Raw genomic sequence first — 49174 nt, forward strand, 5'->3', positions numbered from 1 at the left:
CGCCGGCGAAGGCCGGCACGAACACCGGCACGGTCGCGGCTTCGGGCTTCTTGCGCGCGAGCGCAGCCCGGCGGGCGGCGGCCAGACGGTCGGTGGTCGCGGCAGGCAGGTCGGCCGCGCGCTCGTCCAGCGCGCGGCGCACCTTCAGCGCGAATTCGTGTTCTCGATTTGCGGGAGCGGAGCTCATAGCGTGATTCCTTTGGCCTTGAGCGCTTGCGCCAGGGTGTGGGTGGCTCGCGAGCAGTGCGTCTTGACGCTGCCCTCGGAGCACCCCATTGCGGCGGCAGTCTCGGCGACATCCATATCTTCCCAATAACGCATCAGGAACGCTTCCCGTTGACGCGTCGGAAGTTTCTGGATTTCTTCGTCGATCAGGGCCAGAACCTGCTCTCGTTCGAGGCGGTGCTCGCTGCTTTCGACGCCCGCGTTGTCGTCCGCGGATTCGAGGGTTTCGAGCGGGTCGAAATCGTCGTCGTCGGTGTTGTTCAGCGACGAGAACAGCGTGACCCACGTGTTGCGGACCTTCTGCCGGCGGAACCAGTCGTGGATCGCGTTCTGCAGGATCCGCTGAAAAAGCAGCGGCAGCTCGGCCGCCGGCCGGTCGCCGTACTTCTCCGCAAGCTTGATCATCGCGTCCTGCACGATGTCGAGCGACGCATCGTCGTCACGCACGGCGTACGCGGCCTGCTTGAACGCGCGCCTTTCGACGCCCGCCAGAAAGTCGGCGAGTTCCTTGTCTGATGCCATTCCGTGAAGGTATGCGCTGCGGGCCGCTGCGTGGTGAAAAAGGTCGAAAAATTTCGTAAAACCCGCGGATGCTATCAAATTTTCGTGCCGCTTGGCACCGGGGCGGGCGCCGCACGTTGCGCGCGAGCCGCGGCGGCGGGGTGCCGGGCGGGGCCCATGATGCGCTGCGGGATATTTTGCTTGACGACCCATTCGCGACCCGCTATCGTCAGCGATTCGCAACATGAAGTGATGGTCTCATTTGAGGCTGGCCCAAGAAGCCTGCCCTTCAAACTGGACGCGCCGCTTGAACCCGAGCCACAAGCCCGGCAGAGAGCACCCGATCAATTTTTTGCCGAAAATTCGAAAGGTCAAAATGAACATGCCCAGCGCGGAATTCTCCACGTCGGAACCCCTTTCCCCTCCCGATAGCGACTCCATCGGCGGCACCGTGCTCATGAAGGCACTGGCCGATGAAAACGTCGAATTCATCTGGGGCTACCCCGGCGGCTCGGTACTCTACATCTACGACGAGCTTTACAAGCAGGACAAGATTCAGCACGTGCTGGTGCGCCACGAACAGGCGGCCGTGCACGCAGCCGATGCGTATGCGCGTTCCACCGGCAATGTCGGCGTCTGCCTCGTGACGTCGGGCCCCGGTGTCACCAACGCGGTGACCGGCATCGCAACGGCGTACATGGATTCGATCCCGATGGTCGTGATCAGCGGCCAGGTGCCCACGGCAGCGATCGGCCAGGACGCTTTCCAGGAGTGCGACACCGTCGGCATCACGCGTCCGTGCGTGAAGCACAACTTCCTCGTGAAGGACGTGCGCGACCTCGCGGAAACCGTCAAGAAGGCGTTCTACATCGCCCGCACCGGCCGTCCGGGCCCCGTGCTGATCGACATCCCGAAGGACATCTCGAAGACGCCGTGCCAGTACGAGCCGGTCAAGAGCGTGTCGCTGCGTTCGTACAACCCGGTCACGAAGGGCCATTCGGGTCAGATCCGCAAGGCCGTGTCGCTGCTGCTGACGGCGAAGCGTCCGTACATCTACACGGGCGGCGGCATCATCCTCGCCGACGCGTCGCGCGAACTGAACCAGTTCGCGGACCTGCTCGGCTACCCGGTCACGAACACGCTGATGGGCCTCGGCGGCTATCGCGCGTCGGACAAGAAATTCCTCGGCATGCTCGGCATGCACGGCACCTACGAAGCGAACATGGCGATGCAGCACTGCGACGTGCTGATCGCGATCGGTGCCCGCTTCGACGACCGTGTGATCGGCGATCCGGCGCACTTCGCGTCGCGTCCGCGCAAGATCATCCACATCGACATCGACCCGTCGTCGATCTCGAAGCGCGTGAAGGTCGACATCCCGATCGTCGGCGACGTGAAGGAGGTGCTGAAGGAGCTGATCGAGCAGCTGCAGACGGCCGAGCATGGCCCCGACACCGAAGCCCTCGCGCAATGGTGGAAGGACATCGAGGGCTGGCGCGCGAAGGACTGCCTGAAGTACGACCGCGAAAGCGAGATCATCAAGCCGCAGTACGTGGTCGAGAAGGCGTGGGAGCTGACGGACGGCAATGCGTTCGTGTGCTCGGACGTCGGCCAGCACCAGATGTGGGCGGCGCAGTTCTACCGTTTCAACAAGCCGCGTCGCTGGATCAACTCCGGCGGCCTCGGCACGATGGGCTTCGGCCTGCCGGCAGCGATGGGCGTCAAGATGGCGCACCCGGACGACGACGTGCTGTGCATCACGGGCGAAGGCTCGATCCAGATGTGCATTCAGGAGTTGTCGACCTGCCTGCAGTACGACACGCCCGTGAAGATCATTTCGCTGAACAACCGCTATCTCGGCATGGTTCGCCAGTGGCAGCAGATCGAATACAGCAAGCGCTATTCGCATTCGTACATGGATGCGCTGCCTGACTTCGTGAAGCTCGCCGAAGCGTACGGCCATGTCGGCATGCGGATCGAAAAGACTTCGGATGTGGAGCCGGCGCTGAAGGAAGCGCTGCGCCTGAAGGACCGCACCGTGTTTCTCGACTTCCAGACCGATCCGACCGAAAACGTCTGGCCGATGGTACAGGCCGGCAAGGGCATCACCGAGATGCTGCTCGGATCGGAAGACCTGTAACGGCGCGACGCGCGCCTGGGCCGAAGCGGCCGCCTTCACGAAGGGCGGTGCGGCACGCGGCGGCGCGCGGCGCGAGTGAATCGACACGGACACATTCTGGAAGAAGCGAACATGAGACACATCATTTCCGTCCTGCTGGAGAACGAACCGGGCGCGTTGTCGCGCGTGGTCGGTCTGTTTTCCGCACGCGGCTACAACATCGAAACCTTGACGGTGGCGCCGACCGAAGACCAATCGCTGTCGCGGCTCACCATCGTTTCCATTGGCTCCGACGACGTGATCGAACAGATCACGAAGCATCTGAACCGCCTGATCGAGGTGGTGAAAGTGGTGGACCTGACCGACGGTGCACACATCGAACGCGAGCTGATGCTGATCAAGGTACGTGCAGTGGGCAAGGAGCGCGAAGAAATGAAGCGGATGGCGGACATTTTCCGCGGCCGCATCATCGACGTGACCGAAAAGACCTACACGATCGAATTGACGGGCGCGAGCGACAAGCTCGACGCATTCATCCAGGGGCTGGACGCGGGCGCGATCCTCGAGACCGTGCGCACCGGCAGCTCCGGCATCGGACGCGGCGAGCGCATCCTGAAGGTGTGATGCCGACATTGCCAAAGTGGCACGCCGGGTGCGCCGTCATGTCCCGGCCCGCAGTACTCCATCCGAACGAATTGTTGAATTTTTGAATTAGCGAAGGAACCATCATGAACGTTTTCTACGACAAAGACGCTGACCTCTCCCTCATCAAGGGCAAGCAAGTCACGATCATCGGCTACGGCTCGCAAGGCCATGCACACGCGCTGAACCTGAAGGACAGCGGTGTCAACGTGACGGTCGGCCTGCGCAAGGGCGGCGCGTCGTGGAGCAAGGCCGAGAACGCCGGCCTGTCGGTCAAGGAAGTCGCGGAAGCGGTGAAGGGCGCCGACGTCGTGATGATGCTGCTGCCGGACGAGCAGATCGCCGACGTGTACGCGAAGGAAGTGCACGAGAACATCAAGCAGGGCTCGGCGCTGGCATTCGCGCACGGCTTCAACGTCCACTACGGCGCGGTGATCCCGCGCGCCGACCTCGACGTGATCATGATCGCGCCGAAGGCGCCGGGCCACACCGTGCGCGGCACGTACTCGCAAGGTGGCGGCGTGCCGCACCTGATCGCGGTTGCGCAGAACAAGTCGGGCGCGGCACGCGACATCGCGCTGTCGTACGCTGCGGCGAACGGCGGCGGCCGTGCCGGCATCATCGAGACGAACTTCCGTGAAGAAACCGAAACCGACCTGTTCGGCGAGCAGGCCGTGCTGTGCGGCGGTACCGTCGAGCTGATCAAGGCTGGTTTCGAAACGCTGGTCGAGGCAGGTTACGCGCCGGAAATGGCGTACTTCGAGTGCCTGCACGAACTGAAGCTGATCGTCGACCTGATCTACGAAGGCGGCATCGCGAACATGAACTACTCGATCTCGAACAACGCCGAGTACGGCGAGTACGTGACGGGCCCGCGCATCGTGACGGAAGAGACGAAGAAGGCGATGAAGCAGTGCCTGACCGACATCCAGACGGGCGAGTACGCGAAGAGCTTCATCCTCGAGAACAAGGCAGGCGCACCGACGCTGCAGTCGCGCCGTCGCCTGACGGCCGAGCACCAGATCGAGCAGGTCGGTGCGAAGCTGCGCGCGATGATGCCGTGGATCGCGAAGAACAAGCTCGTCGACCAGACGAAGAACTAAGCACCGCGTGCTGTTCCGGCCCCTCGAATAGAGGGCCGGTACCAAAAAGCCGCCCGAAGGCAGCAGTGCCCCGGGCGGCTTTTGTTATGCTACGGGCTTTGCAATTCACCGAACACAGAACGAATCCATGAACTATCCTCATCCGATCATCGCGCGCGAAGGCTGGCCGTTCATCGCGATTGCTGCCGTCATCGCGCTGTTGATCCACGCCGTCGGGGGCTTCGGCTTCGCGTGGCCGTTCTGGCTGCTGCTCGTCTTCGTCGTCCAGTTCTTCCGTGATCCGCAGCGCCCGATCCCGGCGCAGCCGAACGCGGTGCTGTGCCCGGCAGACGGTCGCATCGTCGCGGTCGAGACCGCGCAGGATCCGTACGCGAACCGCGAAGCGCTGAAGATCAGCGTGTTCATGAATGTATTCAACGTCCATTCGCAGCGCTCGCCGGTCGATGGCGCGATCTCCAAGGTCGAGTACTTCCCGGGTGCGTTCCTGAACGCGGCGATCGACAAGGCATCCACCGAGAACGAGCGTAACGCGGTCGTGATCCAGACGGCGAGCGGCAAGACCGTGACTGCCGTGCAGATCGCCGGCCTCGTCGCACGCCGGATTCTCTGCTACGTGCGCGCCGGCGAGCCGCTGTCGCGCGGCCAGCGCTACGGTTTCATCCGCTTCGGTTCGCGCGTCGACGTGTACCTGCCGCTCGGCAGCCGCGCGAAGGTATCGATCGGCGAGAAGGTCTACGCGTCGTCGACGATCCTCGCCGAGCTCGAACAGTAAGCGGCGGGGCGCACGATGGCCGCATTCAAACCGCGTCGGCCGCGCAACGGCGCCGGCCAGACGCCACGCCCGTTCCGCCGCAACAAGGGGATGGCCGCCGATCCGGTGCCGATCGAGAGCCGCCGCGCCGCGCGCCAGCGGTTCCTGAAGACGCGCGGCATCTACCTGCTGCCGAACGCGTTCACGACCGCCGCGCTGTTCTGCGGCTTCTTCGCGGTCGTGCAGGCGATGAACGTGCGCTTCGAGATCGCCGCAATCGCGATTTTCGTGGCGATGGTGCTCGACGGGATGGACGGGCGCGTCGCGCGGATGACGCATACGCAGAGCGCGTTCGGCGAGCAGTTCGACAGCCTGTCGGACATGGTGTCGTTCGGTGTCGCGCCCGCGCTCGTGATGTACGAGTGGGTGCTGAAGGATCTCGGCCGCTGGGGCTGGCTTGCCGCGTTCGTCTACTGCTCGGGCGCCGCGCTGCGCCTCGCGCGCTTCAACACGAACATCGGCGTCGTCGACAAGCGTTTCTTCCAGGGGCTGCCGAGCCCGGCCGCCGCCGCGCTGATCGCGGGCTTCGTGTGGCTCGCCACCGACAACCGCGTGCCGATGAAGCTCGGCTGGCTGCCGTGGGTCGCATTCGTGCTGACGATCTATGCGGGCGTGACGATGGTGTCGAACGCGCCGTTCTACAGCGGCAAGGCGCTCGACGTGCGGCACCGCGTGCCGTTCGCGGCGATCCTGCTGGTCGTCGTCGCGTTCGTGCTCGTGTCGTCCGACCCGCCGCTGATGCTGTTCTGCCTGTTCGTGCTGTACGGGCTGTCCGGCTACGTGTTCTGGGCCTACATGGCCGTGCGCGGGCGGGCAAACCCCGCGCGCTCGTCGCAGCGCGATCACTGACGCGCGTTGTTTACCCGGAAACGGCGGCCTCGGGGCCGCCGTTTTCATTTGTCCCCCTGTTCGACCCAGGCTGCCGGAAACCCCGGGTGCCGTCCGATTGCGCACCCAACGGAATGCCGCTATAGTCTTCGGCATGACTGCATTTTCCCGCCTCTCCCTCCTTCTAGCCGGTGCGCCGCTACGCGCGCTAGCTTCGGCGCGCCTGCCGCGCTGACCGTTCCCGCCCTCCGTCAAGCTTCGTCTGTTGTTGAGCGTCGCCAACGGTGGCGCGATCTCGTTACGTTTGACTTCCGTATAAAGAGCCCTGGAGCCCCCCATGACAGACAAGCTGATCATTTTCGATACGACGTTGCGTGACGGCGAACAATCGCCCGGCGCGTCGATGACGAAGGAAGAGAAAATCCGCATCGCGAAGCATCTCGAGCGGATGAAGGTCGACGTGATCGAGGCCGGCTTCGCGGCCAGCTCGAACGGCGATTTCGACGCGATCCACACGATCGCCGGTCTCGTGAAGGACAGCACGATCTGCTCGCTGGCGCGGGCCAACGACAAGGACATCCAGCGTGCGGCCGACGCGCTGAAGCCGGCCAACAGCTCGCGGATCCACACGTTCATCGCGACGTCGCCGCTGCACATGGAGAAGAAGCTGCGCATGACGCCGGACCAGGTGTTCGAGCAGGCGCGTCTCGCGGTGCGTTTCGCACGCAAGTTCACCGATAACGTCGAATTCTCGCCGGAAGACGGCAGCCGTTCGGACCTCGACTTCCTGTGCCGCGTGCTGGAAGCCGTGATCGCCGAAGGGGCGACGACCATCAACATCGCCGACACGGTCGGCTACGGCGTGCCCGAGCTCTACGGCAACCTCGTGAAGACGCTGCGCGAACGTATTCCGAACTCGGACAAGGCGATCTTCTCCGTGCATTGCCACAACGACCTCGGGATGGCGGTGGCGAACTCGCTCGCCGGCGTGAAGATCGGCGGCGCGCGCCAGATCGAGTGCACGATCAACGGTCTCGGCGAGCGCGCGGGCAACACGTCGCTCGAGGAAATCGTGATGGCGGTGAAGACCCGCAAGGACTACTTCGGCCTCGACGTCGGCATCGACACGACGCAGATCGTGCCGACGTCGAAGCTCGTGTCGCAGATCACCGGCTTCGTCGTGCAGCCGAACAAGGCGGTGGTCGGCGCGAATGCGTTCGCGCACGCATCGGGCATCCACCAGGACGGCGTGCTGAAGGCGCGCGACACCTACGAGATCATGCGCGCGGAAGACGTGGGCTGGACCGCGAACAAGATCGTGCTCGGCAAGCTGTCGGGCCGTAACGCGTTCAAGCAGCGCCTGCAGGAGCTCGGCGTGTCGCTCGACAGCGAAAGCGAACTGAACGCGGCGTTCATGCGCTTCAAGGATCTGGCCGATCGCAAGGCCGAGATCTTCGACGAGGACATTATCGCGATCGTGTCCGAGGAATCGGCGCTCGCACACGAGCAGGAACACTTCAAGTTCGTGTCGCTGTCGCAGCACTCGGAAACGGGCGAGCAGCCGCACGCGAAGGTCGTGTTCGGGGTCGACGGCAAGGAAGTGACCGGCGAGGCGCGCGGCAACGGCCCGGTCGACGCGACGTTCAATGCGATCGAGAGCGAAGTCGGCAGTGGTTCCGAGCTGCTGCTGTATTCGGTGAACGCGATCACGACCGGTACGCAGGCGCAGGGTGAAGTGACTGTCCGGCTGTCGAAGAGCGGGCGGATCGTCAACGGCGTCGGCACCGATCCGGACATCGTCGCCGCATCCGCGAAGGCGTACATCTCCGCGCTGAACAAGCTGCATTCGAAGGACGACAAGGTCAATCCGCAGCGCTCGTAAGCGCCGCGCGTCGCGCATCACCGAAACGCCCCGTGCGGCCCTGCGCCGCCGGGGCGTTTTTCATGCACCGCTCATTCGGCAGCCGGCGCACGGAACAGCCAGCGGCGCGCGGCCGTGCGCGGCACCGGGCTGCGGCGCCGGAACTCGACGGCGATGCCACGTCGCGGCGCATCGGCGACGAACGCGTCGAGCAGTTCGAGCACGTCGTGATCGATGTAATCGGCGCGTGTCGCGTCGATGATCACCGCGGCCCGGTCGGGGATGTGCCGCAGGTGATGCTTGACCTGAACCTTGCCGAGAAACGACACGTCCTTGCGGAACGACAGCAGGAAGTGGTCGTCGTGCTGCGCGAGCGTCACGGGGCTCTTCAGGTTCGCGACGGCGACGACCAGCACGCTGCACGCGAGGCCGAGCGCGATGCCGAACAGCAGGTCAACCGCGAGCACGCCGGCGATCGTCGCGGCGAACGGCACGAAGGCGGCCGGCCCCTGTTTCATCACCGAGCGGAACAGCGCCGGTTTCGCCAGCTTGAAGCCGGTATGGATCAGGATCGCGGCCAGGCTCGCGAGCGGGATCAGGTTGATCAGCCCGGTGAGCGCGAACACGCTCGCGAGCAGCAGCATCCCGTGCACGATCGCCGACATCCGGCTTTGCGCGCCCGCGTTGACGTTCACCGAACTGCGCACGATCACCGACGTGATCGGCAGCCCGCCGACCGCGCCCGCGACGAGATTGCCGACGCCCTGGGCCTTGAGTTCGCGATCGGGCTGGGTCGGCCGGCGCTTCGGGTCGATCTGCTCGACGGCTTCGAGGCTCAGCAGCGTCTCGAGGCTCGCGACGACCGCGAGCGTGATCGCGACGCGCCACACGTCCGGATTGACGAGCTGCGCGAAGTTCGGGCCGAGCTCCGCATGCTTGAGCGACGCCGCAAAGGCCGCGAACGAGCCGAGTTCGGGCAGCGTCACGCGATGGGCGGCACCCGGCGCGACCGACGGTGCGACGATGCTCAGCACGAGCGTGGCGCCGATACCCAGCACGACGACCGCAAGCGGAGCCGGCACCGAGCGCACCAGCGCGAAGCGGCGCAGCGCGGACGTGTCCCACGCGATCAGCAGCGCGAGCGACGCAAGCGCGATGGCCGTGGCGGCCCACGCGACCGGCAGGCCGGGCCAGTTCGCAAACGATTGCGCGGCCGACCCGCCGATACCGAACGCGAACGGAATCTGTTTCACGATCAGCAGCAGGCCGATCGCGGCGAGCATGCCCTTGATGACGGGTGACGGTACGTAGGCGGCGAAGCGGCCGGCGCGCAGCATGCCGAACCCGAACTGCAGGACGCCGGACAGCAGCACCGCGAGCAGGAATGCGGAGAAGCTGCCGAGTTGTGCGATGCCTTCGACGACGATCACGACGAGGCCGGCGGCCGGCCCGCTGACGGACAGCGACGAGCCGCTCAGCAGCGCGACGACGATGCCGCCGACGATGCCGGATACGAGCCCGGCAAACGGTTCGACACCGGATGCATTGGCGATGCCGAGACACAGCGGCAGCGCGACGAGGAACACGACGACGCCCGCGACGATGTCGCGCGGCAGGGTGGACAGACGCTGGTTCAGTTTCATGGTCGGGATGATTTCATTGGCTTTGGGGGCAGGTCAGCCGAGCGCGCAGGCCGCGACGGCCTGCACGGGTTCGACGTCGGCGGGCGGGGTGGTGTAGCCGGAATCGAGTTCCTTCAGGCGGCCGTCCGCGAGCGAAAAGATCCAGCCGTGCACGAGCGGTGGCCGTTCGCGGCCCTGCACGATCGGGGACGCGCGCAGCAGCCGCACCTGTTCGAGCACGTTGAGCTCGGCGAGGCGGTCGGCGGCGGCCGTGTCGTCGAGCCCGTCCAGCGTGTCACGATGCCGTCGCGCGAGCGCGCACAGCGGCGCGATGCGGCGTGCGACGTGCGGCAGGTCGGACGGCGGCGGCAGCAGCGATGCGCGTACGCCGCCGCACCCGTAGTGCCCGCACACGATCACGTGGTCGACCTGCAGCACGCGCACCGCGTACTCGAGCACGCTGGCGGAATTGTCGTCGTCGGGATGGAACAGGTTCGCGATGTTGCGATGGACGAACAGCTCGCCGGGTGCGCAGTGCGTGATGGTTTCGGCCGGCACGCGGCTGTCGGCGCAGCCGATCCACAGCACGCGCGGGTTCTGGCCGCGCGCGAGCGCGTCGAAGAAACCGGGCGTGTGTTCACGCGTTTCGCGGGCCCAGGCGATGTTGGCAACCAGCATGCTCTTGGGGCGATTCATGAGGACTCCTTTGAGATAAAGGCAATCGAATATCGGCAAAAATGACGAAATGGCATTCTTTCTAAATTGAAAGGTTGAGTTTCGACTGATATTAGGGGTATGCCCTAGCGCTTCGGGGGTGTTGAAACAAATTGTTTCAAATTGGTTTGGCGTAGTGCATTGCATGCACCAACTCACCGCATGATATGCACTGCGCGTGCCTGTTTTCAGGCAAAGGCCCGTATGACGGGGATGTCAGCGAATTGCCATCGGCCTGTCATCGATCGGAAAAGATTTCCGTCGCATTTGCCGAATTAATAAGCCGGCGGAAAAAAGGAAATGGCCATTCACGCAATGATTCGTGAATGGCCATCGAGATAATTGCGCGTAAATGCGTAATCGGTCAGAACAGGTTGCGGCGGTCGGGGTCGTGCAACGGGTCGGGTGTTTTCTGCGTGATGCGCAGGATGCCCTGCGGGTCGAAGTAGAAGCTGTACATCATGTACCAGACGTTGTCCTCGAGATACCGGTACGTCCATACCTCGCGCTTCATCAGCGGGAAGTAGGACGTCTCGACGGGGCGTCCGAAGTTGACGAGGACGTCGGTCTTCGTCCACTTGCCGATCTCCGCACGATAGAACTCGCTCGGCTGCAGGACCTGACGCACGTTGACGATCTTGTGGGCCGCATCGACGTCGGCCGCGACGGTGATCTCGCCCATCGGCTGGGTTGGCCACATCAGGCGCTTGCCGCCGCCGGGCAGGTCGTAGATCTCGCGCGGCGGGCCCATGCGTGCGACGATCGCCGACTCGTCCTGGCCGGCCTGGTATTGCTGCCACGGTTGCGCGCAACCGGTCAGCAGCGCGGCGGCGCTGGCGAGCAGCACCGGCAGGCGCGCGGAAATGCGAATGCGCATGGGGATTCTCCAGAACACGGAAACAAGTCCCGTTTTATCACGGACGGCGAGCGATCGCGCATCGCTTGGAAAAAATCGGTGCGGATCGCCGGCACGGTCACGCTTGCGGGCGGCGGGGGCGCCGGCCTATGATCCGCGCTTCTCGGGCTGATTGAAGGGCAGGTGGCCGATGCAGGGGTGGAAGCGGTGCGCGCTCGCGTTGAGCGCGGGGTGGATGCTGGTGTCGTCCGCATTTGCCGGCGGCGAGCCGGTGCGGATCGCGCTGATCGAAGGGATGTCGGGCCCGTTCGCGAACGCGGGCGCGGCGGTCGAGCGCAACCTGCGCTTCGGCGTCGAGCAGGTGAACGCGGCGGGCGGCGTGAAGCTGCGCGACGGCGCGCACCCGCTCGAACTCGTCGTGCTCGACAGCAAGGGCAGCCCCGAGGAGGCGCTCGTGCAGCTGCGCGCGGCCGCGGATCGCCACATCGGCTTCGTCACGCAGGGCAACAGCTCGGCCGTCGCGGCCGCGCTCGTCGCGGCGCTCGACAAGCTGAACGCGCGCGATCCGGACAACCGGATGCTGTTCCTCAACTATTCGGCCGACGATCCGGCGCTGACCGGCGCGCGCTGCAGTTTCTGGCATTTCCGCTTCGATGCGCACGCCGGCATGCGGATGGCCGCACTCGCGGACGTGATGGCACGCGACCGCGCGCTGCGCAAGGTCTACCTGCTGAACCAGGACTACAGTTTCGGCCACGACGTCAGCACGCTCGCACGGCAGGCGCTGGCCGCACGGCGCCCGGACGTGACGATCGCCGGCGACGAGTTCCACCCGATCGGCCGGATCAAGGATTTCTCGCCGTACATCGCGAAGATTCGCGCGAGCGGCGCCGACGCCGTCGTGACCGGCAACTGGGGCAACGACCTCACGCTGCTCGTGAAGGCGGCGCGGGAGCAAGGGCTGAATGCGAAGTTCTACACGTTCTACGGCAACAGCCTCGGCGCGCCGGCAGCCCTCGGCGACGCCGGTGTCGGGCGGGTCGTCGCCGTGGCGGACTGGCACCCGAACGCAGGCGGTGCGAAATCGGACGCGTTCTACCGGGCGTTCCGGAACCGTTTTCCAGCCGCCCAGGACGACTATCCGGTGCGGCGGATGAGCCTGATGATCGAGATGCTGGCCGCCGCGATGAACCGTGCGGGTTCGGCCGACCCTGTCGCGGTCGCGCGTGCGCTCGAGGGGCTGTCGTTCGACGACGGCTTCCACGCGTCGCGGATGCGCGCGCAGGACCATCAGTTGATCCAGCCCCTTTACGTGATGGAGATGGAAAAGGCCGGCACGCCGGGCGTGCGCTTCGACAACGAGGGGTCGGGCTATGGCTTCCGGACGGTGCTCGCGGTGCCGGCGCAGCGTACCGAGATGCCGTCCGCCTGCTCGATGACACGCCCGTGACAGGGGGCGGTAAGAACGGCGTGGAGTTGTGCTACAATGCCCGCCGGTTGTAAGTCACGGCACGGCCATTCTTCCGTGTCCGCCTGTTCAGTTAGAAAGTAGAAACCAAGGAAATCTCATGTCTGTTGCAGATATCAAGAAGTCGGAAGTCGTTGCTCAGTTCGCCCGCGGTACGAACGACACGGGGTCGCCCGAAGTCCAGGTCGCACTGCTGACCGCACGTATCGTCGAACTGACGGGTCACTTCAAGACCCACGCGAAGGATCACCACAGCCGCCGCGGCCTGCTGCGCATGGTGAGCCGCCGCCGCAAGCTGCTCGACTACCTCAAGGGCAAGGATGCCGACCGTTACCGCGCACTGATCGAGAAGCTGGGTCTGCGTAAGTAATCGAGGCGATTGCCGCCAGCAAGATGCCTGTGTCAGTCCGCTGATACAGGCATTTTGTTTTTGCGCGTTGCGTAGCGTCACACGCATCGCAGGCTGTCCGGCACGACCGTGCGGGGCCGCCGCAACGACTGATACCGGGGCAGGATTTGTGTCATTCCAGCGCGTCGCTGCACGAGTGCCGCGCTGGAATGGCATAAAAAACACACCTTGCTCCGGGTGATTCGGTCGGGACGCCGCCGCGCGGGATGGCCGGCGCGGCGAATGAAATGCATGAATTCAAAGGAGCAACCATGTCCATGTTCAACAAGGTCGTGAAGGAATTCCAGTGGGGCCAGCACAAGGTGCGCCTCGAAACCGGTGAAGTCGCTCGCCAGGCAAGCGGCGCCGTGATCGTCGACGTCGAAGACACCGTCGTGCTGGCAACCGTCGTCGGCGCGAAGTCGGCGAAGCCGGGTCAGGACTTCTTCCCGCTGACCGTCGATTACCTCGAGAAGACCTACTCGGCCGGCAAGATCCCGGGTGGCTTCTTCCGTCGCGAAGGCCGTCCGTCGGAGCACGAGACGCTGACGTCGCGCCTGATCGACCGTCCGCTGCGCCCGCTGTTCCCGGAAGGCTTCTACAACGAAGTCCAGGTCGTGATCCACGTGCTGTCCGTGAACCCGGAAATCCCGGCGGACATCCCCGCGCTGATCGGCGCATCGGCTGCGCTCGCCGTGTCGGGCCTGCCGTTCAACGGCCCGGTCGGTGCTGCGCGCGTTGCCTACATCGACAACGCCTACGTGCTGAACCCGACGCGTGACCAGATCAAGGCATCGAGCCTCGACCTCGTCGTCGCGGGTACGGAGCGTGCGGTGCTGATGGTCGAATCGGAAGCCGACCAGCTGTCGGAAGACGTGATGCTGGGCGCCGTGGTGTTCGGCCACGAGCAGATGCAAGTCGCGATCGACGCGATCCACGAACTGGTGCGCGAAGGCGGCAAGCCCGAGTGGGACTGGCAGCCGGCGCCGAAGAACGAGGCGCTGATCGCACGCGTGACCGAGCTGGCACAGAACGACCTGCTCGCCGCTTACCAGCTGCGCGACAAGCAAGCGCGTTCGACGAAGCTGAAGGAAGTTTACGCAGCGACCTCGGCGAAGCTCGAGGAAGACGCGCTGGCAGCCGGTACGGCAGCGGCCGACAAGGCCACCGTCGGCAACGTGCTGTTCGACATCGAAGCGAAGATCGTCCGTTCGCAGATCCTGAACGGCGAGCCGCGTATCGACGGCCGCGACACGCGCACCGTGCGCCCGATCGAGATCCGTACCGGCGTGCTGCCGCGTACCCACGGCTCGGCGCTGTTCACGCGCGGCGAAACGCAGGCGCTGGTCGTCGCGACGCTCGGCACGAAGGGTGACGAGCAGATCATCGACGCGCTCGAAGGCGAATACCGCGAGCGCTTCATGCTCCACTACAACATGCCCCCGTTCGCGACCGGCGAAACGGGCCGCGTCGGCTCGCCGAAGCGTCGCGAAATCGGCCACGGCCGCCTCGCGAAGCGCGCGCTGGTCAAGTGCCTGCCGAGCGCCGACGAATTCGGCTACTCGATCCGCGTCGTGTCGGAAATCACCGAATCGAACGGTTCGTCGTCGATGGCATCGGTGTGCGGCGGCTGCCTCGCGCTGATGGACGCCGGCGTGCCGATGAAGGCGCACGTCGCGGGTATCGCGATGGGCCTGATCCTCGAAGGCAACAAGTTCGCGGTGCTGACCGACATCCTCGGCGACGAAGATCACCTCGGCGACATGGACTTCAAGGTCGCGGGCACCGAGCAGGGCGTGACCGCGCTGCAGATGGACATCAAGATCCAGGGCATCACGAAGGAAATCATGCAGGTCGCGCTCGCGCAGGCGAAGGAAGGCCGCATGCACATCCTCGGCAAGATGACGTCGGCGGTTTCGGGTGCGAACACGCAACTGTCGGAATTCGCGCCGCGCATGATCACGATCAAGATCAACCCGGAAAAGATCCGCGACGTGATCGGCAAGGGCGGTTCGGTGATCCGCGCGCTGACGGAAGAAACGGGCACGACCATTGACATCTCGGACGACGGCGTCGTGACGATCGCGAGCACGAACAGCGACGGCATGGCCGAAGCGAAGAAGCGCATCGAGCAAATCACGGCCGAGATCGAAGTCGGCCAGGTGTACGAAGGCACGGTTCTGAAGCTGCTCGATTTCGGCGCGATCGTGAACCTGCTGCCGGGCAAGGATGGCCTGCTGCACATCTCGGAAATCGTCAACGAGCGTGTGAAGGACATCAACGACTACCTGAAGGAAGGCCAGCAAGTGAAGGTCAAGGTCATCCAGACGGACGAAAAGGGTCGCGTGCGCCTGTCGGCGAAGGCGCTGCTGAATGAAGCAGCGGCAGCTGCGCAGTCGGATACGCCGCCGCAGCAGTAAGCGGGCAGGCAGACGAACGGCCGGCAGTGCGAAAGCGTGCCGGCCGTTTTTTCTGTAGCATCGTTGTGCGGCGCAGCAGCGCCGGCAACGCGTCCGTGCCGCGTGCGGGCGCACCATCCGATTCCGATCCTGATCCCGGAGCGACCATCACCATGAAAGCCATCGAAATCACCGAATTCGGCGCCCCCGACGTGCTGAAGCTCGCGGAGCGCCCGCGCCCCGAACCGAAGCGCGGCGAAGTGCTGATCAAGGTGGCGGCTTCCGGCGTGAACCGGCCCGACGTGTTTCAGCGCAAGGGCGCGTATGCGCCGCCGCCGGGCGCGTCGGATCTCCCGGGCCTCGAGGTCGCGGGTGAGATCGTCGGCGGCGACCTGTCCGACGCGGCGCTGAACCCGTTCGGCCTGAAGCTGGGCGATCGTGTGTGTGCGCTGCTCGCGGGCGGCGGTTATGCCGAGTATGCGGTCGCGCCGCTGCTGCAATGCCTGCCGGTACCCGACGGGCTTACGGATATCGAGGCCGCGTCGCTGCCCGAAACGTTCTTCACCGTATGGAGCAACGTGTTCGACCGTGCGCAGCTCGGTGCGGGCGAGGGCGGCGAGCAGGAGACGCTGCTCGTGCAGGGCGGCTCGAGCGGCATCGGCGTGACGGCGATCCAGATCGCGCATGCGCTCGGCTTTCGCGTGTTCGCGACGGCCGGTACTGCCGACAAGTGCCGCGCGTGCGAGGCGCTCGGCGCCGAACGCGCGATCAACTACAAGACGGAAGACTTCGTCGAGGTCGTGAAGTCGCTGACGCACGATCGCGGCGTCGACGTGATCCTCGACATGGTGGCGGGCTCGTACGTGCCGCGCGAACTGTCCGCACTCGCGGATGGCGGCCGTCTCGTGCTGATCGCGCTGCTCGGCGGCGCGAAGGCCGACATCAACCTCGGCGAGATCCTGCGTCGCCGGCTGACGATCACGGGCTCGACGCTGCGCCCGCGTCCGGTCGAGTTCAAGGCGCAGATCGCCGCGCAACTGAAGGCGCGCGTGTGGCCGCTGATTGCCGATGGCCGTATCAAGCCGGTGATCTATCGTGTATTGCCGGCCGCGGATGCCGCGCAGGCGCATGCGCTGATGGAAAGCAGCGAGCACACCGGCAAGATCGTCCTGGATTGGGGGTCGAACGCCTGACGGCCCGTGTGGCCGGGCTTGACATGCGCGGTTTGACCGGTTCAAGCCGTGCGCAGTAAAATCGCGGGTTTGCTTCGCCAGATCAAACCTGACGGCCGGTTTCCGGCACGTTAATGACCAAGCGGTGACGAGACAGACACGATGTCGAAACAGAGAACTAAGCGTGTGATCGGCAACTGGAAGATGCACGGCCGGCTGGCCGGCAACCAGGCGTTGCTGAACGAAGTGGTGCAGGGTGCGGGCGCGGTGGCGGCCGAAACATCGGTCGGCGTGTGCGTGCCGTTCCCGTATCTCGCGCAGGTTCAGGCGCAGCTCGACGGCGGCCGTGTGGCCTGGGGTGCGCAGGATGTGTCGGCGCACGAACAGGGCGCGTTCACCGGCGAAGTGGCAGCCGCGATGGTCGCGGAGTTCGGCGCACGCTATGCGATCGTCGGTCATTCGGAGCGTCGCGCGTATCACGGCGAGCGCAACGAGACGGTCGCGGCGAAGACGCAGCGCGCGCTCGCGGCGGGGCTCACGCCGGTCGTGTGCGTTGGCGAGACGCTCGACGAGCGCGAGTCGGGTGCGACCGAGCAGGTGGTCGGTGCGCAGCTCGACGCAGTGCTGGCCGTGCTGACGGCCGACGAGGCTGCGCGCATCGTCGTCGCGTACGAGCCGGTCTGGGCGATCGGCACGGGCAAGAGCGCGACGTCGGCGCAGGCACAGGACGTGCATGCGTTCCTGCGTGGGCGTCTCGCGGCAAAGGGTGCGGCGGACGTGTCCGTGTTGTACGGCGGCAGCGTGAAGCCGGACAACGCGGAAGAGCTGTTCGCGCAGCCGGACATCGACGGTGGCCTGATCGGCGGCGCGTCGCTGAAGGCGGAAGATTTCCTGGCGATCTGCCGGGCCGCGCGATAAGCGGTCCGGGATCGAATTGAACCATGAGGGCGGCCGGTCGTTCCGGTCGCCCGATCCAATCGGGTGGGTGTGATGCTGTTATTCAAGACGCTGATTATTGTGGTGCAGGTGCTGTCTGCACTCGGTGTGATTGGTCTCGTGCTGCTGCAGCACGGCAAGGGTGCCGACATGGGCGCTGCGTTCGGCAGCGGCGCGTCGGGCAGCCTGTTCGGTGCCACGGGGTCGGCGAACTTCCTGTCGCGTACGACGGGCATTCTCGCGACGATCTTCTTCGTCGCGACGCTGGCGCTGACGTATCTCGGTTCGTACAAGTCGACGCCGTCGGCCGGTGTGCTCGGCACGGCAGCGACCGCGCCGGCATCGGCACCTGCAGCATCGGCGCCGGTAGTCGCGGCATCGGCTGCCGTTGCGGGTTCGGCTGCGAGCGCGCCGGGCCAGGATGTCCCGAAATAAAAAGTTAAAATTTTTGCGATTGTGCGTTGAACAATTCCGGGACTCGGGTTAGAATTTAATTCTTGAAGCGATTCGCGGGAAACAAGTAGTTACAACCCCGGTTGCATGCAGTGCCGACGTGGTGAAATTGGTAGACACGCTATCTTGAGGGGGTAGTGGCGAAAGCTGTGCGAGTTCGAGTCTCGCCGTCGGCACCAAAGTTACTCAATGCCAGCCGCTTCTAGTGGCTGGCATTTTTCATTTCTGGGGTGTGCTTGCGGTTGTCTTGCGATCGCGTGCACTCCGAAATGATTCCTTCCGCCGGAAGTGGTATTCTCCGGACGCTCAGAACCAACCGATAGAGGATTGCCTTGAACCTCGCAGCCTATTACCCCGTCTTGTTGTTCCTCCTCGTGGGCACTGGTTTAGGTATAGCGCTGGTCAGCATCGGCAAGCTTCTTGGTCCCAACAAGCCGGACGTCGAGAAGAACGCACCGTACGAGTGCGGCTTCGAAGCCTTTGAAGACGCCCGGATGAAATTCGACGTCCGGTACTACCTCGTCGCCATCCTGTTCATCATCTTCGATCTCGAAACCGCATTCCTGTTTCCGTGGGGCGTCGCGCTCCGGGACATCGGCTGGCCGGGTTTCATCGCAATGATGATTTTTCTGCTCGAATTCCTGCTGGGCTTTGCCTATATCTGGAAGAAAGGCGGCCTCGACTGGGAGTGATGGGTTAATCGCCGGTTTGCATGGGCGGCCACGCTCGGTCGCTCGTCTGGAGTGGAAAGCAAATGAGTATCGAAGGGGTCTTGAAGGAAGGGTTTGTCACCACGACGGCTGACAAGCTGATCAACTGGACGCGTACCGGCTCGCTGTGGCCGATGACGTTCGGGCTCGCGTGTTGCGCCGTCGAAATGATGCATGCGGGCGCGGCCCGTTACGATCTGGACCGGTTCGGCGTCGTGTTCCGCCCGAGCCCGCGTCAGTCGGACGTGATGATCGTCGCCGGCACGCTCTGCAACAAGATGGCGCCCGCGCTGCGCCGCGTGTACGACCAGATGGCCGAGCCGCGCTGGGTGATCTCGATGGGGTCGTGCGCGAACGGCGGTGGCTACTACCACTACTCGTACTCGGTGGTTCGCGGCTGCGACCGGATCGTACCGGTCGACGTCTACGTGCCGGGCTGTCCGCCCACGGCCGAGGCGCTGGTCTACGGCGTGATCCAGCTTCAGGCGAAGATCCGCCGCACCAATACCATCGCCCGTCAATAAAGCCCCGAGCGTCCCCTCAATATGGCAAGCAAAATCGAGACCCTCAAGGCAAACCTCGAAGCCGCGCTCGGCGCGCGCGTGGTGAGCCTCACCGAAGCGATCGGTGAACTGACGCTCGTCGTGAAGGCGAGCGATTACCTCGAAGTCGCAAAGACGCTGCGCGACGATCCGAAGCTCCGTTTCGAGCAGCTGATCGACCTGTGCGGCGTCGACTACCAGACCTTCGGCGACGGCGCCTACGACGGCCCGCGTTTCGCGGCCGTGTCGCACCTGCTCTCGGTCACGAACAACTGGCGTCTGCGCCTGCGCGCATTCGCGCCGGACGACGACCTGCCGATCGTGGCATCGCTGGTCGACATCTGGACCTCCGCGAACTGGTACGAGCGCGAAGCGTTCGACCTGTACGGCATCGTGTTCGAAGGCCACCCCGACCTGCGTCGCATCCTCACCGACTACGGCTTCATCGGCCACCCGTTCCGCAAGGACTTCCCGGTGTCGGGTTACGTCGAAATGCGTTACGACCCGGAAGAGAAGCGGGTCGTGTACCAGCCGGTGACGATCGAGCCGCGCGAAATCACGCCGCGCGTGATCCGCGAGGATCGCTATGGCGGTCTGAAACATTAAGGGGGCGTCATGGCAGAAATCAAGAACTACACGCTCAACTTCGGCCCGCAGCACCCGGCAGCGCACGGCGTGCTGCGCCTCGTGCTCGAGCTCGACGGCGAAGTCATTCAGCGTGCCGATCCGCACATCGGCCTGCTGCACCGCGCGACGGAAAAGCTCGCGGAATCCAAAACATTCATCCAGTCCGTGCCGTACATGGACCGTCTCGACTACGTGTCGATGATGGTCAACGAGCACGGCTACGTGCTCGCGATCGAAAAGCTGCTCGGCATCGAAGTGCCTGAGCGCGCCCAGTACATCCGCGTGCTGTTCGACGAGATCACGCGCGTGCTGAACCACCTGATGTGGATCGGCGCGCACGCACTCGACGTCGGCGCGATGGCGGTGTTCCTGTACGCATTCCGCGAACGCGAAGACCTGATGGACGTGTACGAAGCGGTGTCCGGTGCCCGGATGCACGCGGCGTACTACCGTCCGGGCGGCGTCTACCGCGACCTGCCTGACGCAATGCCGCAATACAAGGCGTCGAAGATTCGCAACGAGAAGGCGCTCGCGAAGATGAACGAAGCGCGCAGCGGCTCGGTGCTCGACTTCATCGACGACTTCTTCACACGCTTCCCGAAGTGCGTCGACGAATACGAAACGCTGCTCACCGACAACCGGATCTGGAAGCAGCGTCTGGTCGGGATCGGCGTGGTCAGCCCGGAACGTGCGCTGCAGATGGGCCTGACGGGCCCGATGCTGCGCGGCTCGGGCATCGCCTGGGACCTGCGCAAGAAGCAACCGTACGAAGTGTACGATCGCATGGATTTCGACGTGCCGGTCGGCGTGAATGGCGATTGCTACGACCGCTACCTGGTTCGCGTCGAAGAAATGCGCCAGTCGATCCGTATCGCGAAACAGTGTATTGAGTGGCTCCGCAAGAATCCGGGCCCGGTGATGACCGACAATCACAAGGTTGCACCGCCGTCGCGCGTCGGCATGAAGACCAACATGGAAGACTTGATTCACCACTTCAAGCTCTTCACCGAAGGTTTCCATGTGCCGGAAGGCGAAGCGTACGCGGCGGTCGAGCATCCGAAGGGTGAGTTCGGCATCTACCTCGTGTCGGACGGTGCCAACAAGCCGTATCGCCTCAAGATTCGCGCACCGGGTTTCGCGCACCTGGCGTCGCTCGACGAAATGGCGCGCGGTCACATGATCGCCGACGCCGTCACGATCATCGGTACGCAGGACATCGTGTTCGGCGAAATCGATCGCTAATGGTTGCGCCGCCCGTTTGTCGCGGGCGGCGAGCGGTAAGTCACACGCGAAGTCACATGCTGCATGCGCTGAACCGGCGCGGCTTCGCAAGCTGTCAACAGAGTGAGCGCCAGGTCTGCCGTCCATGCACCCCAGTGTGCGGCAGGTTGTTCGTTCGGTAGGAATTGAAAGAGTCGTGTCTGAAAATGATCTCAGCTGAAGGCCTGAAGGAAATCGATCGAGCGTTGACGAAGTATCCCGCCGATCAGAAACAGTCCGCCGTGATGTCGGCGTTGGCCGTTGCTCAGGAAGAGCACGGCTGGCTGTCGCCCGAACTGATGCAGTTCGTTGCGGACTATCTCGGCATGCCGGCCGTTGCCGTGCAGGAAGTCGCGACGTTCTACACGATGTACGAGCTCAACCCGGTCGGCAAGCACAAGATCACGCTCTGTACGAACCTGCCGTGCCAGCTTGGCCCGCACGGCGGCGCGGAAGCGACTGCCGACTACCTGAAACAGAAGCTGGGCATCGGCTTCGGCGAGACCACGCCTGACGGCAAGTTCACGCTGAAGGAAGGCGAATGCATGGGCTCGTGCGGCGATGCGCCGGTGCTGCTGGTGAACAATCACAGAATGTGCAGCTTCATGAGCCGCGAGAAGATCGACCAGCTGCTTGAGGAGCTCTCGAAATGACGTCCCTCCACGACCGTCACATCAAACCGCTGATCCTCGCTGGTCTGAACGGCGAGAACTGGCATCTCGAAGATTACGTCGCGCGCGGCGGCTACAAGCAGCTGCGCCGCATTCTCGAAGAAAAGATTCCGCCCGAGCAGGTGATCGCCGACGTCAAGGCGTCGGGCCTGCGCGGCCGCGGCGGTGCGGGTTTTCCGACCGGCCTGAAGTGGAGCTTCATGCCGCGTCAGTTCCCGGGGCAGAAGTACCTCGTCTGCAACTCGGACGAAGGCGAGCCGGGTACGTTCAAGGATCGCGACATCCTGCGCTGGAACCCGCACGCGCTGATCGAAGGCATGGCCATCGGCGCGTACGCGATGGGCATCACCGTCGGCTACAACTACATTCACGGCGAAATCTTCGAAGTGTATCGACGCTTCGAGGCCGCGCTCGATGAAGCGCGTGCAGCGGGTTTCCTCGGCGACAACATCATGGGCTCGGAATTCTCGTTCCAGCTGCACGCGCACCACGGTTACGGCGCGTACATCTGTGGCGAGGAAACGGCGCTGCTCGAGTCGCTCGAAGGCAAGAAGGGCCAGCCGCGCTTCAAGCCGCCGTTCCCGGCGAGCTTCGGCGTGTACGGCAAGCCGACCACGATCAACAACACCGAGACGTTCGCCGCGGTGCCGTTCCTGCTGTCCATCGGGCCGCAGAATTACCTCGAGATCGGCAAGCCGAACAACGGCGGCACGAAGATTTTCTCGGTATCGGGCGACGTCGAGCGTCCGGGCAACTACGAAGTGCCGCTCGGCACGCCGTTCGCGACGCTGATGGAGCTCGCCGGCGGGATGCGCGGCGGCAAGAAGATCAAGGCCGTGATTCCGGGCGGGTCGTCGGCACCGGTGATCCCGGGCGACATCATGATGCAGACGGATCTCGACTACGATTCGATCGCGAAGGCGGGCTCGATGCTCGGTTCCGGCGCGGTGATCGTGATGGACGAGACGCGCTGCATGGTGCGCTCGCTGCTGCGCCTGTCGTACTTCTACTACGAGGAATCGTGCGGCCAGTGCACGCCGTGCCGTGAAGGCACCGGCTGGCTGTATCGCGTCGTGAACCGTATCGAGCACGGCGAAGGGCGCCAGGAAGATCTGGACCTGCTGAACTCGGTGGCCGAGAACATCATGGGCCGCACGATCTGTGCACTCGGCGATGCGGCGGCGATGCCGGTACGCGGGATGCTCAAGCACTACTGGGACGAATTCGCGTACCACGTCGAGCATAAGCACTGCATGGTCGGCGGCCACGCGCACGCGGCGGCGGCCTGAAGCGAACCCGGTTGCGGAATTTGAGCGCACGGTCGGGCGAAGGCGCGAACGGGCGGAAATAGGTTAAGGACCATTCACCATCATGGTTGAACTTGAAATAGACGGCAAGAAGGTCGAGGTGCCCGAAGGCAGCATGGTGATCCAGGCTGCGCACAAGGCGGATACGTACATTCCTCACTTCTGCTATCACAAGAAACTGTCGGTTGCGGCCAACTGCCGGATGTGTCTCGTCGAAGTCGAGAAGATGCCGAAGGCCGTGCCTGCCTGTGCGACTCCCGTGTCGGCCGGCATGATCGTCCATACGCAATCCGACAAGGCCGTGAAGGCGCAGCAGTCGGTGATGGAATTCCTCCTCATCAACCACCCGCTCGACTGCCCGATCTGCGATCAGGGCGGCGAATGCCAGCTGCAGGATCTGGCGGTCGGCTACGGCAAGTCGTCGTCGCGCTACTCGGAAGAAAAGCGCGTGGTGTTCCACAAGAACGTGGGCCCGCTGATCTCGATGGAAGAGATGTCGCGCTGCATCCACTGCACGCGCTGCGTCCGCTTCGGCCAGGAAATCGCCGGCGTGATGGAGTTCGGCATGCTGGGCCGCGGCGAGCACTCGGAAATCACGACGTTCGTCGGCAAGACGGTCGATTCCGAAATGTCGGGCAACATGATCGACCTGTGCCCGGTCGGCGCGCTGACCAGCAAGCCGTTCCGCTACAGCGCCCGTACGTGGGAACTGTCGCGCCGCAAGTCGGTGAGCCCGCACGATTCCGTCGGCGCGAACCTCGTCGTACAGGTGAAGAACAACCGCGTGATGCGCGTGCTGCCGTTCGAGAACGAAGCGATCAACGAATGCTGGATCTCGGACAAGGACCGCTTCTCGTATGAAGGCCTCAACAGCGAAGAGCGCCTGACGAAGCCGATGCTGAAGCAGGGCGGCCAGTGGATCGAAACCGACTGGCAGACCGCGCTCGAATACGTCGCGAAGGGCCTGAAGGGCATCGCCGCGGATCACGGCGCGAACGCGCTGGCGATGCTCGCGAGCGCGCACAGCACCGCCGAAGAGCTGTTCCTCGTGAAGCAGCTCGCCAACGAACTGAAGACGCCGAACGTCGATTTCCGTCTGCGTCAGCAGGATTTCTCGGCGCCGGTCCAGGGCGCACCGTGGCTCGGCATGCCGATCGCCGACCTGTCGAACGTGGATGCCGCGTTCGTCGTCGGTTCGTTCCTGCGCCGCGACCACCCGCTGTTTGCCGCCCGCCTGCGTCAGGCCGCGAAGAACGGCGCGAAGCTGCACTTCCTGCACGCGACCGGTGACGACGCACTGATCCCGACCGCGCAGCGCATCGTTGCCGCGCCGTCGGCATGGCTCGACCAGCTGGCCGGCATCGCTGCCGCGGTCGCGCAACTGCGCGGCGTCGCGCTGCCCGACGCGCTGGCTGGCGTTACCGCATCGCCGGCCGCGCAGGCTGTCGCCCAGTCGCTCGCGAACGGCGAACGCCGTGCGGTGCTGCTCGGCAACGTCGCGGTCCGCCATCCGGAATTCGCGAAGCTGCACGCCGTCGCCAAGTGGATCGCCGACAACACCGGCGCCACGTTCGGCTTCCTGACGGAAGCGGCGAACACGGTCGGCGCGCACGTCGTCGGCGCACTGCCGGGCGAAGGCGGCCTGAACGCACGTGAAGCGTTCGCGCAGCCGCGCAAGGGCTACGTGCTGCTGAACGTCGAGCCGGAATTCGACACTGCTGATCCGGCACAGGCGCTGGCCGCGCTGAACCAGGCGGAAATGGTCGTCGTGATGTCGCCGTTCAAGCACGGCCTCGACTACGCCGACGTGCTGCTGCCGGTCGCGCCGTTCACGGAAACGGCCGGCACGTACGTGAATGCGGAAGGCACCGTGCAGAGCTTCAACGGCGTCGTGCGCCCGCTCGGCGACACGCGTCCGGGCTGGAAGGTGCTGCGCGTGCTCGGCAGCCTGCTCGGCCTGCCGAACTTCGAATACGAGACCGCGGAAGAAGTGCGTCTCGCTGCGCTCGGCGACGCCGGCGTCGCGGGCCGCCTGTCGAACCAGACGTCGGTCGCACCGGTGCGCGCCGCCGCGAATGCCGCGAACGGCGGCTTCGAGCGTCTGGCCGATGTGCCGATCTATCACGCCGACGCGCTCGTGCGCCGCGCAGGTGCGCTGCACCTGACGGCCGCCGCGAAGGCGGCGAATGCCGCAGCCCTGCCGGCCGTGCTGTTCGACAAGCTGGGCTTGAAGGAAGGCGACGCGGTGCGCGTGCGCCAGGGCGAGCGTGCGGTGCAGTTGCCGGCCGTGCGCGACGCGAATCTTGCGGAGACGGTCGTTCGCGTGTCGGCGGCAACGCCTGCCGGCGCAGCGCTCGGCAGCCTGTCCGGTGAACTGGTGGTGGAGAAGGCGTAAATGAGCTTGTTCGATACGATCAACGCGGGCGGGTCCCAGCTTCTCGGCTTCGCATGGCCGACGGTGTGGGCCGTCGTGCGCATCCTCGTCGTCTCCGTCGTCATCCTGCTGTGCGTCGCGTACCTGATTCTGTGGGAACGCAAGCTGATCGGCTGGATGCACGTACGTCTCGGCCCGAACCGCGTCGGCCCCGGCGGCCTGCTGCAGCCGATCGCCGACGTGCTGAAGCTGCTGCTGAAGGAAGTCATTCAGCCGAGCGCCGCCAGCCGCTGGCTGTACCTGATCGCACCGGTGATGACCGTCGTGCCGGCGTTCGCCGTGTGGGCCGTGATCCCGTTCCAGGCCGAAGCGGTCCTCGCGAACGTGAACGCGGGCCTGCTGTACGCGATGGCGATCTCGTCGATCGGCGTGTACGCGGTGATTCTCGCGGGCTGGGCATCGAACTCGAAGTATGCGTTCCTCGGCGCGATGCGCGCCGCGGCACAGATGGTGTCGTACGAAATCTCGATGGGCTTCGCGCTGGTGCTGGTGCTGATGACGGCCGGCAGCCTGAACCTGTCGGAAATCGTGGGTTCGCAACAGCACGGTTTCTTCGCCGGCCACGGCGTGAACTTCCTGTCGTGGAACTGGCTGCCGCTGCTGCCGGCGTTCGTCGTCTACTTCATTTCGGGCATCGCCGAAACGAACCGCCACCCGTTCGACGTGGTGGAAGGGGAGTCGGAAATCGTTGCCGGTCACATGATCGATTACTCGGGCATGGCGTTCGCGCTGTTCTTCCTCGCCGAGTACATCAACATGATCGTGATCTCGGCGCTGGCTGCGACGCTGTTCCTCGGTGGCTGGGACGCACCGTTCGAATTCCTGTCGTTCATCCCGGGCATCTTCTGGCTGGTGCTGAAGGTCTTCGCACTGCTGTCGGTGTTCATCTGGGTCCGCGCGACGTTCCCGCGCTACCGTTACGACCAGATCATGCGTCTGGGCTGGAAGGTGTTCCTGCCCGTCACGGTGATCTGGGTGGTCGTGGTCGGCTGCTGGATGATGTCGCCGCTGAACATCTGGGTGAAGTAAGGACGAAATCATGACGGCTATCCAACACTTCTTTAAGACCTTCTTCCTGACCGAGCTGCTGAAGGGGCTCGCGCTGACCGGTCGTTACACGTTCAAGCGCAAGTTCACCGTGCAGTTCCCGGAAGAGAAGACCCCGATTTCGCCGCGCTTCCGCGGGCTGCATGCGCTGCGCCGCTATGAAAACGGCGAAGAGCGCTGCATCGCGTGCAAGCTCTGCGAGGCCGTGTGCCCCGCGATGGCGATCACGATCGAATCGGAAACGCGCGCGGACAACACGCGCCGCACGACGCGCTACGACATCGACCTGACGAAGTGCATCTTCTGCGGTTTCTGCGAAGAGAGCTGCCCGGTCGATTCGATCGTCGAGACGCAGATTCTCGAGTACCACGGCGAAAAGCGCGGCGACCTGTATTTCACGAAGGAAATGCTGCTCGCGGTGGGCGATCGCTACGAGAAGGACATCGCCGCGGCGAAGGCTGCCGACGCGCCGTATCGTTGATTGTGTTTGCAGTGCCGGCCCGAAGCCTGGGCCGAGCCGCCGCGACGGGTGCGGGCGTCCCGCAAGCCGCGCCTGACTATGGCCTAACGATGAACCGGTAATCATGGAATTCACGACCGTACTGTTCTACATCTTCGCGCTGCTCCTGGTGGTATCAGGGCTGAAGGTGATCACTTCGCGCAACCCGGTGGCGTCTGCGCTTTTCCTTGTGCTGGCGTTCTTCAACGCCGCCGCGATCTGGATGCTGCTGGAAGCGGAGTTCCTCGCGATCCTGCTGGTGCTGGTCTACGTGGGCGCCGTGATGGTGCTGTTCCTGTTCGTCGTGATGATGCTGGACATCAACATCGACTACCTGCGCCGCGACTTCAAGCGCTTCGTCCCGATGGCGACCGTGGTCGGCGCGATCATCGTGATCGAAACCGCGCTGATCCTGTGGCGGGGCTACGGCGACACGCAGACGGTGCACGCGATGGCGACGGGCGAGATGGCCAACTGGTCGAACACGCGACTGATCGGCAAGGTGATCTACACCGACTACATCTTCGCGTTTGAAATCGCCGGCCTCGTGCTGCTGGTCGCGATCATTGCCGCGATCGGGCTGACCGAGCGCAAGGGCAAGGACAGCAAGCGCCAGCGCGTGTCGGATCAGGTCAAGGTGCGCCGCAACGACCGTGTGCGCCTCGTGAAGATGGAAGCGGACAAGCCGCAGCCGGAAACGGCGCAGAGCGAAGCCGGTTCGGGCACCAACGGCTAAGCGGAGGAAAGGAAAACCATGCTGACTCTTGCTCATTACCTCGTGCTCGGCGCGATCCTCTTTGCGATCGCGATCGTCGGGATCTTCCTGAACCGCCGCAACGTCATCATCATCCTGATGTCGATCGAACTGATGCTGCTGGCGGTGAATACCAACTTCGTCGCGTTTTCGCACTACCTCGGCGATGTGCACGGCCAGATCTTCGTGTTCTTCGTGCTGACGGTCGCCGCAGCGGAAGCCGCGATCGGCCTCGCGATTCTGGTGACCCTGTTCCGTAAGCTCGACACGATCAATGTCGAGGATCTCGATCAGCTCAAAGGTTAATTTCAGGCAACGCTGTTATGTCAACGACACTCAATGAAAACCTGCTGCTGGCGATTCCGCTCGCTCCGCTGGCCGGCTCGCTGATTGCGGGGCTGTTCGGGAACGCAGTCGGGCGCAAGGGCGCACACCGGATCACGATCCTCGGCGTAATGATCGCGTTCCTCCTGTCGGCGAAAGTCTTCTTCGACGTGATGGGCGGCGCAAGCTTCAACGCGACCGTCTACGAATGGATGAACGTCGGCTCGCTGAAGCTCGAAGTCGGCTTCCTCGTCGATTCGCTGACCGCGATGATGATGGTCGTCGTGACCTTCGTCTCGCTGATGGTGCACGTGTACACGATCGGCTATATGGCAGAAGAAGACGGCTACCAGCGCTTCTTCTCGTACATCTCGCTGTTCACGTTCTCGATGCTGATGCTCGTGATGAGCAACAACTTCCTGCAGCTGTTCTTCGGCTGGGAAGCGGTGGGTCTGGTGTCGTACCTGCTGATCGGCTTCTACTTCACGCGTGAGAGCGCGATCTACGCGAACATGAAGGCGTTCCTCGTGAACCGCGTGGGCGACTTCGGCTTCCTGCTCGGCATCGGCCTGCTGCTCGCATTCGCCGGCTCGATGAACTACGGCGAAGTGTTCGCGAAGCGCGCGGAACTCGCGAGCCTGCACTTCCCGGGTACCGACTGGGGCCTGCTGACCGTGGCCTGTATCTGCCTGTTCATCGGCGCGATGGGTAAGTCGGCACAGTTCCCGCTGCACGTGTGGCTGCCGGACTCGATGGAAGGCCCGACCCCGATCTCGGCGCTGATTCACGCGGCGACGATGGTGACGGCCGGCATCTTCATGGTGTCGCGCATGTCGCCGCTGTTCGAGCTGTCGGACACCGCGCTGTCGTTCGTCACGGTGATCGGCGCGATCACGGCGCTGTTCATGGGCTTCCTCGGGATCATCCAGAACGACATCAAGCGGGTGGTCGCCTATTCGACTCTGTCGCAGCTCGGTTACATGACGGTCGCGCTGGGCGTGTCCGCGTACCCGGTCGCGTTGTTCCACCTGATGACGCACGCGTTCTTCAAGGCGCTGCTGTTCCTCGGCGCCGGCTCGGTCATCATGGGCATGCACCACGACCAGGACATCCGCAACATGGGCGGCCTGCGCAAGTACATGCCGATCACGTGGATCACGTCGCTCATCGGTTCGCTCGCGCTGATCGGTACGCCGTTCTTCTCGGGCTTCTACTCGAAGGACTCGATCATCGACGCGGTGAAGCTTTCGCACCTGCCGGGTTCGGGCTTCGCGTACTTCGCGGTCGTCGCGAGCGTGTTCGTCACGGCGCTGTACTCGTTCCGCATGTATTTCCTGGTGTTCCACGGTGAAGAGCGCTTCCGCAAGCCGAAGCATCCGGAATCGCCGATGGGCATGGCGGCCGCGCACGGCCACGACGACCACGGTCATGGCCATGGTCATGACGACCACGCGCACGAGCCGCACGAGACCCCGTGGGTCGTGTGGGTGCCGCTGGTCCTGCTGGCGATCCCGTCGGTGATCATCGGTGCAATCGCGGTCGGCCCGATGCTGTTCGGCGACTTCTTCCAGCACGGCGTTGCATTCGACAAGGTGATCTTCATCGGTGAAAACCACCCGGCGCTGGCCGAGATGGCCGAGGAGTTCCACGGCTGGGTGGGCATGGGCCTGCACTCGGTGTCGGGTCTGCCGGTCTGGCTCGCGCTCGCCGGTGTCGTTGTCGCCTGGTTCCTGTACCTGAAGCGTCCGGATCTGCCGGCGTCGATCCGCCGCGCGTTCGGCCCGATCTACACGCTGCTGGACAACAAGTACTACATGGACAAGATCAACGAAGTGGTGTTCGCCCGTGGTTCGGTGGCGATCGGCCGCGGCCTGTGGAAGGAAGGTGACGTCGTCGTGATCGACGGCCTCGTCAACGGCAGCGCCCGGTTCATCGGCTGGTTCGCCAGCGTGATCCGCTTCCTCCAATCCGGTTACATCTATCACTACGCGTTCGCCATGATCATCGGCATGCTGGGGCTCCTGACCCTGTTTGTAACGCTCGGCGGCAAATAAGGCGGGGGACAACTTAATGCACGCTTTTCCGATTCTCAGTACCGCGATCTGGCTGCCGATCGTTTTCGGCCTCCTCGTGCTTGCGGTGGGTAATGACAAAAATCCGGGGACGGCCCGCTGGATCGCGCTGATCGGTTCGCTGCTCGGCCTCGCGGTCACGATCCCGCTGATCACGGGCTTCGATTCGAGCACGGCTGCGCTGCAGTTCGTCGAGAAGTCGACCTGGATCGAGCGCTTCGACATCGCGTATCACCTCGGCGTCGACGGCATCTCGATGTGGTTCGTCGTGCTGACCGCGCTGATCACGGTGATCGTCGTGATCGCCGCATGGGAAGTCATCACCGAGAACGTCGCGCAGTACCTCGCGGCGTTCCTGATCCTGTCCGGGATCATGATCGGCGTCTTCTCGGCGGCCGACGGCCTGCTGTTCTACGTGTTCTTCGAAGCGACCCTGATCCCGATGTACATCATCATCGGCGTGTGGGGCGGCCCGAACCGCGTGTATGCGGCATTCAAGTTCTTCCTGTACACGCTGGCCGGCTCGCTGCTGATGCTGGTCGCGCTGATCTACCTGTACACGGAAACGCATTCGTTCGACCTCGCGACGTGGCAGAACGCCAAGATCGCGATGACGCCGCAGATCCTGCTGTTCATCGCGTTCTTCCTCGCGTTCGCGGTGAAGGTGCCGATGTGGCCGGTGCACACTTGGCTGCCGGACGCGCACGTGGAAGCGCCGACGGGCGGCTCGGTCGTGCTGGCCGCGATCATGCTGAAGCTCGGCGCGTACGGTTTCCTGCGCTTCTCGCTGCCGATCACGCCTGACGCGAGCCACTTCCTGGCCCCCGTCGTGATCACGCTGTCGCTGATCGCGGTGATCTACATCGGCCTCGTCGCGATGGTGCAGGCCGACATGAAGAAGCTGGTCGCGTATTCGTCGATCGCGCACATGGGCTTCGTCACGCTCGGCTTCTTCATCTTCAACCAGCTCGGCGTCGAAGGCGCGATCATCCAGATGATCTCGCACGGCTTCGTGTCGGGCGCGATGTTCCTCTGCATCGGCGTGCTGTACGACCGCGTGCACTCGCGCCAGATCGCCGATTACGGTGGCGTCGTCAACGTGATGCCGAAGTTCGCGGCGTTCGCGATGCTGTTCTCGATGGCCAACTGCGGCCTGCCGGGCACGTCGGGTTTCGTCGGCGAGTTCATGGTGATTCTCGCGGCCGTCCAGTACAACTTCTGGATCGCATTCGGCGCGGCGTTCACGCTGATCCTCGGCGCTGCTTACACGCTGTGGATGTACAAGCGCGTGTATTTCGGCGCGGTGGCGAACGACCACGTTGCCAAGCTGAAGGACATCGGCCGTCGCGAATTCCTGATGCTGGCCGTGCTCGCCGCGTTCACGCTGCTGATGGGCCTGTATCCGAAGCCTTTCACCGACGTGATGCACGTTTCCGTGGAAAACCTCCTCTCCCATGTCGCGCAGTCCAAGCTGCCGCTGGCGCAGTAATCGCGAGCGGAGGAAATCAAGATCATGAACGCTCCTATGAATGTCCTGTTGCCTGACGCGCTGGTGATGGCCGCCATCGTCGTCGCATGGCTGAACGACACCTTTACCGGTGCTTCCGGCCGCCGCCTGACTTACCTGATCGCGGTTGTTTCGTCGGTCGTCGCCGGCGTGTGGTTCGCGGTGCAGGCACTCGACCCGCAGCAGTACTACTTCTTCTCGAAGATGGTCGTCGTCGACTCGTTCGCGAGCACGATGAAGGCCGTCGTGTCGTTCGGTTTCGCGGTCTCGCTCGTCTATTCGCGCAAGTACCTCGAGGATCGCGACATGTTCCGCGGCGACGTGTTCCTCCTCGGCATGTTCTCGCTGCTCGGCCAGCTGGTCATGGTGTCGGGCAACAACTTCCTGACGCTGTACCTCGGTCTCGAACTGATGTCGCTGTCGCTGTACGCAGTCATCGCACTGCGCCGCGACGCCGCGCAGTCGAGCGAAGCCGCGATGAAGTACTACGTGCTGGGCGCGCTCGCATCGGGCTTCGTGCTGTACGGCATCTCGATGCTGTACGGCGCGACCGGCTCGCTCGAGCTGGGCGAGGTGTACAAGGCGGTCGGCGGCAACACCGACGCAGCCGTGCTGATGTTCGGCGTGGTCTTCATCGTCGCCGGTATCGCGTTCAAGCTTGGCGCCGTGCCGTTCCACATGTGGGTGCCGGACGTCTACCAGGGCGCACCGACCGCGATGACGCTGTTCGTCGGCGGCGGCCCGAAGGTTGCCGCGTTCGCGTGGGGCCTGCGCTTCCTGGTGATGGGCCTGCTGCCGCTCGCGCAGAACTGGCAGACCGCGCTCGTGATCCTCGCCGCGCTGTCGTTGATCGTCGGCAACATCACCGGTATCGTCCAGCGCAACATCAAGCGGATGCTCGCGTACTCGGCGATCTCGAACATGGGCTTCGTGCTGCTCGGCCTGCTCGCAGGCATCGTGAAGGGCGACGCGTCGGCGCCGGCGAATGCATACAGCTCGGCGATGTTCTACGCGATCGTCTACCTGATCACGACGCTCGGCTCGTTCGGCGTGGTGATGCTGCTCGCACGCCGCGATTTCGAAGCCGACACGATCGACGACTTCAAGGGCCTCAACAAGCGCAGCCCGGTGTTCGCGTTCGTGATGATGGTCATGATGTTCTCGCTGGCAGGCATCCCGCCGACCGTCGGCTTCTACGCGAAGCTCGCCGTGCTCGAGGCGACCGTCAACGCGGGCCTCACGTGGCTGGCCGTGCTGGCCGTGATCACGTCGCTGTTCGGCGCGTTCTACTACCTGCGCATCGTGAAGCTGATGTACTTCGATGCACCGCAGGATGCAACGCCGATCACCGGTGATTTCTGCAAGCGCACGATCCTCGTGCTGAACGGCCTGGCGGTCGTCGTGCTCGGCCTGATCCCGAGCCCGCTGCTGACGGCCTGCCTGCAGGCAATTCGCCACACGCTGCCGCTGTAATGTCGGCAGCCGGCTGGTTTATCGTGCTGTTGGCGTTCGTCTGCGCCAACCTGCCGTTCCTGAACCAACGCCTCTTCGCCGTCGTGCCGTTCGGCGCGACGAAGAAGGGCGGGTGGGTGCGGATCGGCGAGCTGATCGTGCTGTACTTCATCGTTGGCGCGCTCGGCTTCTGGCTCGAGTCGCGCGCCGGCAACCGCTTCGAACAGGGCTGGCAGTTCTACGCGATCACGTTCAGTCTTTTCGTCGTGTTCGCGTTTCCCGGCTTCACGTTCCAGTATCTCGTCAAACGACGCTGACGGCTTCGGCCGTCGCGCTCATTCCCGGAGCCGCCGATGGCCGAACTACCCAATCACGACGCCGCACTGACCGAAACCTGCCTCGAGAGCGAGGCGATTTTCGACGGCGCGTTCCTCAAGCTCAAGCGCGATATCGTCCGCCTGCCGGATGGCAAGAAGGCCACGCGCGAATACGTCCAGCATCCGGGCGCGGTGATGGTGATCCCGCTGTTCGACGACGGCCGCGTGCTGATGGAAAACCAGTTTCGCTACCCGATCGGCAAGGTGATGGCCGAATTCCCGGCCGGCAAACTCGACCCGAACGAAGGCGCGCTCGCCTGCGCGGTGCGCGAACTGCGCGAGGAAACGGGTTACACCGCACGCGAGTACGTGTTCCTGACCCGCATTCATCCGATCATTTCCTACTCGACCGAATTCATCGACCTGTACCTGGCGCGCGGGCTGACGGCCGGCGAGCGCAAGCTCGATGAGGGCGAATTCCTCGAGACCTTCACCGCGACGCAGGCCGATTTGCAGGAATGGGTGCGCACGGGCCAGATTTCCGACGTGAAGACGATCATCGGTACGATGTGGCTCGACAAGGTGCTGTCCGGTACGTGGCCGCTCGGGCCGGTCCTGACGCCCTGAGTGCGGCGTCAGCGGCGGGTGGGGCGCCGCGTTACAATCCGGTGACGCGACGCCTCCACGTCGCGCGATCGGTAATTAGCACGGTCGTTCACAAAACCGCTTTTTGCGCTACACTCGCCACACGCCCTGATTCAGCATGAAGGTCCTCGATTTGCAGTGCCCGCACGGTCATCGGTTCGAAGGCTGGTTCGCTTCCGCCGATGAATTCGAAGCGCAGTTGTCCCGCAAGCTGGTCGAATGCCCGGTGTGCGGAACGACCGAGGTCAACCGTCTGCCGTCGGCGCCGCGCCTGAATCTGTCGGGTGCGACGCAGGCACAGCCGGCCGATCCGCGCGCAATGCAGGCGCAGGTGATGCGTGCACTGCGCGAGGTGCTGGAGAAAACCGAGAATGTGGGCGAGCGCTTCGCCGAGGAAGCGCGGCGCATCCATTACAACGAGGCGCCGGCACGCAGCATTCGCGGTGTCACGACGCCCGAAGATGCGCAATCCTTGGCCGAAGAAGGCATCGACGTGATGCCGCTGCCGATTCCTGCCGCGCTGAAAGAACCGCTGCAATGACGTATGCAGTGGGTCCTTGCCGGGCTGGACGGCCGCGGCCTGCGTCTGCATGGGACCGGAGTAAGTGTTGAAGCACTACCTCCGGTCGACAGGAGACACTGCGCATGGATCTGGATTATTCCCCCGCCGACGACGCGTTCCGCGTCGACGTTCGCGCCTGGCTCGAGGCCAACCTGCCTCACGCACTGCGCGCCAAAGTACTCGATCACAAACGACTCGACCGCGAGGATTTCGCGAGCTGGCACCGGATTCTCGGCCAGCGCGGCTGGTCCGCGCCCGCCTGGCCGGTTGAATACGGCGGGCCGGGCTGGAACGCGACGCAACGGCACATCTGGGATGAGGAGTGCGCGCGGATCGGTGCACCGACCGTGCTGCCGTTCGGCGTATCGATGGTCGCGCCGGTGTTGATGAAATACGGCAGCGAAGCGCAGAAGCGTCATTATCTGCCGCGGATTCTCGACGGCTCGGACTGGTGGTGCCAGGGCTATTCGGAGCCGGGTTCGGGATCCGACCTCGCATCGTTGCGCACGCGCGCCGAGCGCCAAGGCGATCACTACGTCGTCAATGGCCAGAAGACCTGGACGACGCTCGGCCAGTACGCCGACATGATGTTCTGCCTCGTGCGCACCGATCCGGCCGCGAAGAAACAGGAGGGCATCTCGTTCCTGCTGATCGACATGAAGACGCCCGGCATCACGGTGCGGCCGATCGTCATGCTCGACGAGGACCACGAGGTCAACGAGGTGTTCTTCGAGGATGTGAAGGTGCCGGTCGAGAATCTCGTCGGCGACGAGAATCGCGGCTGGACCTACGCGAAATACCTGCTTGGCCATGAGCGCACCGGCATCGCGCGCGTCGGCGCGTCGAAGCGCGAGCTCGCGTTCCTGAAGCGCGTGGCGTCGAACCAGCGCAAGAACGGCAAGCCGTTGCTTGCCGATCCCGTGTTCGCCGCCAAGGTCGCGGCGCTCGAGGTCGAGCTGATGGCGCTCGAGGTGACGGTGCTGCGGGTCGTCAGCCGCGAGACGAGCGGGAAGGGGCCGGGCCCCGAGGCGTCCATGCTGAAGATCAAGGGCACGGAAGTGCAGCAGGCGCTCACCGAGCTGATGGTCGACGCGATCGGCCCGCTCGCCGCACCGTTCGACGTTCCGTTCCTCGACGGCCGGCGCGAGCACAGCATCGCCGGCGACGACGACGCGGCGCCGCTGGCCGCGTACTACTTCAACTACCGGAAGACGTCGATCTACGGCGGTTCGAACGAGATCCAGAAGAACATCATCGCGCAGATGATTCTGGGGCTGTGATCAGGGAACGGAGACAACCATGGATTTCAGCTTTACCGATGAGCAGCAGCAGTTCGCCGACGCGCTGCGCCGGTATCTCGGCGAGCAATACGGCTTCGAAGCGCGCCAGGCCATCGTGCGCAGCGACGCGGGCGTGTCGGACATGCAGTGGAGTGCGTTCGCAGAACTGGGGTTGACCGCGCTGCCCGTGCCGGACGCACAGGGCGGTTTCGGCGGCGGCCCGGTCGACATGCTGGTCGTGATGCAGGAACTCGGCCGCGCGCTCGTGATCGAGCCGTACTGGGCAACGGCGGTGGGTGTCGAGGCCTTGCGCATCGCCGGCTCCGGCGCCGGTGAGGATGCCGCGCTGCTGGAGGCGGTCGCGCAGGGGCAGAAACGTGTCGCGGTTGCTTTTCACGAGCCGCATGCGCGTTACGACCTGTTCGAACTCGATACGCATGCGCGCGAGCAGGGCGGCACGTACCGCCTGACGGGCACGAAGTCGGTCGTTCAGCATGGCGCGCAGGCGCATGCGTGGATCGTGCCTGCGCGCGTCGACGACGGCGGCATCGGCCTGTTCGTCGTCGAACGGGATGCCGCGAATGCGAAAGTGGCCGACTACCGGACGATCGACGGCCAGCGTGCCGCGACGATCGGTTTCAATGAAACGCCGGCGCGACTGCTGACGGGCGGGGCGCGCGACGCCGCCGCCCTCGAGCAAGTTGCCGATTACGCGACGTTCCTGCTGTGCGCGGAGGCGGTCGGCGCGCTCGACGAACTGAACCGCGCCACGGTCGAATACACGAAGACGCGCGAACAGTTCGGCATGCCGATCGCGCGTTTCCAGGCACTGCAGCACCGGATGGTCGACATGCTGATCCATGCCGAGCAGGCACGTTCGCTGACCTATCTGGCAGCCGTGCGCTACGCGAGTGGCGATGCCGACGCGCGGCGCAAGGCGGTGTCGGCCGCGAAAGCGCGTGTCGGCGCCGCCGCGCGTTTCGTCGGCCAGCAGGCCGTTCAACTGCACGGCGGCATGGGCGTGACCAACGAGGTCGCCGCTGCGCACCTGTTCAAGCGGCTGACGATCATCGAGACGACACTCGGCGACACCGATCATCATCTTGCGCGCATCGCGGCACTGCCCGATTTCGCGCAGGCCGACGCGGCATGACGGCGACGCGCGAGCGCGCCAGACAAGGAGACATCTAGTGGGCATCAGTTACGAAGACCTGGTGGTCGGCAGCACCACCGAAGTGGGCCGTTACACGTTCGAACCCGACGACATCAAGACGTTCGCGCAACGCTACGATCCGCAGCCGTTCCATCTCGACGAAGAAGCCGGGAAGGCATCGCATTTCGGCGGGCTTGTCGCGAGCGGCTGGCATACGTGTTCGGTGTTCATGAGCCTGCTCGTCAAGAAGCTCGGCCCGGACTCGACCAGCATGGGCTCGCCGGGCATCGACTCGATCCGCTGGCTCAAGCCAGTGCGTGCGGGCGATACGATCACGATGTACCAGAAGGTCCACGACAAGCGCGTGTCGGAGAGCAAGCCCGACCGCGGCATCGTGTCGACGGAATGGGTCGGCGTGAACGAGGCCGGCGAGACGGTGATTACCGTGCACACGAAAGTGATCTTCGGGCTGCGCCATCCGGGAGGCGTGCAGGCATGACGGAGATGACGTTGCCGCTGATCGCGTCGGCGCAGGCGCTGCAGGCACGCGTCGGCGCGGAGCCGCTCGCGAGCGGCTGGATCGCGATCGACCAGCATCGCGTCGACGGGTTTGCCGACGCGACCGGCGATCATCAATGGATTCACGTCGATCCCGAGCGCGCGCGACGCGAGTCGCCGTTCGGCGGACCGATCGCCCACGGGTTCCTGACGCTGTCGCTGATTCCGGCGTTGATGACCGACGCGATGCGTTTCGAGCAGAAGATGGGCGTGAACTACGGGCTGAACCGCGTGCGGTTCCTGAAGCCGGTGCCGGTCGGCGCGCGCGTGCGTGCGCTGTTTGCGGTAAAGGAAACCGCCGAGGCCGCGCGGAACGGCGTGCAGGTGACGTGGTCGGTGACGATGCAGGTCGAGCGTCCCGATGCGCCGCTGCCGGTTTGCGCGGCGGAATTCATCACGCTGCATTACTTCTGAAGCGGGGAGCGGCATGCATGGATGCCGCTCCGCCCGTCACTTGCGTGTCAGTGCTTCGCGTACTGCGTTGCGCCGAACAGCACCTCGCGTGCCTTGTCGTCCTGCAGCGCCTTGCGCATCGACGCGAGCACTTCGACACCGCGCTGCACGGCCGGTCGTGCGGCGATCGTGTCGTACCAGCGCTTCACGTTCGGCAATTCGCCGAGCACGATGCCCTGGTTCTGCCATGAGCGCGTCCACGGGAACGTCGCAATGTCCGCGATCGTGTACGTGTCGCCCGCGAGATATTCGGATTCGCCGAGTCGCTTGTCCATCACGTTGTACAGGCGCTTCGCTTCGTTTGTGTAGCGGTTGACCGCATACTCGATCTTCTCCGGCGCATACAGGCGGAAGTGATGCGCCTGCCCGAGCATCGGCCCGACACCGCCCATCTGGAACATCAGCCATTCGAGCGTTGCATAGCGTGCGGCCGGATCCGTCGGCAGGAACTTGCCGGTCTTCTCCGCGAGGTAGATCAGGATCGCGCCCGATTCGAACAGCGAGATCGGCTTGCCGCCGGGGCCGTCCGGATCGACGATCGCGGGGATCTTGTTGTTCGGGCTGATCTTCAGGAATTCCGGCTTGAACTGGTCGCCTGCGCCGATATCGACCGGATGGACACGATAGGCGAGGCCCGTTTCCTCGAGCATGATGTGCACCTTGTGGCCGTTCGGGGTCGCCCAGCTATAGACGTCGATCATCGTGAACTCCTTTGTTGCGTGCGCGAAAACGGCGCTGGCAGCGCCGCGACAGGCGGTCATTAGAGCATGGATCGATGCGCGCTGCTGGCGACGCAAACGTGCGTGCCGATACGGGTACGCGGGCGAGCGAGCGCTCGCCGCCGACGTCGCGCGCGGCGCTTCCTGGCGGATGCGTTCAGGCAGGTGGAACGCGGGCGTGGCGGCTCAGCGTTTGTAGCGGGGCGGGCGCTTCTCGAGAAATGCGGTGATGCCCTCGAGCCCATCCGCATGATGCAGCGACGCGACGAAATGATCGCGTTCGGTGCCGAGATGCGCGTCGAGCGGTTGCGTCGTTGCGTCGTCGAGCAGCGACTTGATGCGCGTGAGCGCGTTCGGCGAGATGCCGGCGAGTGCATCGGCCCATGCCAGCGCGTCGGTCAATGCCGCGCCCGGTACGGCGAGCCGGTTGACGACGCCGAGCGTGTGCAGACGTTCGGCTGCGACGGGTTTGCCTTCGAACAGGATCTCGGCCGCGAGCGCGCGCGGCAGTGCGCGGGCGATGAACCACGAACCGCCCCCATCGGGTGTCAGGCCGACACGCGCGTATGACATCACGAATTTCGCATCGTGCGCGGCGACGATCAGGTCGCACGCGAGCGCGAGCGAAAAGCCCGCGCCGGCCGCCGCGCCTTCGACCGCCGCGATCACCGGCTTCGTCGAAGCGTGGATCGCCGTTACCCATGCGGCGAGCTGATCGATGCTGTCGGCCTGGTAGGACGGATCCTTCGAGCGGTTGTCGAGCAGCCGGTTCAGGTTGCCGCCCGCGCAGAAGAAGCGATCGGCGCCAGTGAGCACGACAGCGCGAATCCCGGGATCGCGCTCGGCGGTGGCGAGCGCCTCGACGCCGGCCGCGTACATGTCGGGATGCAGCGCATTGCGTGCGCCGGGATTGGATAGCGTGAGGACGAGCGTCGAGTCGCTCTCGGGCGGACGCGAGGCCAGCAGTTCAGCACTCATGCGAGCGTGTCTCCATCGGATGGCGGGGCTGCGGCGCCACGCGCGCCGCGCACGCGGATGCGGCCGATGCCGTAGCGGATGTAATGTTGTCGTGACGAACGCAATACTTGCTTTAGACTAGCACGAACGTGCTTTTCAGCGCGACGAATCTCGCTGCGGCCGGCACCGTTGCGGCCGCGTTCCAGCAACGAAGGAGACTCCGATGCTACAGCTGTGCGGTATTCCGTTGTCCAACTATTACAACAAGGTGAAGTTCGTCCTGCTCGAGCACGACATTCCGTTCGAGGAGTCGGTGTGCGGTTTGCCGATCAGCGATCCGGCCCGGCTCGCCGATTCGCCGCTCGGCAAGATTCCGTTCCTGAAGACCGAAGAAGGCGCATTGTTCGAGTCGCAGGTGATCATCGAATACTTGGCGGCGCGTTATCCCGAGAAAGGCATTTACCCGGCGAGCCCGTTCGCGGCCGCGAAGGTGCGCGAACTGGTCGAGACGCTCGAGCTGTATCTCGAATGGATGGCGCGTGAGGTCTATACGGAAGCGTTTTTCGGCGGCAAGGTCAGCGACGGGACGAAGGCGCACGTCGAGAAGCGCCTGCCGCGCGCGATCGATGCGTTCAACCAGATGACGCAATTTTCGCCGTATGTGCTCGGCGAGTCGTTCGGCCTCGCCGACATCGCCGCATGGGTCCATCTGCCGGTCATCGGGATGGCGACGAAGGCCATTTTCGGACGCGATTTCCTGCTCGACGCGGGCATCGACTGGAAGGCGCACGCGAAGATCGTCGGCGAGCGTCCGGCCGCGCAGCGCGTGGCAGCCGAGCGCAAGGCGTACATCGAGGCGACGAGCGTCGCGCGTTCGTAAACGCGGTTCCTGCAAGGCGGCCCCTGGCCGCCCGTGCGGGACTTACAGGCGGGCGAGCCGTTCGAGCGCGGATGCGAGCGTGCTTTCCTGCTTCGCGAAGCAGAAGCGTACGACGCCCGATTCGTGCGGCTCGTGATAGAACGCCGACACCGGAATGGCGGCCACGCCGATCTCCGACGTGAGCCACTTCGAGAATTCCGCTTCCGGCAGGTCGCTGATCGCCGAATAATCGACGCACTGGAAGTACGTGCCCGTGCAGGGCAGCAGCTTGAAGCGCGTGCGCTCGAGGCCGGCCCGGAAGAAGTCGCGCTTCTTCTGGTAGAAGTCGGCAAGCGTCAGGTACGGTGCCGGGTCGCGCAGGTAGTCGGCGAGCCCGACCTGCATCGGCGTGTTCACCGTGAACACGTTGAACTGGTGGACCTTGCGGAATTCGGCGGTCAGCGCGGCAGGGGCTGCGACATAACCGACCTTCCAGCCCGTCACGTGATAGGTCTTGCCGAAACTCGACACGATGAAGCTGCGCGCGGCGAGCTCCGGATAACGCGCGACGCTCTCATGGCGCGCGCCGTCATAGACCATGTGCTCGTAGACCTCGTCGGACAGAATCAGCACGTTGGTGCCACGCACGATCTCTTCGAGCTTGCGCATGTCGGCCTCGCGCCACACGGTACCCGTCGGGTTATGCGGCGTGTTGATCAGGATCATGCGCGTTTTCGGCGTGATTGCAGCCGCCAGACGGTCGAACGGAATCACGTAGTCGGGCGCCTCCAGCGTGACGAACACAGGTGTGCCGCCCGCGAGTTCGATCGACGGCAGGTAGCTGTCGTAGGTCGGCTCGACGACGATCACTTCATCACCCGGATGCACCGTGCACAGGATCGCGGTCAGCAGTGCCTGCGTCGCGCCGGCCGTGACGGTGATTTCGGTCGCCGGATCGTAACGCCGGCCGTAGACCTGCGCGATCTTGTCTGCGATCGCCTCGCGCAGCGGTGCGACACCGGCCATCGGCGGATACTGGTTGTGCCCGTTGCGCATCGCGGCGGCAACCGCATCGACGATGCGCGGATCGCAGTCGAAATCCGGAAAGCCCTGGCCGAGGTTCACGGCGCCTTTTTCTGCTGCAAGCGCGCTCATGACCGTGAAGATCGTCGTGCCGACGTTCGGCAGGCGCGAAGGGAAAACGGGAGTCGTTGGCATGTCTGAAGGAGCGTTCATCGATACGGTCGAAATCGGGTGGTGTTGCGGTGCGTCAAGCCGGCGTGGCGTCGAGCGCGCAGGCCTCGGCAAAGGGGGCCGGTTGCGCGATCCGGAAGCCGAAATCGCGCGCGGTGCGCTTCGCGAGCTTCAGCAGCGCGCGGTCTTTCGACACGAGCCAATCGGCCTGGGCGGCGCGGGCGAGTTCAAGAAATTTTTGGTCGTCGCGGTCCTTGCACTTCGGCAGCGGCGGCGCGTCGGCGTCGACGGCCGGCGGCTCGACGAGGCTCGCCAGGCGGGCGACGGTTGCGAGCGCGGCCGCCTTGTCGACGGCGCGCGCCTGGAATTGCGGATAATCGAGCACATACTTGAGTTCGGCCAGGCAGCGGCCGTCGATCACGGCGGCAAGCGTGCCGCGTTCGAGCGCGGCGCGGATCGGGCGCGTAGCGGGGTCGTCGAATACGAGGATGTCGATCCAGACGTTCGAGTCGAGCACGACGCGATGCGCGGCATGCGGGGCGGGAGAGCGGGTCATTCGTTACAATCGGTGGTTTTCGTCTGACCGCAAGGCACGGCGTGCCAGCGAGCCTCTATGATAATCGTTCTCTCTCCCGCCAAATCCCTCGACTACGATACGCCCGCGCACGTCCAGTCTTACACGAAGCCTGCATTCGTCGACGACGCGTCCGAGCTGATCGACGGCCTGCGCAAGCTTTCGCCGCAGGACATCGCGACGCTGATGGATATCTCCGATCCGCTTGCACGCCTGAATTTCCAGCGCTACGCGGACTGGTCGCCGACCTTTACGCCGGCCAACGCGAAGCAGGCCGTGCTCGCATTCAACGGCGACGTATATGAAGGATTCGACGCCAAATCGCTGTCGTCCGCCGATCTCGACTATGCGCAGCAGCATGTGCGCGTGCTGTCGGGACTGTACGGGCTGCTGCGTCCGCTCGATCTGTTGCAGCCGTACCGTCTCGAGATGGGTACGCGTTTCGCGAACGCGCGCGGCAAGGATCTGTACGCGTTCTGGGGCGACCGCATCACGCGGGCGCTGAACGAGCAGCTCGAAACGCGCAGCGGCGCGGCGCGCGTGCTCGTCAACTGCGCATCGACCGAATACTTCAAGTCGGTCAAGCCGAAACTGCTGGCCGCGCCCGTCGTCACGCCGGTGTTCGAGGACTGGAAGGGCGGCCGCTACAAGATCATCAGCTTCCATGCGAAGCGTGCGCGCGGCCTGATGGCGCGTTTTATCGTCGAGAACCGGATTGCCGACCCGAAGGCGCTGAAGGAATTCGCGACGGAAGGCTATGCGTTCGATGCGGCTGCGTCGAACGATTCGACTTACGTATATCGCCGGCGAGTCGGCGAGTGACCCTGCCGGCCGTTCACGAGACGGCCGGTGCATGCATGAGGCCGGGCAAGCGCTACACCGCCTGTTCCGGTCGCCAGCTTTACATGGGACCGGTGTAAGCGCTAAAGCGCCAACTCCGGTCGACAAAGGAGAGACAGATGGCCCTTTCGATCACCAGCAATTTCGACGCAGGCGCAATCGACGTCGTGTCGTGCGACAGCCCCGATGCGATTCGGTTGCGCGTGCGCGGCGACAACCGCTCGGAATTCGCGCAATGGTTTTACTACCGCTTGACGGGCGCGCGCGGCGAGCGCTGTGTGATGACGTTCGAGAATGCTGCCGAATGCGCGTATCCGTCGGGCTGGCGCAATTACAGCGCGGTGGCGAGCTATGACCGGGTCGACTGGTTCCGCGTGCCGACGACGTTCGACGGCAAGACGATGACCATCGACCATACGCCGGAATTCGACAGCATCTACTACGCATATTTCGAACCGTACTCGGAAGAGCGTCATGCGGCATTTCTCGGTGCGGTCCAGCAGTTGCCGCAGGCGAGCGTCGTCGAACTCGGTCGCACGGTCGAAGGTCGTCCGATGTCGCTGCTGACGCTCGGTACGCCGGAGGCCGACGGCGCACCGAAGAAGAAGGTGTGGATCATCGCGCGCCAGCATCCCGGCGAGTCGATGGCCGAGTGGTTCGTCGAAGGCCTCGTCAAGCGGCTGGCCGGATGGGGCGACTGGGCCGGCGATCCGGTCGCGCGCAAGCTCTACGATCGAGTGACGTTCCACATCGTCCCGAACATGAATCCGGACGGCAGCGTGCATGGCAACCTGCGCACCAACGCGGCGGGCGCGAACCTGAACCGCGAGTGGATGGCGCCCGATGCCGAGCGCAGCCCCGAGGTGCTGGCCGTGCGCGATGCGATCCATGCGATCGGCTGCGACATGTTCTTCGATATCCACGGCGACGAGGATCTGCCGTACGTGTTCGTTGCCGGGTCGGAAATGCTGCCGAGCTTTACCGAGCAGCAGGGCAAGGAGCAGACCGCGTTCATCGAGGCGTTCAAGGTTGCGAGCCCGGACTTCCAGACTGAGCACGGCTATGCGGCGAGCAAGTACAAGGAGGACGCGCTCAAGCTCGCGTCGAAGTACATCGGCCACCAGTTCGGCTGCCTGTCGCTGACGCTCGAGATGCCGTTCAAGGACAACGCGAACCTGCCCGACGAGCGAGTCGGCTGGAACGGCGAGCGAAGCGCGGCGCTCGGCGCGGCGATGCTGGCTGCGATCCTGGTGCACGTCGACACGTTCGCGTAAGCGCAGCGTCGCCGTATGAAAAAAGCCGGAGCATCTCAGGATGCTCCGGCTTTTTTGCTTCTGTCGATGTCGCTTCGTCGAATCAGGACTTCTTCGCGCTCTTCTTCACGACCTTCTTCTGTCCGCTCGACTTTTTCGTTGCGGCGGCCTTCTTGCTGCCGGTGCGGCTCGATGCTTTCGCCTTGACCTTGCCTCGGTGTGACTTGCCCTTGAACTTCTTCGTCGAGGACGTGGAGCGCTCGACGCGCGGCTTCAGCGGCGGAACCGGGTCGTTCCAGCTGAAGGCGAGCATTTGCTGACCGACATAGCCGCATCGGAATTTCAGCGGCGTCGGGTCGCTGCCGTCGCTGTGGATACCGAGTCCGTCGACAGTGACGATATTGTCGACCTTCACGCGCTGCTTGCCCTGGTCGAACGAGTCGTTCCATGGCGTGATTGTCGCGTTGCCGCTGTCGAATGTGTTCGGCGCGAAGTCGACGCGGTCGAACGCCGACGACGTGCTGGCGATGAAGCTGCCGTGCGCCGCACAATCGGCGGCGAGCGGATCGGCATGCATTTCGTTGACGAATTTGTTGATCAGTTCGGAGCGCTGGTCGAGCAGGTCGGCGAATGCCGGTGTCGGAAGCGCAAGCGACAGGCCCGCAATACAGGCTGCCAGCTTGCCGAGCGCCCGGAAAATCCGGAGCGACGCAGGAGAGCTGTCCATCTGGTTATTGGTGAGGAGCGAATGAGACATCGGGCACGTATAGATGCCCGATGAAGAACCGGAGTTCAATCTTAGCGTAAAAAAGTTGTGCGGCAGTAGATGTCGCATTCTGCCGCACCGCGCGAGGCCCTGCCGGTGGGTGGTGGCGGTGCCGCCGCCGGAGGGCGATTCAGGCGCGCGGGCCGCCGAGGCGATAGCGCCGGACGTCGAAGGTCGTGACCCACGCGGGACGATAGACCGCGATGAGTGCCGTTGCCATGCCGGTGAACCACGCTTCGCCGAGTGCGAGAAGCGCAGTGTTCAGCAGATAGCCGGCCGGAATCACGACAGGCACGCCGTCCGCCAGCGCGAGCTGGACCCCGGCCGCGGCAGCAGCGACTGCGATGATTGCGATGGCCGGCGACAGGAATCCCTGGCCGGTGATGAACGACGCGAGATTGTGCGGCAACCATGCGAGTGCGGCGCGCTGCAGCAATGCCGACACGGCGACCGGCAGCGCGCCGTAGATCAGATAGGTCAGGCCAATGCCCTGCCAGGGCGCGTCGAAAATGATCGCGGCAACCGCCGTGACGGTGCCCATCGCGATCAATGCGAGTGTCCAGTCGAACAGTGTGACGAGCAGCGTCGCGCCAAGTAGATGCATGACGATGCCGTCTTCGAGCCACGCATTCGAGGCCCAGAGGACCGTAATGGCGGTGACGAGCGCAAGCCACACGTGCTGGAGCGTGGCGTCCTGCAGGCGCACGAAGGGACGATTCCAGATCGCGAGCGCGAGCAGGGCCACGGCGGCGATCCAGCCACCGATGCCAACCCAGAGCGGAAGCGGTGTGAAGAGAAAACCCATTCGTCCATATTACTCGTTGAGCATCAAAGGTGGGAATCCACACACGCCGACCGTCGCAATATCGAGACTGTCTGGCTAGCGTTCGCGCCGGAACCGCGCTGGCGGTTCAGCGGCGATCGGCAAGTCCTGCGTGCTGTCGATTGAGGCTGGCAACGGGTACGGGCGGTCTTTCCGTTGCGTACGCAGCGGAACCGGGCCCTGTTCGCCGATGGGCGGCTTGCGCGTGCGGTTGCGATTCGCCAGCAGCACCTCGAGGTGGGGCGACAGCCAGCCGTTGTAGATCGCGACCGCGGCGGCGCGGTTGGCGGCACCGAGTTGCTGGAAGATGCTGGCGAGGTGGATCTTGACGGTGCCTTCGCTGATGCCGAGCGTACGGGCGATCATCTTGTTGGTGCTGCCCATATGGACGAAGCGCATGATCTGAGCTTGGCGTGGCGACAAGAGGCCGCTCGGCGGCCGGCGGGGAAGCGACCCGGCGAGTGTCTGGAAATGGGCATCGTAGCGCGCCGCAGCAGTGGAAGGCAGCAGACGGAGCGCGATCGGCGGGATGTAATGCCCGCCCAGCAGAACGATCTCGAGCGCACGCACGATCAGGTGAGGCCGGGTGGAGTGCGGGATCACGCCGGAGACACCATAGTTGAAGAAGCGCTGGATGGCTTCCGGCGATGTTTCGTCGACGAGAACGGCGACGGGTGTCGGCGAGCACGCGCTGCAGAGCGCCTGAAGCTCGCTGAGTCGGCCGACGTCGAGCCAGTCGATCGCGACGAGGTCGAAACGCTGGTTGCGCAGCAGCCTGCGCGCCTGAAAACTGTCGGGCGCATCGTTGATGCTGGCGTGACGGTTGATCTGTCGCAACAGAGCCTTCAGTCCGTCACGCCGCTCGGCGTCTGAATTGAGCATCAGGAACCGCATATTCAACCTCCTTAATGTGAGCCATTGATTTGCCGTCTGGCATGCCTTGGGTCTGATGATGACAAAGACCTTACACGATGTCTGCTTGGCTGAAAGGCTTAGGAAAAGTATGAAATTTCGGGCGGCAGGATGGCGGACAAGAAAAAAGCCGCTCCGGCGGGAACCGTGAGCGGCTTCGGACGGGCAGGCCGTCAGGGTACTGCAGTGTGGTTCAGTGAAAGTGCGGCTGGGCGGGTGATGCGTCTTCCGGCATTTCCGCGTGGACGATTTCGCCGAGCGGATCTGCGTAAAGCGGTACGCCGCAGTCGTCGCAGTATTCGGGTTCGAAGCGGCCCGCGTGCCGCCGGACGTCGGTTACACCGCATTCCTTCAGCAGGCTCACGATTTCCTCGAGCGGTCCTTCGATCGGCGCTTCGCCTTCGAGCGTCGCGCTGTCGATCGACACGTCGCCGTTTTCACGGCCGTAAAGCGGCCATACGACACCGTAGATTACGTCGTTGCTGGCACGCCGCGTGAAGCCGACACGATACTCGTCGATACGGCGTTCGCCAAAGCCGGCGACCACCGCGCGCAGCTCTTGCGGTGCCGCACCAAGTGTGTCGAAAAGATAACGAATGGCGGTTCGCACCGTGTGCGGACGCACCCGTTCGTCCGCATCCCGGCAAGCCGAATAGTACGCGTCCGGAAGTAGGCATTCGAACTCGCAGCCGGGCAGGGCGATCGACAGGTTCGGGCCGCCCTGGGCCGTCCATTGCTCGAGGCACTGGCCACGCTCGATCCGGCTGCCGTTTTCCTCTTCCTGCCATCGGAACAGCGGCGCGCCGGCGGGTGCGGCGACGACGGCGAGCAGGAAGCGCGGGTCGGCCAGGATCGGCGAGGTTTCAGGCAGGTCGCCGAAGCTGAGCTTGGGGGTGTGCTGGGTGATCGCTGCATGAGCGAGCTGCTGGGCCAGCCGGTAGGTCTCGACGTGGTGCCGCGGCAACTGGTCAATGCTGTAAAGGAACGGTGCCAGGCCGACGAGGGTGCCGTTCGCAAGGACGTGTGCCTGCAGGTGCGTTCGCAGCGCGTCGGCAACGTCACTCTTGAGCGGGCCGGACGGAATCATGTAGCGCGTCCATGCGAGAACCGGGACGGCGACCAGCAGCGCGTCGAACGGTTGGCCGTCGTGCTCGATCACCATCGACTCGCTGTGCGTCTCGGCCATGTCGGCGAGCGCGCCATAGGCGTCGGGATGATTCTGCTGAAGATGGTCGAGCGCTGCGTCGAGCGTGGTCTGGTTGCCGTTGCGGACAATCTTGGCGAGCAGCGCGTCGAGCTTCGCTTCCCAGAAGCGATCCTCGATGCGGCTGCCCGACGCGAAGAGCGCAAGCGACAGACCGACCAGTTTGTCGGCATCGGGGGGGAGGCGTTTGGCGATTCGCTGGCGCATATTAAAGACGTATATAGAAAGAGGCGAAGAACCTCACATTCTAGTCCGTTCTTTGCACCATAAGCGGTCTCGTGCCAAGGCATGGCAGATCGGCCGGATTGCAGCCTTTGTAAAAAAGTTGCGTCAAACCCCTTGCGCAGTTCGAAGAGGGTGCTTAGAATCACGCCTCTTTCGCGCTAACGGAAACGCAGCGCGGGAGAGGGAGCGAAGCTGGTGGTGTGCTGCAGTGTCGGGCGCGCGGCTGGCTTGGAAGTTGAGCCCCGCAGTCGCAACGATGTAGTGTAAAAAGTTGTTGACGAGCTGCGAAACACGGTTCATAATCTCGCTTCTCTGCTGCTGAAAACGCAGCGCTGCCGGGAAACACGAAGTTCCTCGCAGATTGCTCTTTAAAAATTAACAGCCGATAAGTGTGGGCGCTTGATGGAAGCGAGCTGATCCTCGGATCAGGTAGCAAAAGTATCAAGAGTCTCACACTAAAGTAAGTCAGGTTTATGAAGTGATTCATATTCCTGTCAGCTTTGAGTGAGCGACCGGTTCTTAACCGAACCGAAAACAGTAACAGGTTTAAACTGAAGAGTTTGATCCTGGCTCAGA

At 64.2% G+C, this 49174-nt stretch carries 49 protein-coding genes and 1 tRNA gene; 37 read left to right on the forward strand and 13 right to left on the reverse strand.

Annotation, left to right across the window (positions count from 1 at the left end; all coding sequences use genetic code 11):
* Together DPV74_RS11655 and DPV74_RS11660 are read right to left on the reverse strand one after the other, a co-directional pair.
* On the reverse strand, positions 1-187 hold a 187-nt coding region (locus DPV74_RS11655; RefSeq protein ID WP_119337208.1), incomplete at its 3' end, for a DUF3619 family protein.
* The gene (locus DPV74_RS11660; RefSeq protein ID WP_027784998.1) at positions 184-747 is read right to left on the reverse strand and encodes an RNA polymerase sigma factor; all 564 of its coding nucleotides are present in this window, start codon (positions 745-747) and stop codon (positions 184-186) included. The genes DPV74_RS11660 and DPV74_RS11655, both read right to left, overlap by 4 nt.
* Positions 748-1102: 355 nt before the next feature.
* Between DPV74_RS11660 and DPV74_RS11665 the strand changes: the two genes are divergently transcribed.
* From DPV74_RS11665 to DPV74_RS11690, 6 genes are all read left to right on the forward strand, one after another.
* Positions 1103-2866 carry an acetolactate synthase 3 catalytic subunit gene (locus DPV74_RS11665; protein WP_027786860.1) on the forward strand — a complete coding sequence of 588 codons (1764 nt, stop codon included), beginning with the start codon at positions 1103-1105 and terminating at the stop codon, positions 2864-2866.
* A 111-nt stretch (positions 2867-2977) separates the two neighbouring features.
* The gene (ilvN, locus tag DPV74_RS11670) at positions 2978-3469 is read left to right on the forward strand and encodes an acetolactate synthase small subunit (RefSeq protein WP_011352712.1); all 492 of its coding nucleotides are present in this window, start codon (positions 2978-2980) and stop codon (positions 3467-3469) included.
* A 104-nt stretch (positions 3470-3573) separates the two neighbouring features.
* Positions 3574-4590, forward strand: a complete 1017-nt coding sequence (ilvC, locus tag DPV74_RS11675) for a ketol-acid reductoisomerase (RefSeq protein ID WP_021162800.1) — start codon at positions 3574-3576, stop codon at positions 4588-4590.
* Positions 4591-4717: 127 nt separating this feature from the next.
* Positions 4718-5362 (forward strand): phosphatidylserine decarboxylase, encoded by a 645-nt coding sequence (locus DPV74_RS11680; protein ID WP_011352710.1) that lies wholly within the window; start codon positions 4718-4720, stop codon positions 5360-5362.
* A gap of 15 nt (positions 5363-5377) precedes the next feature.
* Positions 5378-6250: a CDP-diacylglycerol--serine O-phosphatidyltransferase gene (pssA, locus tag DPV74_RS11685; RefSeq protein WP_021162801.1), complete on the forward strand. Its 873-nt coding sequence runs from the start codon at positions 5378-5380 to the stop codon at positions 6248-6250.
* 316 nt (positions 6251-6566) lie between these two features.
* A complete protein-coding gene (locus tag DPV74_RS11690; protein WP_027786861.1) occupies positions 6567-8111 on the forward strand; it encodes a 2-isopropylmalate synthase in 1545 nt (514 codons plus the stop codon).
* Between the two features lie 71 nt (positions 8112-8182).
* On the opposite strand, the gene DPV74_RS11695 is transcribed toward DPV74_RS11690, so the two are convergent.
* The 3 genes from DPV74_RS11695 to DPV74_RS11705 all read right to left on the reverse strand — a co-directional run bounded on the left by DPV74_RS11695 (position 8183) and on the right by DPV74_RS11705 (position 11303).
* Positions 8183-9733, reverse strand: coding sequence for a SulP family inorganic anion transporter (locus DPV74_RS11695; RefSeq protein ID WP_119337209.1), 1551 nt, complete (start codon positions 9731-9733; stop codon positions 8183-8185).
* Positions 9734-9766: 33 nt separating this feature from the next.
* Entirely contained in the window at positions 9767-10408 is a 642-nt protein-coding gene (locus tag DPV74_RS11700; RefSeq protein WP_060086022.1) for a carbonic anhydrase, read from the reverse strand.
* 382 nt (positions 10409-10790) lie between these two features.
* Positions 10791-11303 carry a hypothetical protein gene (locus tag DPV74_RS11705; RefSeq protein WP_027786864.1) on the reverse strand — a complete coding sequence of 171 codons (513 nt, stop codon included), beginning with the start codon at positions 11301-11303 and terminating at the stop codon, positions 10791-10793.
* Between the two features lie 169 nt (positions 11304-11472).
* Here DPV74_RS11705 and DPV74_RS11710 point away from each other — a divergent pair, with 169 nt between their 5' ends.
* The 28 genes from DPV74_RS11710 to DPV74_RS11845 all read left to right on the forward strand — a co-directional run bounded on the left by DPV74_RS11710 (position 11473) and on the right by DPV74_RS11845 (position 38233).
* Positions 11473-12732 (forward strand): branched-chain amino acid ABC transporter substrate-binding protein, encoded by a 1260-nt coding sequence (locus DPV74_RS11710; RefSeq protein WP_119337210.1) that lies wholly within the window; start codon positions 11473-11475, stop codon positions 12730-12732.
* A 118-nt stretch (positions 12733-12850) separates the two neighbouring features.
* Positions 12851-13120, forward strand: a complete 270-nt coding sequence (gene rpsO / locus DPV74_RS11715; RefSeq protein WP_006398792.1) for a 30S ribosomal protein S15 — start codon at positions 12851-12853, stop codon at positions 13118-13120.
* Between the two features lie 290 nt (positions 13121-13410).
* The gene (gene pnp, locus DPV74_RS11720) at positions 13411-15558 is read left to right on the forward strand and encodes a polyribonucleotide nucleotidyltransferase (RefSeq protein WP_042977387.1); all 2148 of its coding nucleotides are present in this window, start codon (positions 13411-13413) and stop codon (positions 15556-15558) included.
* Positions 15559-15710: 152 nt separating this feature from the next.
* Positions 15711-16730: an NAD(P)H-quinone oxidoreductase gene (locus tag DPV74_RS11725; RefSeq protein WP_060357746.1), complete on the forward strand. Its 1020-nt coding sequence runs from the start codon at positions 15711-15713 to the stop codon at positions 16728-16730.
* 141 nt (positions 16731-16871) lie between these two features.
* Positions 16872-17627, forward strand: coding sequence for a triose-phosphate isomerase (gene tpiA, locus DPV74_RS11730; protein ID WP_021162811.1), 756 nt, complete (start codon positions 16872-16874; stop codon positions 17625-17627).
* Positions 17628-17699: 72 nt separating this feature from the next.
* Entirely contained in the window at positions 17700-18080 is a 381-nt protein-coding gene (gene secG, locus DPV74_RS11735) for a preprotein translocase subunit SecG (RefSeq protein WP_027786867.1), read from the forward strand.
* A gap of 112 nt (positions 18081-18192) precedes the next feature.
* A tRNA-Leu gene (locus tag DPV74_RS11740) sits at positions 18193-18277 on the forward strand.
* A gap of 153 nt (positions 18278-18430) precedes the next feature.
* Positions 18431-18790 (forward strand): NADH-quinone oxidoreductase subunit A, encoded by a 360-nt coding sequence (locus DPV74_RS11745; protein ID WP_006398798.1) that lies wholly within the window; start codon positions 18431-18433, stop codon positions 18788-18790.
* A 62-nt stretch (positions 18791-18852) separates the two neighbouring features.
* Positions 18853-19332, forward strand: coding sequence for an NADH-quinone oxidoreductase subunit B family protein (locus tag DPV74_RS11750; RefSeq protein ID WP_006398799.1), 480 nt, complete (start codon positions 18853-18855; stop codon positions 19330-19332).
* A 21-nt stretch (positions 19333-19353) separates the two neighbouring features.
* Positions 19354-19956, forward strand: coding sequence for an NADH-quinone oxidoreductase subunit C (locus tag DPV74_RS11755; RefSeq protein ID WP_006478264.1), 603 nt, complete (start codon positions 19354-19356; stop codon positions 19954-19956).
* 9 nt (positions 19957-19965) lie between these two features.
* The gene (locus tag DPV74_RS11760) at positions 19966-21219 is read left to right on the forward strand and encodes an NADH-quinone oxidoreductase subunit D (protein WP_006478265.1); all 1254 of its coding nucleotides are present in this window, start codon (positions 19966-19968) and stop codon (positions 21217-21219) included.
* Between the two features lie 185 nt (positions 21220-21404).
* Positions 21405-21890 carry an NADH-quinone oxidoreductase subunit NuoE gene (gene nuoE, locus DPV74_RS11765; RefSeq protein ID WP_006756903.1) on the forward strand — a complete coding sequence of 162 codons (486 nt, stop codon included), beginning with the start codon at positions 21405-21407 and terminating at the stop codon, positions 21888-21890.
* Entirely contained in the window at positions 21887-23197 is a 1311-nt protein-coding gene (gene nuoF / locus DPV74_RS11770) for an NADH-quinone oxidoreductase subunit NuoF (protein ID WP_006478267.1), read from the forward strand. Before nuoE ends, nuoF begins: the two co-directional genes overlap by 4 nt.
* A gap of 82 nt (positions 23198-23279) precedes the next feature.
* The gene (gene nuoG, locus DPV74_RS11775; RefSeq protein WP_119337211.1) at positions 23280-25610 is read left to right on the forward strand and encodes an NADH-quinone oxidoreductase subunit NuoG; all 2331 of its coding nucleotides are present in this window, start codon (positions 23280-23282) and stop codon (positions 25608-25610) included.
* Positions 25611-26678 (forward strand): NADH-quinone oxidoreductase subunit NuoH, encoded by a 1068-nt coding sequence (nuoH, locus tag DPV74_RS11780; protein ID WP_027786869.1) that lies wholly within the window; start codon positions 25611-25613, stop codon positions 26676-26678. It abuts the gene before it with no gap.
* A gap of 10 nt (positions 26679-26688) precedes the next feature.
* Positions 26689-27177 (forward strand): NADH-quinone oxidoreductase subunit NuoI, encoded by a 489-nt coding sequence (gene nuoI / locus DPV74_RS11785; protein ID WP_009691265.1) that lies wholly within the window; start codon positions 26689-26691, stop codon positions 27175-27177.
* 103 nt (positions 27178-27280) lie between these two features.
* On the forward strand, positions 27281-27931 hold the full coding sequence (locus DPV74_RS11790) for an NADH-quinone oxidoreductase subunit J (protein WP_021162815.1): 651 nt from the start codon (positions 27281-27283) through the stop codon (positions 27929-27931).
* An 18-nt stretch (positions 27932-27949) separates the two neighbouring features.
* Positions 27950-28255 (forward strand): NADH-quinone oxidoreductase subunit NuoK, encoded by a 306-nt coding sequence (nuoK, locus tag DPV74_RS11795; protein ID WP_006478272.1) that lies wholly within the window; start codon positions 27950-27952, stop codon positions 28253-28255.
* Positions 28256-28272: 17 nt separating this feature from the next.
* Complete coding sequence (gene nuoL, locus DPV74_RS11800) at positions 28273-30327, forward strand: NADH-quinone oxidoreductase subunit L (protein ID WP_021162816.1); 2055 nt, start codon at positions 28273-28275, stop codon at positions 30325-30327.
* Between the two features lie 16 nt (positions 30328-30343).
* Complete coding sequence (locus tag DPV74_RS11805) at positions 30344-31834, forward strand: NADH-quinone oxidoreductase subunit M (RefSeq protein WP_021162817.1); 1491 nt, start codon at positions 30344-30346, stop codon at positions 31832-31834.
* Between the two features lie 36 nt (positions 31835-31870).
* Positions 31871-33325, forward strand: a complete 1455-nt coding sequence (gene nuoN, locus DPV74_RS11810) for an NADH-quinone oxidoreductase subunit NuoN (RefSeq protein WP_027786870.1) — start codon at positions 31871-31873, stop codon at positions 33323-33325.
* Entirely contained in the window at positions 33325-33621 is a 297-nt protein-coding gene (locus DPV74_RS11815; protein WP_021162819.1) for a DUF2818 family protein, read from the forward strand. Before nuoN ends, DPV74_RS11815 begins: the two co-directional genes overlap by 1 nt.
* Positions 33622-33657: 36 nt before the next feature.
* Entirely contained in the window at positions 33658-34248 is a 591-nt protein-coding gene (locus tag DPV74_RS11820) for an NUDIX domain-containing protein (RefSeq protein WP_059697917.1), read from the forward strand.
* Between the two features lie 136 nt (positions 34249-34384).
* Complete coding sequence (locus tag DPV74_RS11825; RefSeq protein ID WP_048020504.1) at positions 34385-34807, forward strand: DUF1178 family protein; 423 nt, start codon at positions 34385-34387, stop codon at positions 34805-34807.
* 104 nt (positions 34808-34911) lie between these two features.
* Complete coding sequence (locus DPV74_RS11830; protein ID WP_059688504.1) at positions 34912-36108, forward strand: acyl-CoA dehydrogenase family protein; 1197 nt, start codon at positions 34912-34914, stop codon at positions 36106-36108.
* A 19-nt stretch (positions 36109-36127) separates the two neighbouring features.
* Positions 36128-37261, forward strand: a complete 1134-nt coding sequence (locus DPV74_RS11835) for an acyl-CoA dehydrogenase family protein (protein ID WP_119337212.1) — start codon at positions 36128-36130, stop codon at positions 37259-37261.
* 37 nt (positions 37262-37298) lie between these two features.
* A complete protein-coding gene (locus DPV74_RS11840) occupies positions 37299-37760 on the forward strand; it encodes a MaoC family dehydratase (RefSeq protein ID WP_027786875.1) in 462 nt (153 codons plus the stop codon).
* Positions 37757-38233 carry a MaoC family dehydratase gene (locus DPV74_RS11845; RefSeq protein ID WP_059697913.1) on the forward strand — a complete coding sequence of 159 codons (477 nt, stop codon included), beginning with the start codon at positions 37757-37759 and terminating at the stop codon, positions 38231-38233. The genes DPV74_RS11840 and DPV74_RS11845 overlap by 4 nt, the downstream gene beginning before the upstream one ends.
* Positions 38234-38280: 47 nt before the next feature.
* On the opposite strand, the gene DPV74_RS11850 is transcribed toward DPV74_RS11845, so the two are convergent.
* Together DPV74_RS11850 and DPV74_RS11855 are read right to left on the reverse strand one after the other, a co-directional pair.
* The gene (locus DPV74_RS11850; protein WP_119337216.1) at positions 38281-38973 is read right to left on the reverse strand and encodes a glutathione binding-like protein; all 693 of its coding nucleotides are present in this window, start codon (positions 38971-38973) and stop codon (positions 38281-38283) included.
* 204 nt (positions 38974-39177) lie between these two features.
* On the reverse strand, positions 39178-39969 hold the full coding sequence (locus DPV74_RS11855) for an oxepin-CoA hydrolase, alternative type (RefSeq protein ID WP_027786878.1): 792 nt from the start codon (positions 39967-39969) through the stop codon (positions 39178-39180).
* A 202-nt stretch (positions 39970-40171) separates the two neighbouring features.
* Here DPV74_RS11855 and DPV74_RS11860 point away from each other — a divergent pair, with 202 nt between their 5' ends.
* A complete protein-coding gene (locus tag DPV74_RS11860) occupies positions 40172-40828 on the forward strand; it encodes a glutathione S-transferase (protein WP_060193483.1) in 657 nt (218 codons plus the stop codon).
* A 42-nt stretch (positions 40829-40870) separates the two neighbouring features.
* Here DPV74_RS11860 and DPV74_RS11865 read toward each other — a convergent pair whose 3' ends face one another.
* Together DPV74_RS11865 and DPV74_RS11870 are read right to left on the reverse strand one after the other, a co-directional pair.
* Complete coding sequence (locus DPV74_RS11865) at positions 40871-42043, reverse strand: pyridoxal phosphate-dependent aminotransferase (protein WP_119337213.1); 1173 nt, start codon at positions 42041-42043, stop codon at positions 40871-40873.
* Between the two features lie 34 nt (positions 42044-42077).
* Positions 42078-42557, reverse strand: coding sequence for a putative toxin-antitoxin system toxin component, PIN family (locus DPV74_RS11870; RefSeq protein WP_119337214.1), 480 nt, complete (start codon positions 42555-42557; stop codon positions 42078-42080).
* Positions 42558-42614: 57 nt separating this feature from the next.
* Here DPV74_RS11870 and yaaA point away from each other — a divergent pair, with 57 nt between their 5' ends.
* Positions 42615-43397, forward strand: coding sequence for a peroxide stress protein YaaA (yaaA, locus tag DPV74_RS11875; RefSeq protein ID WP_021162829.1), 783 nt, complete (start codon positions 42615-42617; stop codon positions 43395-43397).
* Positions 43398-43534: 137 nt separating this feature from the next.
* Positions 43535-44689 (forward strand): M14-type cytosolic carboxypeptidase, encoded by a 1155-nt coding sequence (locus DPV74_RS11880; RefSeq protein ID WP_119337215.1) that lies wholly within the window; start codon positions 43535-43537, stop codon positions 44687-44689.
* Between the two features lie 82 nt (positions 44690-44771).
* Here the strand turns inward: DPV74_RS11880 and DPV74_RS11885 are convergent, their stop codons facing one another.
* From DPV74_RS11885 to DPV74_RS11900, 4 genes are all read right to left on the reverse strand, one after another.
* Positions 44772-45425 (reverse strand): BspC domain-containing protein, encoded by a 654-nt coding sequence (locus DPV74_RS11885; RefSeq protein WP_060193485.1) that lies wholly within the window; start codon positions 45423-45425, stop codon positions 44772-44774.
* 139 nt (positions 45426-45564) lie between these two features.
* A complete protein-coding gene (locus tag DPV74_RS11890) occupies positions 45565-46239 on the reverse strand; it encodes an energy-coupling factor ABC transporter permease (RefSeq protein WP_027786882.1) in 675 nt (224 codons plus the stop codon).
* Between the two features lie 75 nt (positions 46240-46314).
* A complete protein-coding gene (locus tag DPV74_RS11895; protein ID WP_059697905.1) occupies positions 46315-47151 on the reverse strand; it encodes a response regulator transcription factor in 837 nt (278 codons plus the stop codon).
* A 211-nt stretch (positions 47152-47362) separates the two neighbouring features.
* Positions 47363-48580 carry a DUF2863 family protein gene (locus DPV74_RS11900; protein WP_027786884.1) on the reverse strand — a complete coding sequence of 406 codons (1218 nt, stop codon included), beginning with the start codon at positions 48578-48580 and terminating at the stop codon, positions 47363-47365.
* Positions 48581-49174 lie beyond the last annotated feature (594 nt).

Origin of the sequence: Burkholderia sp. HAN2018 (assembly GCF_024704855.1) — a bacterium.
GTDB classification, from domain to species: Bacteria; Pseudomonadota; Gammaproteobacteria; order Burkholderiales; family Burkholderiaceae; genus Burkholderia; species Burkholderia cepacia.

Excerpts from the sequence above, each read along its gene's own strand:
- DPV74_RS11660 (WP_027784998.1), bottom strand. The coding sequence starts at position 747 with ATGGCATCAGACAAGGAACTCGCCGACTTTCTGGCGGGCGTCGAAAGG.
- DPV74_RS11665 (WP_027786860.1), top strand. The coding sequence starts at position 1,103 with ATGAACATGCCCAGCGCGGAATTCTCCACGTCGGAACCCCTTTCCCCT.
- ilvN (WP_011352712.1), top strand. The coding sequence starts at position 2,978 with ATGAGACACATCATTTCCGTCCTGCTGGAGAACGAACCGGGCGCGTTG.
- ilvC (WP_021162800.1), top strand. The coding sequence starts at position 3,574 with ATGAACGTTTTCTACGACAAAGACGCTGACCTCTCCCTCATCAAGGGC.
- DPV74_RS11680 (WP_011352710.1), top strand. The coding sequence starts at position 4,718 with ATGAACTATCCTCATCCGATCATCGCGCGCGAAGGCTGGCCGTTCATC.
- pssA (WP_021162801.1), top strand. The coding sequence starts at position 5,378 with ATGGCCGCATTCAAACCGCGTCGGCCGCGCAACGGCGCCGGCCAGACG.
- DPV74_RS11690 (WP_027786861.1), top strand. The coding sequence starts at position 6,567 with ATGACAGACAAGCTGATCATTTTCGATACGACGTTGCGTGACGGCGAA.
- DPV74_RS11695 (WP_119337209.1), bottom strand. The coding sequence starts at position 9,733 with ATGAAACTGAACCAGCGTCTGTCCACCCTGCCGCGCGACATCGTCGCG.
- DPV74_RS11700 (WP_060086022.1), bottom strand. The coding sequence starts at position 10,408 with ATGAATCGCCCCAAGAGCATGCTGGTTGCCAACATCGCCTGGGCCCGC.
- DPV74_RS11705 (WP_027786864.1), bottom strand. The coding sequence starts at position 11,303 with ATGCGCATTCGCATTTCCGCGCGCCTGCCGGTGCTGCTCGCCAGCGCC.
- DPV74_RS11710 (WP_119337210.1), top strand. The coding sequence starts at position 11,473 with ATGCAGGGGTGGAAGCGGTGCGCGCTCGCGTTGAGCGCGGGGTGGATG.
- rpsO (WP_006398792.1), top strand. The coding sequence starts at position 12,851 with ATGTCTGTTGCAGATATCAAGAAGTCGGAAGTCGTTGCTCAGTTCGCC.
- pnp (WP_042977387.1), top strand. The coding sequence starts at position 13,411 with ATGTCCATGTTCAACAAGGTCGTGAAGGAATTCCAGTGGGGCCAGCAC.
- DPV74_RS11725 (WP_060357746.1), top strand. The coding sequence starts at position 15,711 with ATGAAAGCCATCGAAATCACCGAATTCGGCGCCCCCGACGTGCTGAAG.
- tpiA (WP_021162811.1), top strand. The coding sequence starts at position 16,872 with ATGTCGAAACAGAGAACTAAGCGTGTGATCGGCAACTGGAAGATGCAC.
- secG (WP_027786867.1), top strand. The coding sequence starts at position 17,700 with ATGCTGTTATTCAAGACGCTGATTATTGTGGTGCAGGTGCTGTCTGCA.
- DPV74_RS11750 (WP_006398799.1), top strand. The coding sequence starts at position 18,853 with ATGAGTATCGAAGGGGTCTTGAAGGAAGGGTTTGTCACCACGACGGCT.
- DPV74_RS11755 (WP_006478264.1), top strand. The coding sequence starts at position 19,354 with ATGGCAAGCAAAATCGAGACCCTCAAGGCAAACCTCGAAGCCGCGCTC.
- DPV74_RS11760 (WP_006478265.1), top strand. The coding sequence starts at position 19,966 with ATGGCAGAAATCAAGAACTACACGCTCAACTTCGGCCCGCAGCACCCG.
- nuoE (WP_006756903.1), top strand. The coding sequence starts at position 21,405 with ATGATCTCAGCTGAAGGCCTGAAGGAAATCGATCGAGCGTTGACGAAG.
- nuoF (WP_006478267.1), top strand. The coding sequence starts at position 21,887 with ATGACGTCCCTCCACGACCGTCACATCAAACCGCTGATCCTCGCTGGT.
- nuoG (WP_119337211.1), top strand. The coding sequence starts at position 23,280 with ATGGTTGAACTTGAAATAGACGGCAAGAAGGTCGAGGTGCCCGAAGGC.
- nuoH (WP_027786869.1), top strand. The coding sequence starts at position 25,611 with ATGAGCTTGTTCGATACGATCAACGCGGGCGGGTCCCAGCTTCTCGGC.
- nuoI (WP_009691265.1), top strand. The coding sequence starts at position 26,689 with ATGACGGCTATCCAACACTTCTTTAAGACCTTCTTCCTGACCGAGCTG.
- DPV74_RS11790 (WP_021162815.1), top strand. The coding sequence starts at position 27,281 with ATGGAATTCACGACCGTACTGTTCTACATCTTCGCGCTGCTCCTGGTG.
- nuoK (WP_006478272.1), top strand. The coding sequence starts at position 27,950 with ATGCTGACTCTTGCTCATTACCTCGTGCTCGGCGCGATCCTCTTTGCG.
- nuoL (WP_021162816.1), top strand. The coding sequence starts at position 28,273 with ATGTCAACGACACTCAATGAAAACCTGCTGCTGGCGATTCCGCTCGCT.
- DPV74_RS11805 (WP_021162817.1), top strand. The coding sequence starts at position 30,344 with ATGCACGCTTTTCCGATTCTCAGTACCGCGATCTGGCTGCCGATCGTT.
- nuoN (WP_027786870.1), top strand. The coding sequence starts at position 31,871 with ATGAATGTCCTGTTGCCTGACGCGCTGGTGATGGCCGCCATCGTCGTC.
- DPV74_RS11815 (WP_021162819.1), top strand. The coding sequence starts at position 33,325 with ATGTCGGCAGCCGGCTGGTTTATCGTGCTGTTGGCGTTCGTCTGCGCC.
- DPV74_RS11820 (WP_059697917.1), top strand. The coding sequence starts at position 33,658 with ATGGCCGAACTACCCAATCACGACGCCGCACTGACCGAAACCTGCCTC.
- DPV74_RS11825 (WP_048020504.1), top strand. The coding sequence starts at position 34,385 with ATGAAGGTCCTCGATTTGCAGTGCCCGCACGGTCATCGGTTCGAAGGC.
- DPV74_RS11830 (WP_059688504.1), top strand. The coding sequence starts at position 34,912 with ATGGATCTGGATTATTCCCCCGCCGACGACGCGTTCCGCGTCGACGTT.
- DPV74_RS11835 (WP_119337212.1), top strand. The coding sequence starts at position 36,128 with ATGGATTTCAGCTTTACCGATGAGCAGCAGCAGTTCGCCGACGCGCTG.
- DPV74_RS11845 (WP_059697913.1), top strand. The coding sequence starts at position 37,757 with ATGACGGAGATGACGTTGCCGCTGATCGCGTCGGCGCAGGCGCTGCAG.
- DPV74_RS11850 (WP_119337216.1), bottom strand. The coding sequence starts at position 38,973 with ATGATCGACGTCTATAGCTGGGCGACCCCGAACGGCCACAAGGTGCAC.
- DPV74_RS11855 (WP_027786878.1), bottom strand. The coding sequence starts at position 39,969 with ATGAGTGCTGAACTGCTGGCCTCGCGTCCGCCCGAGAGCGACTCGACG.
- DPV74_RS11860 (WP_060193483.1), top strand. The coding sequence starts at position 40,172 with ATGCTACAGCTGTGCGGTATTCCGTTGTCCAACTATTACAACAAGGTG.
- DPV74_RS11865 (WP_119337213.1), bottom strand. The coding sequence starts at position 42,043 with ATGAACGCTCCTTCAGACATGCCAACGACTCCCGTTTTCCCTTCGCGC.
- DPV74_RS11870 (WP_119337214.1), bottom strand. The coding sequence starts at position 42,557 with ATGACCCGCTCTCCCGCCCCGCATGCCGCGCATCGCGTCGTGCTCGAC.
- yaaA (WP_021162829.1), top strand. The coding sequence starts at position 42,615 with ATGATAATCGTTCTCTCTCCCGCCAAATCCCTCGACTACGATACGCCC.
- DPV74_RS11880 (WP_119337215.1), top strand. The coding sequence starts at position 43,535 with ATGGCCCTTTCGATCACCAGCAATTTCGACGCAGGCGCAATCGACGTC.
- DPV74_RS11885 (WP_060193485.1), bottom strand. The coding sequence starts at position 45,425 with ATGTCTCATTCGCTCCTCACCAATAACCAGATGGACAGCTCTCCTGCG.
- DPV74_RS11890 (WP_027786882.1), bottom strand. The coding sequence starts at position 46,239 with ATGGGTTTTCTCTTCACACCGCTTCCGCTCTGGGTTGGCATCGGTGGC.
- DPV74_RS11895 (WP_059697905.1), bottom strand. The coding sequence starts at position 47,151 with ATGCGGTTCCTGATGCTCAATTCAGACGCCGAGCGGCGTGACGGACTG.
- DPV74_RS11900 (WP_027786884.1), bottom strand. The coding sequence starts at position 48,580 with ATGCGCCAGCGAATCGCCAAACGCCTCCCCCCCGATGCCGACAAACTG.